Genomic DNA, 57671 nt, shown 5'->3' on the forward strand with positions numbered 1-57671 from the left:
TACATCAGGACATGCATATTGACAACAAGTGACCATAATATACATCGGTCACAAACCGCATCCCGAAAGCGAGGGGGGTCCTCATGCGCCTCATCAGAATGTTCCATCTGCCGATCTGCCTTGCTCCCCTGCTTGGAGGCTGCGTGACGACACCGGCCTATGCGCCTCCGTCCTCGCCCCTTCCCGCAGCCTATCCTAACGGAGCCGCGGTAGAGCATCGGGCAAATGCGGCACAAGATGCGGACCTCGCCCTGTGGTGGCGCGCATTCGATGACCCGCTGCTCGGCCGCCTCGTAGAGGATGGCCTGGCGCAGAATCTCGATCTCGAGCAGGCCAGGGCTCGGGTCATGCAGGCCCGCGCTGCCTTGAAGGGCGCGAATGCCGCCCTGCTGCCGTCCGGACAAGTCGGCGGTCAGGCAGGCCGGGCGTACCAGTCGCTCGAAACCCCTGCCGGACGCGTCGCGAGCGCCCTGCCCGGCTTCGATCGCTCGGGAAGCATCTACGAAGTGGACCTGGGCGCCAGTTGGGAACTGGACATCTTCGGCGGGAAGGACGCCGCGCGTGACGCAGCGCGCGCCGATTGGCAGGCCAGCGAAGCAGGAGCGGTTGCCGCAAGGCTTTCCGTCGCCGCGCAGATTGCCGACAGCTACGTGACCATCCGCATGCTGCAGAACCGCCTGGAGGTGGCGCACAAACAGCTTGAAACGCAGCAGAAGCTCCTCGGACTGGTGCAACTGCAGTTCAGCAGGGGGCTGGCATCCGAACTGCAGGTGAACCAGGCTGCGGGGGCGTTGTCGCAGGTCCAGTCAGCGATTCCGGCCTTGCAGAACGAGCTGGACGTTTCATCTAACGCACTGGACGTCCTGCTGGGACGTCAGCCCGGCACCATGCACGACCTGCTCTCCAAGCCCGCCGGTATCCCGGCGGCGCCTGCAATTTCCACTGCCGGAGGCCCGAGCGCCCTCCTTCGCCGACGGCCCGACATTATCGCCGCCGAGCGAAGGCTGGCAGCCAGCAACGCACGCATCGGCGTTGCGATGTCGGAGTACTATCCGAAATTCTCGCTCAGCGGCCTGCTCGGCACCGCGACCATGAACGCCGGCGGACTGTTTACCGGGAAGGCCACACAGGCCAATGGCGTGTTCGGATTGCGCTGGCGCCTGTTCGACTTCGGTCGTGTCGATGCCGAAATTGCCGCAGCAAAGGGCCAGAATGCCGAAGCGCTCGCGGCCTACAAGCTTACGGTCCTGCGCGCATCGCAAGACGTGGAAGATGCGTTTTCCACGTTGCTGCAGCAGGAAGCCCGGGCAGCGTCGCTCACCGATAGCGAGGCGTCTCTCATCAAAGCCCGCGACCAGGCCGAAGTTGGCTACAAGGGGGGCATCCTCAGCCTCCTAGAGGTTCTCGACGCTGACCGGCGCCTGCTTGAGGCCCGCGATGGCGCAATCCAGGCAAAGGCGGCTGCGGCGCGCGGAGCAGTTGCCTCATTCCGCGCCCTTGGTGGTGGTTGGTCTTCGGAGTTGCTTGCTGCCCCTGGATATCAACCACAAACCTCCGGCTGATTCTTCGACCTGGATAATGATATCTCGCGAGTCCGGCTCAACTTGTACCGAGGACGGCATGGCGTTCCACGATGAACGGCAGTGAATTTTCGAGGTCGACGAAATTGGGCTCGTCCGGGCGGACCTGCTCGAGATAGGCCGGTTCGGCAAAGGCAGCCTGCATCGCATCGGCGTCGGCGAATTCCAGCAGGGCGACGCCGTCGTAGTTGCTGGTCACGCCGAACATGCGCGCCACCGGACTGTCGCGATCCTGCACGTGATACTGCTCGTATCGGATCAGGTGACGAGTAAAGTCGCCGCAGGCGCGCAGCAAGGGCGCGTGTTGCTGGCGCCAATAAGTATCGAACGCTTCGAAGCTCATGCCTGGCTTGCGGCGGATGCAGACGATCAGGATGGTCATGCCGCTGTCCCCTTCCAGTTGCCAGGCAGGCCGGGAATGTCGATCCGGTCACGCATTCCAGCGTATCCCAGCGTCATCGGCATGTCCCACTCCAGCATCGAATAGGGATGCCCGGCATCGAACGCGCTTGCCGCGTTCAATCGCGCCACGATGGCATCATCCAGCACAAGCCGACCGGCCGCCAGGTTCTCGACCAGCTGCTCGGGTCTTGTGGCTCCCACGATCGGGATGATGTTCCTGCGCATCATCCAGGCCAGCGCGACTTGGGCGGGCCGCGCTCCGATCTCGCTTGAGATCGCGTCGAGTTCGGCGGCGATCGTCCTGTTGCGCGCATCGAGCGGCTGGAGCTGCATCGAATCCAGCCGGTTCGCACCCGATGCGGGGGCACCGCCGGTGTACTTGCCGCTCAGTATCCCGCCGGCAAGCGGCGACCAGGCCATGACGCCCACGTCATGCGCCTTGGCGAGCGGCAGGTGCTCGCGCTCGATCGAGCGCTGCACAAGGCTGTATTCAAGCTGCATGCACGCCACTGGCGCCAATCCCCGAAGGTCGTGGAAGGCCTGCGCGCGCGAAACGACCCATGCCGGCACGTCGGACAGCCCGATGTGCAGGATCTTGCCCGCGCGGATCAGGTCGTCCAGCGCACGCTGCACTTCTTCCACCGGCGTGGTGAAGTCCCACCAGTGGACGAAGTAGAGGTCGATATAGTCGACACCCAGCCGCGACAGGCTCTTCTCGACCGACTGCACGAGGTTCTTGCGATGCATCCCCGCTTCGTTGGGGTCGCCGCGACCTGGCACCGCGTTGGCGTACTTGGAAGCGACCACGAAGCGCTCACGATCGGGAGCGATGAACCGGCCGACCATGCGCTCGCTTTCGCCACCTGTGTACATGTTGGCGGTGTCGATGAAGTTGCCGCCGGCCTCGGCATAGGCGTCGAACACCGGGCGGCATTCGTGTTCCGGGCGCGACCAGTCGGCCGCCTCGCCGAAGGTCATCGTGCCCAACGCGATCTGCGAGACGCGCAGCCCGCTGCGGCCAAGGATGGAATAGCGCATCGGGGCCTCAAATCGCCAGGCCAGGGTTGGCGCGCCATGCTTCGTCCGGCGGCGGGATCACGCCCAACTGGATCGCGAACTCGCGGAAGTTCCAGTGGGTGCGGCACCGCACGATCTTGCCGTTCTTGTACATCTGCGTGGTCGTGCCGCGCGTGACCGTGGTTTTACCGGCCGCCGGAATCCCGAAGAAATCCTCGTTGTGCGTGGCCTTCCAGATCCACTGCATATAGCCCCACTCGTCGTAATCGAGATCGGCGCCGAGGAAGATGTTGCCGGCAAAGCGATTGTAGTCGGCTTCCAGCTCGCCCTTCCATTCATCCGGCACGCCGCCCTTCCGGCGAACGCCACGGCTTTCGCCAGCGGGTCCGCCGTCATAGGTGAGCACCTCGAACTTGTGGACGCCGAACGGCGAATCCGGCCCCGAATTGTTGAACACCACGAAGGCCTTGTAGAGTTCCTCCTTGGTGGTGATCGTCTGCATGAACTCGATGTCCTCCCAGACGAAATCGTCCGCATAGTAGCCCAGCACTTCTTCGGCACCCTTGTCGAAGAAGGCGGTCACCCAATCCTGCGCAGCGGTGAAGTTCTTGTGCTGGCGCGGGCGAGATCCGCCCCCGACGCCGACCGCGCCATCGTCGGCCATGGCCAGCGGGGCGCCTGCTCGCAGCCGCGCGACCAGCGCCTGCTGCTCCGATGTCAGGTGTTCATCCGTCACGCGGTGCGAATACAGGATATGCATCGATGTCCTCTCCAGTGGATCGGCCGGCTATCTGCCGCGCTCTCGGTCGCAACGATGCGGTCGTGGTGCGCGTCCAGCAATAGCCCAGCGCGCCAACGCCCTGCTCAACGTGCCAAGTGACCGGAAATGCCATTGCTGGCACCCTTGGACCGTGTTTGGCACGTGCGGCCCTTATTTTCCGTCCGGGCGAATCTACCATCGCAGACAACTGATGCAGGCTGGATCCTGCACAATGACAAACGGGAAGGGTATGACGAATGGCAACGTCGGTTGATGCACCTGTGAACGCGGCGGCGCGGCTGGAATACGACCCGCTCAATCCGGTGGTGAAGCACGAGCCCTACCCCTACTACACCGAGCTCCGCGCCAATGAGCCGGTGAAGTGGCTGCCCTCGCTCCAGGCCTATGGCGTCGCCCGCTATGACGATGTGAAGGCACTGCTCAGCGACGGCCGGCTGTTCTCCTCGTCGATGTTCTGGCCCGCGCTGCTCGGCGAATACGATCCCGTGCCGGAAGTTCCGCCGATGATCTCGATGGACCCTCCGGGACACGTCCACCTGCGCAAGCTTGCCAACAAGGCCTTCGTCCCGGCCAAGATCAAGGCGCTGATGGAGCGCACCCGCGAAGTCGCCCACGAACTGATCGACGACATCATCGCCAAGCACGGCACCGAAGGCGAGATCGACTGGACCTGGGACTTCTGCTCGCTCTATCCGGTCACGGTCATCGCCCAGGTGCTGGGCGTTCCCCTCGCCCGTCGCGCTGAATTCAAGGTCTGGGTCGACAACCTGCTTTCGGCGGCCAACCGCGCGGCCTACGATGAGGAGCGGCTGGCAGTGATCCGCGAATCCTCGGACAAGGTGCGCCGCTTCTTCGAGGATCTCTACGACGAGCGCGCCGCCAACCTGCAGGATGACCTGATCTCGGACTTCATCCAGGCCGAAATCGGCGGCGAGCGGATGACGCGGCTCGAAGTGATCCAGATGTCCATCCTGCTGCTGATCGGCGGGGTCGAAACCACGACCAACCTGCTCGGCACCACGCTGATCGAACTGCACCGGCACCCCGAAACTTACGCGCGGGTGCGCAAGGATCCCTCTCTCATCCCCGCCTTGCTGGAGGAAGTGCTTCGGTACAATCCCCCGGTGCAGATCATCTTCCGCCACACGATGGCGGACACCGAACTTGGCGGCGTGCACATTCCCGCCGGCTCCACGGTGATGCCGCTGCTGGCCTCGGCCAACCGTGACGAGACCAAGTTCGCCAATCCCGAAGTGTTCGACATCGATCGCAAGATCGAAGTGCCGTTGATGTCGTTCGGGCAGGGTCCGCACTTCTGCCTGGGCAGCTATCTCAGCCGGATGGAAGCGAAGTCGGCTCTCGAGATCGCATTCGAACGGTTCGAAGTTCTCGAGCCCGTTTCGGACGAGGTCGAGTGGCTGGACTCCTACTTCGCGCGCGGCCCGCACCACCTCAAGGTGCGCTTCAAGGTGCGCTAGGTTCCGTTCAGGACCTTCGGAAATCGACAGTGAGCGGGGAAGCACCGGCAAACGCCGGGGGATGAATCATGCGCAGACCAGACAAGTGTTTCAACGCCGCCGACTTTGAAGATGCGGCCAGGTCGCGCCTTCCCCGCCCTCTGTTCGATTACATCGCGGGGGGTGCTGATGACGAAGTGACCTTGGCCGCCAATTCCGCCGCCTTCGGTCGCTATGCGCTGGTACCCAACGTTCTGAGCGGTCTGGGTTCTCGCAACATGGCCCGTCGCGTGCTGGGCGGCGACCTTCGCCTTCCGCTGCTGCTCGCCCCCACTGGCATGAGCCGGATGTTTCATCCCGACGGCGAGATCGGCGCATCACGCGCCGCAACCGCTGGCGGAGTGGGTTATGCCCTGTCGACGATGGCAACGACCTCGATCGAAGACGTTGCGGCAGCTTCAGCCGGCCCGAAAGTCTATCAGCTCTACCTGTTGAATGACGACGGGCTGAACCGCGCCGCCCTCGACCGCTGCAAGGCGGCAGGCTACACCGCGATCTGCCTGACGGTGGATACCATCGTGGCCGGCAATCGCGAACGCGATGCGCGATCCGGCCTGACCGTACCTCCCAAACTGGGGCTGGGCAGCCTGATCGACTTTGCCCGCCGGCCTGCATGGTGTGCGGCCTATTTCCGTTCCGGCAGGCTGAGCATGCCCAACGTCGCCGGAGCCGCGGGAGGATCGGACACCGACCTGTCGACACTCGCCGGATTTTTCGCGGCAAAGATGGAAAGCAACATCACCGTCGAGCGGCTGGCGAGCCTTGTTGCCTATTGGGGCGGTCCTTTCGCGGTAAAGGGCGTACAGACGGTCGAGGACGCCCGGCGCATCGCCGGCGCCGGGGCAAGCGCCGTCATTATCTCGAACCACGGCGGACGCCAGCTTGACGGCGGGGCCGCCACGCTGGACCTGCTGCCGGACATCGTGGATGCCGACATCCCCGGCCTTGAAATCATTCTGGACGGCGGCATTCGCAGGGGCAGCCATATCGCCAAGGCGCTCGCACTGGGCGCCCACGCCGTGATGATCGGCCGCCCCTATGTCCATGCCCTCTCCGCCTTCGGCACCAGTGGCGTCGCCCGCCTGCTGACGCTGCTCGAAGCGGAACTTTCGCGCACGCTGGCCCTGCTCGGCTGCCAGTCGGTCGATGACCTCGACCGACGCCACATCCGGCTGGCCGAACAGTTGCCACGATTTCTCGCCGAGCGGGCCGCGCCCGCGTCAGCCCCCATGATCAGGAACGGGACCCAGCCATGACCGCCAGCCCCCTTACATTCGAGCACTTCGTCGCCGGGCGTTTCGTCGCGGGCGCAGACGCCATCGAAGTCCTCAACCCCGCAACCGAACAGGCGATGGGCGCCATCCCCGAAGCGGACCCCGCGCTGGTGGAAGAAGCCGTCTGCGCCGCAGCCGCAGCACAGACGGCGTGGGCCGCCCTCCCCGCGAATTCGCGCGCCGCTCCGCTCCGGGCGCTGGCGAACGCAATCCGCGCCCGCATCCCGGAGCTTTCCCGGCTCATCGCGCAGGAGCAGGGCAAGCTGCTGCCACTGGCCGAGATGGAAGTGTTCATCACCGCCGAATACCTCGACTACATGGCCGAGTGGGGCCGCCGCATCGAAGGCGAAGTGATCGAAAGCGACCGGCCCGGCGAAAACATGTTCCTGTTCCGCCGCCCGCTCGGCGTCGTGGCCGGCATCCTGCCATGGAACTTTCCGTTCTTCATGATCGCCCGCAAGATGGCCCCGGCCCTGGTGACGGGCAACGCCATCGTCATGAAGCCGAGCGAGGAAACACCGTTCTGCGCAGCCGCCTTCGCCCGGCTTGCCGCGGAATGCGGCCTGCCTTCGGGCGTGTTCAACATGGTCAGCGGACGCGGTGCCACCGTGGGCGACACACTGGTAGGCCACGGTGCCATCGACATGGTCAGCTTCACCGGCAGTTCCGCCTCCGGCGCGGCGATCATGCGCCGCGCGGCGGATAACATCACGAAGGTCAGCCTCGAACTGGGCGGCAAGGCGCCGGCCATCGTGCTGGACGACGCGAACATCGATCTGGCGGTCGGCGTCCTGCGCGCATCGAAGGCGCTCAACACCGGCCAGGCGTGCAACTGCGCGGAACGCATCTACGTGCAGCAGGGCGTGGCCGAGGAGTTCAGCGCCAAGCTGGCGGCGGCGATGGCGAGCGTCCGCTACGGCGATCCGCTGGGCGGCGAGCAGGTCGACATGGGCCCGCTCATCAATCGCGCAGCGGTCGACCGGCTGACGACCATGGTCGATGATGCCCGCGCCAAGGGCGCGCAGGTGCTGGCCGGTGGGACCGCCGGCGCCCCCGGCAGCGGGTGCCATTATGCCGCAACGGTTCTGTCAGGCGCCACCGCCGAAATGGAGGTGATGAACCGCGAGTTGTTCGGGCCGGTCGTCATGGTCCAGACAATCGCCGATCTCGACGAAGGCATCGCGCTTGCCAATGCCTCGGAATACGGGCTGACCTCGTCGATCTTCACGAACAGCCTCAATTCCGCGATGCACGCCATTCGCGGCCTGAAGTTCGGCGAAACTTATGTGAACCGCGAAAACTTCGAGGCCATCCAGGGCTTTCACGCCGGAGTGCGGCGATCGGGCATCGGCGGGGCCGACGGGAAGCACGGCCTTTACGAATATACCCACACCCAGGTTGCCTACATTCAGTCCTGAGTTTCCCCCTTGCCGTGCTTGCGTTCCCGGGTGATCGCCCCGGGGCGCCGGCCGGTCCAGCGCTTGAACGCCCGCGAGAACGTGTTCTCGTCGGAAAACCCCAGCATATAGGCCACCTCGGTAACGGTAAGCCCGGGCCGCTGGAGGAGCTGGAACGACATTTCCTGGCGGACATCGTTCAGCACGTCGACAAAGGTCGTGCCTTCCATCTTGAGACGACGCAGCAGAGTCCGCTCGGTCATGTTCAACTGGCGCGCCACATCCGACTTGGCAATCGAGCCTGCCGACAGTCCCGCGATCAGGACGTCGCGCACGCGCACCGCGATCCGGCCCGACATCCGCTTTTCAAGATAGCGGTTCGCAACCGTGTCCAGAAGCGACGCCAGTTCCTCGTCAGCCGCCAGAATGGGGCGTTCGAGGTCTGCCTTGTGGAACACGATGCAGTTCTGCGCGCAGCCATATGTGATCGGCGAACCGAAAAATTCGCGATAAGCGGCATCTTCCTCGGTCGGTTGGTGTTGCAGGCGGATTTCCACGGGCTCGATCGGTTCCCCGCTGATCCAGCGCGCGAAACCAAGGATCGCGGCCAGGACCGTGTCGACAGTCTGGTAGATCAGCGGTTCGCCGCCGGTATCGAAGATGAACTCCAGCACCGCCGTATCGCCGATTTCGGTCAGGGTCGCCGTGGTCGAATCCGAAATGAGGCGGCAATAGAACGCAAGGCGGTGCAATGCGCGCCCCAGCGTGGCACTGCAGCTCATGGCGTAGCCTACGACATGGAATGTGCCCGGGCGCACTTGTGCTGCCACGCGCAGCCCGAAGGCAGGGTCACCGGAAAGCTCGATCGCCATGCGCCAGAGCCGGGAAATCTGCTCCTGCGAGTATCGGCTGTACCCGCCCTGGAACAAGGCCTGGTCCATGCCGATTTCCTCCAGCACGGCGGCGGAATCGATACCGCAATCGCGCATGGCCCGGGTTATCGCCAGAACCCAGCCCGTCAGGCCCGACCTCGCATCATCTGCTATTGCTGGTACATGCGCCATTTCACTCTCCGGCCAACGGGCTAGGCATCAGCCCCCCGGAGAGTCAACGGCAGCGGGTGGCTAGATAAACACCTTTGGCACGATTGGCCCGAAGCTGGCACGGGTCGCCCTACATCTCCCCTCCGAACCTGCCAAAACAGGCTCAGAAAGAACCACACGGCAGGTGTGGTCGACATGGAGGGGATTTATGAATCGCGCTTCTCGCCCGAATACGAGGTCGCTCGTCTCGGTGATCGCCGTGGCAGCCGCCGCCCTGGCCGCGCCGGCCTATGCCAGCGCCGCTGACGCCAGCGCGCAGCAATCGGACAACGCCTCGACCGGCGATATCGTCGTTACCGCCACGAAGCGCAACGAATCGCTCGTAAAGGTGCCGATCCAGGTCACCGTGCTGACGATGAAGTCGATCGAGGCGGCGGGTATCATCCGCCCGCAGGACTACCTGATCAGCACGCCCAACGTCACCTTCATCGATGAAGGGACCGGCGATTCCTTTACCAACATCCGCGGCCAGACTTCGGTTCGCAATTCGGATCCGAACGTCGCCGTGGTGATCGACGGCGTCCAGTTGTCCAGTCTCAAGCAGTTCAACCAGGACCTGTTCGCAATCGAGCAGATCGAAGTGCTAAAGGGTCCGCAAAGCGCCATCTACGGGCGCAACGCCGCCGCTGGCGCGATCGTGGTCACGACTCGCAAGCCGGGCAAGACCCTCGAGGGCGACGTCCTCGCCGGCTATGGGTCGTGGAACTCCTCGCGGTTTCAGGGCTATGTCAGCGGTCCGCTGACCGACACGCTCGGCTTCAGCGTGGCTGCTTCGACGCGCGACACCGATGGCCCGTTCACCAACATCACCACTGGCGAAAAGTCCTATCGCCTCACCACCACGCTGGGCCAGGCCCGCCTGCTGTTCCAGCCGACCGACGCCTTCACGATGGACCTCAAGGTCAGCGGGCACCGCACCACCGGCGGCTCGACCGCGCTGCAATCGCAGTTCGTTGGCCTGCCCATCGGCGGCCACCCGGTGACCGAGTTGGATGCCGACCGCACCGACCTGCCCTTCGTCACCAACGTGCCGGGCAAGCTTACCGAGAGCATGGTCGATGTCTCGCTGATGATGGAATACGACTTCGGCTTCGCCAAGCTGACCTCGGTTACCGCCTACGACAAGCTCGACCAGTTCTTCGGCGGCGATTCTCCGCCCTACCTGCCCGATTCCGGCGTGGGCGACACCGTTCAGGGATATACCTATCACGACAGGAACTTCTCGCAGGAACTGCGCCTCACGTCGCGCAGCGACCAGCGCTTCCGCTGGCAGGTCGGCGCCTATTTCCTGAGCTTCCGCCGCGGCCAGATCAGCGAGTTGAACCAGGATCTGGTCGGTGTGGTGCCAGATACCGCCGGCATTGACCTGCCCGGTGATCCGAACATCGGCGCCACGCTTTCCTACGCCAAGGAAAAGTACCGGACCGAGAGCTTCGCGCCCTTCGCCAGCTTCCAGTTCGACATCACCCCCACCACGCACCTGAGCGCCGCCGGCCGCTATGACATAGAACGCCGCCGGGTGCAGGAACTGGCGCCCGATGCGATCAATCCGGCCACGGGCCGCAACTACAACCTGTGCATCGTTGCCAACCCCGGCTTCACGCAGGCCGACTGCCAGCTGTCGAAAACGTTCCGCCAGTTCGAGCCGAAGGTGAGCCTTTCGCAGGATCTTGACGGGCTGGGAAGCATCTATGCCAGCTACGGCAAGGGCTTCAAGTCGGGCGGCTTCAACCCCATCGGCAGCCGCAGCCTGCTGCTCGCGGTGGCGCCTCCCGGTGCGCAGGTGTTCGTCCAGGACCGTTTCGATGCCGAAACTTCCACCTCGTGGGAAATCGGCACCAAGCTGCGCCTGTTCGACCGCGCGCTTTCCTTCAACGCCGCGGTATTCACCACGGACGTCAAGAACGCCCAGCAGTTCGAGTTCTTCCCGTCAGCGGGTCTCCAGACCACGACTGGCATCGACAAGGTCAAGCTGCGCGGGTTCGAATTCGACTTCACGCTGCAGATTCCGAACGGCGGTCCCAAGCTATTCGGCGGCTATGGCTATACCGACGGCAAGGTGAAGGCTTTCGCGGCGAACCCGGCCTTTGTCGGCAACCGTTCGCCCAACACCAACAAGTACAACCTCAATCTGGGCATTACGCAGGACATCGGGCTTGGCGGCAATCTGACGCTGGTTCCGCGCGTCACCTACACCCGGCTCGGTTCGATCTGGTGGGATGTGGCCAATACGCCCGGCACGCGCCGCAGCCCGGTCGACCTCGTCGATGCGCGCCTGTCGCTTCGCGGCGGCGACCGGTGGGATCTCTCGGTGTTTTCGAACAACCTGCTGAACAAGCAGTACAATCGTTCGGTGCTGCCGCTGCTGGGCGTGTTTGCGCTGACCTCGCGCGCGCTGCCGCGCTACATCGGGGTTGAGGGCCGCTATCGTTTCTGACGGCCCCACTGCTGGAAGAGGAGAACACCCATGAATCGCGACTGGGCACAATACTGGATCAACCTGTTCGCCAACAAGACCGACGAACTGATGACGCTCTATTCGCCCGAGATCCATTTCGAAGACGTCAACTTCGGGTTGACCATCGACAAGGACCTGACGGCACTGCGAGGTTTCTTCGAGAACTTCGTTATCGCGGACCGCAGCCAGGGCTACAATGACTTCGACGTGTTCGATTATGTCGGCGACAATCGTCTCGGCTCGTTCCAGTGGACCTGGGAAACGCTGCACAGCGGCGATTTCCTCGGTGTTCCGGCTGCCGGCAAGGTCACCAAGACGCGCGGCGTCACGGTGATGGGCTGGGACGAGAACGGCAAGATCATCCTCGAACGCAGCATCTGGGACGCGATCCCCGTGATGCAGCAACTGGGTATCCTGCCTGCCCTGGAAGGAACTGCGGCGTGAGCGAGGGAGCCAACGAATTCCGCGTCGCCTCGCTGCAGGCGGTAACCGCCGGTGAACCGATCCTCGCCGAAGTGGGCGGCACGGACGTGGCCGTGTTCATGTGTCAGGGACGGGTCATCGCCACGCAGGGGCAATGCCCCCACGCCGAAGGGCCCCTGCACGAAGGTGAAGTGGAAGGCGCCATCCTTACGTGTCCGTGGCACGGCTGGAGCTTCGACCTCAACACCGGCCAATCGCAGGAAGACGATACCCTCGTCCTCAAGCGCTATCCCGTCCGCATCGACGGCGACGACATTCTGGTGACGCTGTGAATGAAAGCCTTGCATCACGACTGCCGGTGCCCGGTATCATCGACGATCTGATCGGGATCGTCGGCGAGTCCGGCGTTATCTTGGGCGACGACGTGGCTGCGCGCTATCCGGGCTATTTCATGGACCGGATCGAGGCCAGCGCGATCGTTCGTCCGCGGTCGACCGAAGAAGTCTCGCGCATCCTCGCGCAGTGCAACGCGGTCGGCCAGCCCGTCGTGGTGCAAGGCGGCATGTCCGGCTGGGTGCGCGCCACCCAGACCCGGGCAGGCGAGATTGCCCTTTCGCTCGAGCGCATGAACACGATCGAGCAGATCGATCCCGTCAACCGCACCGCCACGGTCCAGGCCGGCGTGGTGCTGGCCACGTTGCAGGATGCTGTGGCCGAGCATGGGCTTGCGTTCGCGCTCGATCTTGGCGGGCGCGGTTCGTGCCAGCTTGGCGGGAACGCCGCGACCAACGCGGGCGGCCTGCGCGTGATCCGCTATGGCATGATGCGCGAACAGGTGCTGGGGCTGGAAGCCGTGCTGCCGGACGGGCAGGTCGTGTCCTCACTCAACCGCATGATCAAGAACAACACCGGCTATGATCTGAAGCAGTTGTTCATCGGCAGCGAAGGCACGCTCGGCGTCATCACGAAGCTGGTCCTGCGGCTGCGGGAATTGCCTGCGGACAATAGCACCGCGCTGGTGAGCGCCGAAAGCGTCGAGCAACTGGCCGGACTTCTCCGGCACGTCGACAAGGCGCTAGGCGGACGGCTCAGTGCGTTCGAGCTGATCGACAGCGATTTCTACGAGGTCAACACCGGCGACGGGCGGCATCGCCCTCCCCTCGCCCATGGCAGCGCCTTCTACGCGCTGATCGAAGCCGAAGGCACCGACGCCGCAGTGTTCGAGAACGCTCTGGGCGATGCGCTGGCACGCGAGCTGTGCGATGATGCGGTGATCGCGTCGTCTGTGCGCGAACGCGATGCGATCTGGGCCATCCGCGAGGATCTGGAACACATTGTCCGTGATTTCCAGCCGTTCCTCGCCTTCGATGTCAGCCTGCCCGTGGGCGACATGGCCGACTACATGACCGAGGTGCGAGCGCGGTTGCTGGGCCGCTGGCCGCATGCACGGATCGCCTTCCTGGGGCACATGGGCGACGGCAACCTGCACGTCGCGATCGGCGCCGGTCCCGGTGCGCCGCATGCCGAGGTGGAGGCGTGCGTCTACGAACCGCTGCGCCGGGTGCAGGGATCGGTGTCCGCCGAACACGGGATCGGCCTGGAAAAGAAGCCCTGGCTCGCAATCAGCCGCTCTGCGATAGAACGCGACATGATGGTCAGGATCAAGCGGTTGCTGGATCCGCGCATGATCCTCAATCCCGGAAAGATCTTCGACCTGACCGATCAGCGGGAGGCATGACGATCATGTCCATCCGTTTGCACGGCTATCCGGTCAGCAACTATTTCAATATCGCCCGCGCTGCCCTCATCGAAAAGGCAGTGCCGCACGACATCGTCATCACGCGCGCGTCACAGGAACCCGAATTTCTCGAACGCAGCGCGCTGGGGAAGATCCCGGTACTGGAAGGACCGGATGGGTGGATCGCGGAAACGGTAGCGATCCTCGAATACCTGGACGACAAGTTTTCAGCAGTTTCCCTGCGCCCGAACGACCTTGGCACCCGTGCCCACGCGCGGCAGATCGTGAACATCGCACAAGTCTATGTCGAAGTGCCGTGCAGAGCGCTGTTTCCGGGCGTGTTCGCGGCAGGCAGCGTCGCTACCAAGGCCCAAGCCGACGCGCTCGCCACGATCGACCGTGCCGTGGCCGCAATATCCCGATTAAGGCGCGAGGGTCCGTTCCTGCTGGGCGATGAGCTGACCGCTGCGGATGTGTTCGGGTTCTTCACGCTCGACATCGCCCAACGCGTCGTCGGCTTCCTCACCGGCCGTTCCATTCTGGACGAAGCAGGGCTTCGAGACTGGTTCGCCAGCGTCGCTGCGCGGCCTTCCACCGTGGCCGTGATGGCCGACTTTCTCTCTTTCCTGGCGCCGTATCTCGCTGAACGCGACGCGCCGTATCGCCTGGAGCACCCAATCGATGCGTGATGTTACGCTCGACGACAAGTATCGCCAAGATCATGGCACCGTTCTGATGAACGGCACGCAGGCCCTTGTTCGCCTGCCGATGATGCAGAAGGCGCGCGATCGCGCCGCAGGCCTGAACACGGCCGGTTTCATCTCGGGCTATCGCGGATCGCCGCTCGGCAGCTACGATCAGGAGCTGTGGCGGGCCAAGACCCTGCTGGCCGAACACGACATCGTGTTCCAGCCGGGCGTCAACGAAGACCTCGCCGCCACGGCGGTATGGGGCACGCAGATGCTGGACTCGACGCCCGGCGCCAATCGCGACGGCGTGTTCGCCATCTGGTATGGCAAGGGTCCTGGCGTGGACCGCTCGGGCGATCCGTTCAAGCACGGCAACACGGCCGGTTCCGCCCAGCACGGGGGCGTTCTGATCGTCGCCGGGGACGATCACAGCGGCAAGTCCTCCACGGTCGCGCACAGTAGCGAGATGGCGCTGGTGCATGCCGGGATGCCGATCCTTGCCCCTGCCAACACGCAGGACGTGATCGACCTGGGCCTGCTGGGTTGGGCGATGTCGCGCTACACCGGTCTTTGGACCGGCTTCAAGCTGTGCAACGAAGTGCTCGAACAGACGATGACCGTCTCGATCGACGAGACCGGCGACGCGCCGGTCTGCCCCGATCGCGGCGAGGCTCCGCCCAACGGATTCCACAACTTCCCCACCCACCTTGATCGCTCCCAGTCCGAAATCGTCGCCAAGCGGTTTCGCTGGCCGCTGGTGGCGCGCTTCGTCCGCGCGAACCGCATTGACCGCATCCTGATCGATGCGCCCCGGCGCAAGCTCGGCATCGTCGCGTGCGGCAAGGCCGTGGACGATACCCGCCAGGCGCTGGCGATGCTGGGGCTGGACGGCATTCATGCGGCGACCCACGGCGTTTCGCTATACAAGCTCGGCTGCGTCTATCCGGTCGAGCCGGAAGGACTGGCCGAATTCGCCGCCGGGCAGGACGAGCTCCTGTTCATCGAGGAAAAGGACGGGCTGACCGAGAACCAGGCCAAGTCCATCCTCTATGGCCGCCCGAACGTTCCGCGCATTGTCGGCAAGCACGACGAAAACGGTATTCCGCTGATACCGGCCGACGTTCAGTTGGAAGCGATCGAACTTGCGCGGGTCATCGCCGCGCGCATGGAGCGGCTGGGCATCGCGACAACGGCGCTCGCCGAACGGACAAACCTGATCGCCGCGCGCTCGGGCATCAGCGGCGCAAACTCCACGGACAGCGCCGTCCGTTCGCCCTACTTCTGCTCGGGCTGCCCGCACAACACCGGCACCCGCTTTCCCGACGGGAGCATCGCGGCCGGTGGCATCGGCTGTCATGCGATGGCCATGTTTTCAGGCCCCGCCATGCTGCCCAACGCGCAGATGGGCGGCGAAGGAGCGCACTGGTACAGCCAGGCCCACTTCAGCGACATGCCGCACATCTTCCAGAACATGGGGGATGGCACCTACTACCATTCCGGCCTGCTCGCGGTGCGCGGGGCTGTCGCGGCTGGGGTGAACATCACGTTCAAGATCCTCTTCAACGATGCCGTGGCCATGACCGGCGGCCAGCCCGTCGATGGCCCGCTTTCGGTCGGGGACATTTCGCGGCAAGTCATGGCCGAGGGGGCCAAGCGCTGCGTGGTCGTGACCGACCGCCCCGATCTTTACGGTTCGGACAGCGGACTGGCTGCCGGCACCACCGTGCACCACCGCGACGATCTCGACACGGTCCAGCGCGAATTGCGCGAGATGAAGGGCACCACGGTGCTGATCTACGAGCAGACTTGCGCCGCCGAGAAGCGCCGCCGCCGCAAACGCGGCCGCTTCCCCGATCCGGCCAAGAGAATGTTCATCAATCCTGCCGTCTGCGAAGGCTGCGGCGATTGTTCGGCCCAGTCCAACTGCGTCAGCGTCTGGCCGCTTGAAACCGAGTTGGGGCGCAAGCGCCAGATCGACCAGTCGAACTGCAACAAGGATTATAGCTGCGTAAAGGGCTTCTGCCCCAGCTTCGTGACCGTGCTGGATGCCGAACCGCGCAAGCCGGAGGTCGCCAGCGTATCGTCCGAGCTGTTCGCCGATCTTCCCGAGCCTGCACTGGCTTCGGCGGACGGCGAGTATGCCATCATGGTCTCGGGGATCGGAGGCACGGGCGTGGTCACCGTCGGGGCGCTGCTGGGCATGGCCGCACACCTTGAAGGCAAGGCCTGCTCAATCTTCGACATGACCGGCCTCAGCCAGAAGAACGGCGCGGTGTTCAGCCACGTACGGATCGCGCCTTCGGTAAACGATCTGGGCGCACAGAAGCTCGGCCTTGGCGATGCCGACCTCGCGCTGGCCTTCGACGCGGTCGCCGCACTGGCCAAGGAGCCGGGCGTCACCTTCGACGCAGCGCGCACGCAAGCCGTCGTCAACGCGCGGGTCACGCCCACGCCCGCCTTCCAGCGCAATCCGGATCTCACCGTCGATCCGGGACTGTTGCTGAAGCGGATCGCGAGAGCCAGCAAGGATGTCCATCAGGTGGACGCAACAGGTCTGGGCCTTGCGTTGCTGGGAGACTCGATCGCGGCAAACCTGTTCATGCTCGGCTACGCGTCGCAGTTGGGACTTCTGCCGGTCAGGCCGCAGGCGATCGAACGCGCCATCGAAATCAACGGAGTGGCCATTCCGTTCAACAAGCGCGCCTTTGCCTTCGGCCGCCTCCAGGCCATCGATCCCGCTCGGGTCGAGCAGGCCATGGGCGACCTCAAGCCCGCTCCGGCCTTTCAACCGCTGGAGGATGTGGCCGAGATCGTCGCGCATCGCACCGCGTTGCTCACCGCCTATCAGAATTCCGACTACGCCGCGCGCTACCGCGCGCTGGTGGAACGGGTCGCCGCAGCCGAAGAACGGGCGGTGCCGGGAAGCCAGAGCCTTGCCCGTGCGGTCGCCCGCAATTTTGCCAAGCTTATGGCCTACAAGGACGAATACGAAGTCGCCCGTCTTCACGCCGACCCTGCATTCAAGGCGCAGCTGCGGGCCGCTTTCGATGACGGCGCCAAGGTGCGCTACAATCTCGCGCCGCCATTGCTATCCCGGCGCGATCCCGCCACCGGCCATCTGCGCAAGCGCGAGTTTGGCGCCTGGATCGAGCCGCTGTTTGCAGTGCTCGCACGGATGAAAGGCCTGCGCGGCACCGCGTTCGACATCTTCGGCTACACGGCCGAGCGGCGCATGGAACGCCAGCTGATCGAGGACTACGAAGCCCAAATGACTCATCTGGCGGCGCGGCTGACGCCGGCCAACCTTGCCGTGGCCGTCGAAATCGCGGGCCTGCCCGCTCAGATCCGCGGCTATGGCCACGTCAAGGAAGCGGCGGTGGAGCGCGTCATCGCGCAGCGCGAGAAATCGCTCGCTCGCTTCAACAATGCCGGGCAAGCACGCCCCGCCACGTCAGCCCTTACGGCAAAGGTGACCGCATGAGCACGATACTCGAAGACCTGTTCTCACTTTCAGGCAAGACGGCCGTTGTCACCGGCGGTGCGCGAGGGGTCGGTGCCATGATCAGTCGCGGTCTGGTGCGTGCAGGAGCGGAAGTGCTGGTCGTGGCGCGCCCCGGCCCGACCGGCGAGGCTTTCGCGGCCGAAATGGCCAATGAAGGGAAATGCCACTTCATCGCGGCTGATCTCGCAGATGCTGCGGGGGTGGAGCAAGCCGCTGCCGCGATCGCGCGTATAGCACCCAAGCTGCACGTCCTCGTCAACAATGCAGGGGTGTTCAGCGCCTCTTCGATCGAGGACGCCACCGTGGCGGACTGGGATCGCGGGCTCGCGGTGAACCTGCGCGCCCCCTTCTTTCTCGTCCAGTCGCTTCTGCCGCAATTGCGCGCCGCAGCGGCACAGGGAGATCCTGCACGCGTCATCAACATCGGCTCGATCGCCGCCCTCTGGGCGAAGTCCAGCAATGCTTATGCCTATGGTGCGGCAAAGGCCGGGCTGCAGCACCTGACGCGGATGCTTGCCTCCGACCTCACCCGTGAAGGGATCGCCGTCAACGCCATCGCCCCGGGCTTCTTCCCCAGCGACATGACCGATGGCTTTTTCACCGCTGCGCCGGGTCTGCGCGAACAGGTGATCGAATCCATTCCAGCACATCGTCTCGGAGCACCAGAGGACGTGGCCGGCTCCGTAATCTTTCTGGCATCACGCGCGGGCGCCTACTGCTCCGGCGCAACAATCCCGTTGGAGGGCGGACTATGGTCGGCGTAAGCACGGTAGCCCTTCTGGTCCGGAAGACCGGCATGCCGACGGATCTGTTCCGCCGTTATTGGCGGGACGTGCACGGAGTAATGGCCGCGCGAGTGCATGGCTTCGAAAGCTATACACAATATCACGTCGAACCACTGACCACGAGTGGCCCAGGTATCGACGGAATCGCTCTCGTCACTTTCGCCAGCGAAGATGACCGCAACGCACTTGCCGCCGGGCCGCTGACCCCACACATCCATGCCGACGAGCAGAACCTGTTCGAGCGAGTGTTTCTCTACAGCTTGCCTGAAGGCCCCCGACAGATCACGGGCAACGGAATTGCCAGCAGTCCAGTGTCGGAGCATCTTTTCGTCATCGTTCAAGGTGGGCAGGATGCACGCCCCGTACTGGACGCGCTCGCAGGTCAGGCCGATCACCTCGCAATTTTTGATCTGACGCGGGGCGACCCGGCGCTGTGGAACACCGCACGCTTTGACGATGCGGGCGTCCCCGCCGGCTTTAGCGCCCTGATCCACGCCGCGTGGGGCAGTTCCGCCACAGCCACCTCGGCTGCCGCGCGGCTGGCGGCCTTGCCTGGTGGATACCTGTTGTGCCGTTCCCAAGGGCGCTTCGCCATGGTGGAAGGCGGACGTCCGACAGCCATCGGCTTGCGCGGACTTCCCGCGGTGCAGACCATCGAGGAGGCAGGAGCGATCAACCAACTGAGCCCTGAAATCGAACAATTGCTATTTCCCTGTCCATGACAGGCTTCTTCACTGCACCGCGTTACCATCCATGAATGGCTGGATCTGGCTCGGGTTCGCGATCGCAGCGGAAGTGCTGGCTACCACCACGCTCAATGCGAACAACGATTTCTCGCGGCCGTCGATGCTCGCTCTGACTGTCATCGGCTACCTGGCAGCCTTCTCGTGCCTGGCGTTGGCACTGCGTACGATCCCGTTGGGCATAGCCTATGCCATCTGGTCCGGCGCTGGTATCGCAGCCCTCTCGCTGATCGGCTGGCTGAACTTCCGGCAGCCTCTTTCAATTCAGCAGCTGGGCGGCCTGCTTCTGGTGATGGCCGGGATATTGGTGCTGCGTCTGCCGGTCACACGATAGCGCTAGACGTGGTAGGCGCAGAGCGCCTCCTGACCCCAGCAGCTGATTGAGAGCCATGCCTCCCCATGCCACAATTTGCCTGACGCTGCAGTCAGAAGGTGCAGCGCCTTTGGCACCGGGAGGACCCAACCTTATTACTGAAGCCGTGTCACTGACGGGCATGAAGGCGTACCAGTCGGCCCACGCACATGGAGCGCGATTTACATCATCACCGCGAGGAAGATCACCTTGGGCGACGAGTGAAAATACCGGAACGGATTGGCTGGTTTACGAGGGCGGCCCATCGCCGGATCCTATCCTTCGCCCTACTCCATCGCCAGTGGTGCAATCCCTTTGACACGGCCTGATGGATATATGTCTGTGCGTGGGGGAAGAGTTGGCGCGAAACCGCGCATTTACGGACAGACACTGCACTAACCAGGCAGCGTCAACATGCAGTGCGTCAACCAACCCGGATGGACAGCACCGACCTGAACTGTGCGCGCAGCTCACAAGGAGACGCAATCGCAGGGAACGCCAACCGTACCAATTTCGATTCTCCGCTGCTGGCGGCCATCGCGCGCTTCCTTCGTCGAAATGGCAGATGCGAGTTCTCGGCCCGGTTATTCGCGTGCCGGCCGACCTCCGCGGCGAGCTTCGTTACCCAGCTCCCACATCGCGGCAGGATAGGATTTCAGCCCATCGGGCACGATGACCGCCCGTGGCGCTTCAAAGCCTCGCGCATGAACTGCAAGGCTGCAGTCTTGTCGCGCTTTTTGGTGTCGGAGGACCCGAGGATCTCGCCTTCCTGATCCACAGCGCGCCAGCGGTAATGCATCTCGCCGTTGATCTTCCGTACACCTCGTCGAGGTGCCATTTCTGGTACCGAGAACCGCGTGCCCGGCTCGCCCGCTGGCGCCGGATGTCGGCCGCGAACATCGGCCCGCACCGGTTCCACCACAGCCGCACCGTCGGTGACACAGGTCGATACCGCGCTCGAACAGCAGATCCTCCACGTTCCGCCGGCTCGGCGGAAAACCGAGCGCGCGCCTTCCCTCTACCCGGTTGCCAGAGGTGCAATTGCTTTGACAACGCCGGTCAGCCCAATGGGGAAATCCGCCTCATTCCGGCCTCGCTGGCGATAGGTGCCATCCACCTCCAAGAGCCAGGAACAAGGCAATTTGGTCTCGATTGATATCGGTCTGGATTGCAGTAACCGCCTGCTCGGCGACAATCAGGCTGCGCTGTGCATCCAGCGCGGCGAGCCCACCAAGCTTTCCGCCGCGTCTAAGCGATGCGGTGCGCTCTGCGACTCTTGCCGCATCGTCGCGCGCAAACCGCAGGTCAGCCTCCCGCCCAAGATCGGCAGCATAAGTGTTCAGGGCGGTTTCCACCTCGCGCAACGCGCTCAGCACCGTGCCGTCGAATGCGGCAAGACTGGCGCGCGTCTGGGCTTCGGCACCACTGATGCGTGCGCGCACTGCAGTACGATGAAGATTCCAGCTGATCATCGGCCCAAGCCCGAACCGGTTCGTCAGCGGCGACAGCAAGTCGGCCGTTGCACCGGTTGACCCCAAGGACGCGCCGAACTTGATGTCCGGATAAAGCGCCGCGGTCGCCACTCCGATGCGGGCCGTCGCCGCCGCCAGCCGGCGCTCCGCGGCACGAACATCGGGCCGGCGCTTGAGCAGCGCTCGCCCGTCGCCCACCGGCAATGCCTGGTGCAAGACAAGAGGTGTCCGGCACCCCAGCAGGGCCTGGTCGAATTCCGCCGGAGGACGGCCTGTCAGCGTGGTGATACGAAACACCGCGTTGCGTTGTGCCGCTTCCATCTGCGGCAGGCGCGAGCGGACGTTTGCCAGCCCCCCTTCTTGGCGTTCGCGCTCGAAGGTCGGCGCGCGGCCATGCGCGACCATGACCCGGGTGAGCCGAAGGTTTTCCCCGAGAAGGCCGATCAGTCGGTGCAGCTCGACGATTTCATGGCCGGCGTTGCAAACATCCGAATAGGCTTGGGCAGTCTGGGCGGCGACGTTTACGCGCACCAGATCACGCGCGGCCACGGCCGCTTCTTCGTCCGCAGTCGCAGCCTCTATGCCGCGCCGGATGCTGCCGAACAGGTCGAGGTCGTAACTGATCGACAGTCCGGCGTTGTATATCTGATGCTCAGGGGGCTGGATGTGCTGCATTGCGGCCTCTGCCGATGGCTGTGCCCAACTCGTCTCCAGATCGACAGCCGGGCTGGCCTGCCGCGTCGCCTCCGCTTCGGCAAGCATAGCACTGCTTCGCTGGAGGTTCGCCTCGGCGATCCGCAGATCGGTGTTCGACGCCAAGGCCCGCTCGATCAGCCCCGTCAGAACCGGATCATCGAACAATTTCCACCACTGGTCCGGCATTTCATCGCCGGTAGTGACTTGCGCTCCGGACAGGAACGGCCCGCGCGCGGCCGGCGCATTGACGATGGCCCGCTCCGGAACATGATAGTTGGGCCCCACCGCAGCGCAGGCCGAAAGCGCCACCAATGCGAAGACCGCCGGCAGGGTAAGGATTTTCACCACGGAAGGCTCCGGTGAACCGGTTTGTTTCCAGGGCGGTCATGGATGACGACTGTTGCCGTCTGACCGGGGATCAACCGGGCGTTCGGAGGCAGGTAGTCGATCGCGATCCGCACCGGGATACGCTGCGCAAGCCGTACCCAGGTGAACGAAGGGTTCACATTGGCCAATTGAGCATCCCCGCCCCCCCGCTCACGATCTTCCACGCCGGCGGCGATGCTCTCGACATGGCCGCGAATCTCGTCGGCAACGCCCATCAGGTAGACGCTCGCGGGATCCCCGACATGGACGGCGGGCAGTTTGGTCTCCTCGAAATATCCCTCAACCCGCAGCGAATGATCATAGACCAGGGCCACCGCCGGCTTACCGGCATTGAGATAGATGCCTGGTTGCAGCGTCATGTTCGACACGGTGCCATCGACTGGCGCGCGAACATAGGTCCGCTCCAGATTGAGGCGCGCCAGATCACGCGCCGCCACGGCCTGGCCAAGCGCGGTGCGCAGGCTTTCCACCCGCGCATGGCCCTGTTCGATCACTTCGGCCGCGAGAAGTTCTGGCATCGCCTGGTTGCGGCGATCCTCGCGCATCGCCTGAGCGAGAACGACCCGCTGCGTCGCGAGATTGGCCTCCGCCTGGTCCAGCGCAAGCCGATAACGCGGACGGTCGATGACCAGCAGGATCTGGCCCTTGCGAACGACTTCGTCATCGTGGATGCGCACTTCGGTGATGAGGCCGCTGACGTCGGCAGCAATCGGTACAAGGTCCGCACGGACCTTTCCGTCGCGGGTCAGGGGTTCCACCTGATAGCGCAGCCATAACGCGTAAATAGCCGCGAGTACGATGCCGATGACCACCGCGGTGATGCACGTGCGCAGTATTTCATGGCGACGTATCATGTCAGGACACCCACGCGCGCGGGAGGAAATTGTCGGCAAGGAGCGTCAATCCCCACCAGAGCAATGCGAACAAGGCCAGTTCCAGCACGCCGGGGTGCCAGAGAAGTTCATAGTGCGGGATGTGCTGCAGCAGATTGCGCAGCCAGTATGCCAGCAACCCGGCAATGCTCGCCCATACGAGCGCCGCCGGCATGTAGATGCCGAAAAGATGTAGTTCTTCGATCATGGCTCCCCCAGCCGGCTGAATGGCGGCGCTGTCGGAAAGAGGTTGCATCGCATCCCGACCAGCGCCAGCAGCGCCTGGTGGCGCGGCTGCGGCTGGGCGACTGCCAGCATCCTGTCGATGGCAGCATCGATGGACTGCAGCAGGGACGCGGGCGGAGAGATCGCCGTGCCCGCAAGGTGTCGCTTGCGAAACAGGCCCGATACATCGGACAGCACAGACCCTAGCTCGCGCCGGATATCGTGCGGCACTGCAACCAGCGCCCGTCTTATCGGGATGATATTCCGCCCGACACGCAGGTCCGCAAGGCCATCCGCAGCGTGCAGAGCATGGCCTGCCGGCGCGACGGCCATGCGAGCGGCAATCTGGCCCAGCCGGTCGACGGCCTGCCCCGTCCAACGTTCCGGCTCGAACGGCCGCCGGATATTGGCCAAATTCTCGACATCGAGCCAGTTGGCGCGAACGATCCGATGGGCCGTCCAAAGCACGCTGACGGAGCGAAACAGCTTGGTGACCGCAAGTGCGGAAACAATCCCGCCGACTTGAGCCAGACCGGTGTTGATGAAGAGCGCGAAGTCTGCCTGAAAACGAGCAACGAAGCCCATGCCGACGATGAAGCACGAAAACATGGGCAAGGCGCGCGCAGACCGGGCCGGGTCTGCCTGAATATAGCCCATCCACAGCAAGGCTGGCGCGAGCGTGACAACCAGCATGCCATACCCATCGACGCGGGGCAGAATGACGAACAGATAGAGCGCGGCGAGCGGGAACGTCACCAGCGTTGCGCCCAGGTAACGACCGATGACAGGCGCGGGATCGTCCTGGACGGCAAAGGAACAGGTGATCAACGCGGCGAATGCGGCCGTGGCAGATCCGTTCGGCCACGCGAGCAGAATCCACACCGCGCAGTACAGCGTTATGGCGGTTGCCGTGGCGAGGCCCGCCAAGGCCGCGACACCGTGATCTCGCGCCAGAGGGTGACGTTCGTGCTTCGTCTGCCGGTCGATGAGGTCTTCGACTTCGGGCCGGACGCCGATCCTGCGCACAAGTTGGCGACTTGCATGATGGGCTTCGATAAATTCAGCCATCCGCTCGCAGACGCTGATGGTGAGCAGCGCCGGCCAGTCGGCGGCCGGTTCGTGGTGCCGCGCCAATGCACGGCAACGATCGACAAGATGGTGCTCGGCATCGGCCGGTAGATCGACTGGACCGGCCAGCCAGGCGATGACATCGCCGACCAGCAGCTCCAGCGCGGGATCCAGCGGCCCCAGCCCGCGCAGCAAATCAAGCCGGTTCGCCGCAGCAGACGCCAGCGACAGCACGGGCGCCAGACGTTTCTGCAAATGCTGGACATGCCGCCGCGTGGCCGCCGCCCCGCTCTGGTCGAACGGCAAATGGATCGCGATCATGCCGAGCTCGGTCACATCGGCGGCAAGGGTGCGACGATGCTCATATTCCAGCGCAGCGTGCCTGCTGGACAGTGCCTCTGCAGTCCACCTTGAGGCATGGGCCAGAAACGCTTCCGCCTTCGCCCGTATGACGGGTGTGGCGCTCCAGGGCTGCAGCAACGCATGTGCGATCGAGACGCACACGATGGCCACTATCATTTCTTCGACGCGCGAAATGGTCGTGGTGAAAATGTTTCCGGGATCGTCCAGGTACGGAAAGCTGATCACGGCGGAACTGAAGGCTGCCATCTGGAACAGAAAGGCTCGTGGCGTTCGATCGAGTACCGCGAGGTAGATGCAAAACCCCGTCCATGCAGCGAGGCACAGAACCAGAATCTCAGGAGAATTCTGAAGGTTGGGCACCAGCGCGATGGTCACCGCAGCGCCAGTCACGATGCCTCCGATCCGATAGAATATCTTCGGCCGGAACGCCCCCGCCATTGGTTGCGCAGTGACGTAGACCGTCAGGAGCGCCCACCATGGACGTGGCAGGCTCGCCGAAAACGCAATTGCAAGGGTGATCGCAGCGGCGATGAAACTGCTGCAGGAAAAGAGCAGCTTCTGCGGATCAATCGCGATGTATGGCAGCAATGTGCGCGCGTGACGTGGTGCTGGCATGAAAAGTTGCAATCGCGCCGTTGGAAAAGCCGCCGGGGAAAGCCGGCCAGCGATGGAAGAATCTCGCCCCCGGACGCGGGCCTATTGCCTCAAGGCGGCCAACCGCCGAAGTTCAAAATATTGCTGGTAGAGCGCAAATAATTTGCGACATCCCCTTCGCAGCTCCGCCGCCCGCTAGGTCGCCAGATAGAACAAGGTGAAAAGAAGCGAAATCGCCAGTCCGAAGGCGAGCAGCATGACCCCGGCAATCCTGAGCGCATATTGCGCGGGCGAGCCGTCTCCTGGCGGTGCGGTCCGGCCTCGCGGATCGCGCCGTTGCCGCCGGATCGCCCACCAGCCCAGAACGGCATTCTGCCGAAATGCCAGAGTGGTGCCCAGCACAATCAAGGCCAGGCCCAACAGATCGACGAATATGACGGTGACAACCATGGCCGCCCCTCTAGCGTAAGCAGCCGCGTCTTGATGCGCGGCCCTTCAACATGCAGCCAGACCCCGTTCAAGGCCCGCGATGAGATCGTCCTGATTCTCAAGACCAACCGAAAGGCGCAGCAACCCGTTATCAATTCCTGCGACCCGGCGAGCTTCTTCCCCCATGTCGGCATGGGTCATTGTTGCAGGGTGCGACACAAGGCTCTCCACGCCGCCCAGGGATTCCGCCAGCGTGAACATGCGCACGTTCGCGAGGAACCGCTGCACGGCCGGAACTCCACCAGCCAGTTCGAAACTGAGCATGGCGCCAAAGCCGCGCTGCTGGCGGTGGGCTACCTCATGGCCGGGATGAGACGACAGGCCCGGATAATGTACGCGCAAAACAGCCGTATGGCGTTCCAGGTGCTCGGCGATGGCCATCGCATTTTGTTGCTGCCGCTCGACCCGCGGGAACAGGGTGCGCAAGCCCCGCAAGGTAAGCCAGGCATCGAAAGGCGCTCCGATCGTGCCAACCACGTTGGACCACCTGCGCAGGACGTTCACCCGCGCGGGATGGGTCGCAATGATGGCTCCGCCAATCACATCGGAGTGGCCGTTCAGGTATTTGGTCGTGGAATGGAATACATAGTCGGCACCCAGCAGCAGCGGCCGCTGGAGAGCTGGCGAAAGAAAGGTGTTGTCTACCGCCACAAGCGCCCCAGCAGCCTTGGCCAGAGCAGAAATGGCAGCGATATCGACGACCCGCATCAGTGGATTGCTGGGCGTTTCAACCAACACCAGCGACGGCTCGTCAGCCAGGGCAGTCGCCAAGGCGGGGCCATCGGACTGATCAACAAAAGCCACACGGAACTGGCGACGTCCCGCCCGCGCCATCAACAAGCGATAGGTGCCGCCATAACAGTCATGCGGCGCGAGCACGAGATCGTCGGGACCAAGCAGGCCAAGCAGGAGATCCAACGCCGCCATGCCGCTGGAAGTGACAACCGCCCCCGCCCCGCCCTCCAGCTTGGCCAGCGCTTCGGCGAGCATGTCGCGGCCAGGATTGCCCGAACGGCCGTAGTCATACGTCCGAGGCTGGTCAAAAGCTTCGAATGTGAAGGTGCTCGACAAGTACAGCGGCGGCACCACCGCCCCGAAGGCCGTATCGCTCGCAACGCCGTGCGTGGCAGCGATCGTCTCGCACGCAAGCTCGGATTTGAAAGACTTCTCGGCCAAGGAACCGGCTTCCCTAAACGGCGGCGCCCATGCGTGAATTCGGTGCAGAAGCGTCCGACAACCGCGGATCATGCCGGTCTGTGCGGGGCATCGGGACACAAGACAAATGACTTTTAATGCCGGTTTCCAGCAACTTTCTTGAACTCACGGCCGAGGCAGACAGAGCGTCGGCTAGCCAAGTCGAGCAAGCATCTCGATCAGCAGGGGCTTGAGACGACCGATTTCCTCGCGATGGGTTGCAGACAGGCTGGCCAACAGCGCCTCAGCCTTGTCGGTGAGACGCAAAACAGACCTGCGGCGATCGGGGACCCCTTCGTGCCGGGATACCAACTGGAGCGCCTCGAGACGGTCAACCAGCCCGGTGGCACTATGCTGCTTCAGAATCAGCCGGTCTGCCAGATAGCCGACCGTGACCTCGGGTTCCGATGCTCCCCGGATCGCCAGCAAGGCCTGATGCTGCTGCGGCGTCAGGCCGACGTCCACTGCCCGAGCCTCGCTGAATGCCTGAAAACGGCGGAGCGCATGGCGGAAATCGGACAGCGCGACATAATCCTCATCCGTCAGGTCTGCAGCGGGTTTCATGTTGGGCAATCTCTCCGTTGATTTATATCGCATTGCGATATAAATGCCGTTTGCTAAACCGGCAAAGGGCGTTCCATGACATTTCAGGCAGTCGGCGTACCAGAAAAGCACCACCTCGCCGATCACAGCGTGGACAACCGGATGATCATGCTGGCAGCGATGGCCATGCTGGTCGGCACTGGCGGGGCCATCGGAGCGTGGTTGCTCATTCACTTGATCGGGCTTGCGACCAACCTGTTCTGGTTCGGCCGACTTTCGCTACAGCCCGTACAGATCACGCAAACGGCCGTAGGTGCATGGGTTGTGGTCATCCCGATTATCGGCAGCATGATAGTCGGGCTGATGGCGCGCTATGGGTCGGACAAGATCCGCGGCCATGGCATTCCCGAGGCTATCGAAACGATCCTGTTCGGCGAAAGCCGGCTGTCGCTCAAGGTGGCGCTGCTCAAACCGCTTTCGTCGGCCATTTCCATAGGAAGCGGTGGTCCCTTTGGCGCGGAAGGACCGATCATCATGACCGGCGGCGCGATCGGGTCACTGTTTGCCCAATGCTTCCATCTCAGCGCTGCCGAACGGAAAACGTTGCTGGTGGCAGGCGCCGCTGCCGGGATGACCGCAATCTTTGGCACGCCCATGGCGGCCATCCTGCTCGCTATCGAAGTGCTTCTGTTCGAGTGGAAGCCGCGAAGCTTCGTGCCGGTGGTGGTCAGTGTGATCGTTGCCTTTGCATGGCGGCCATGGATGATCGGAGGTGGCGCCATGTTCCCGTTCGAAGCGTTGACGCCCGCCGGGCTCCCGCCAATTGCCGCAGCTGCGGGTGTCGGCCTGATCGTCGGGCTCCAAGCTACGCTGCTGTCGACATCGCTTTATCGGGTGGAGGATGTCTTCCATCGGCTGCCCGTCCATTGGATGTGGTGGCCGGCGATCGGCGCGGTGGTCGTTGGCATCGGCGGCCTGATCGATGCCCATGTTCTGGGCGCAGGCTATCAAAGCATCCAGGCCCTGCTGGACGGTTCACTTACCCTGCGCGCCATGCTTGCGCTGCTCATGATCAAGGCGGTGGTATGGCTGGTCGCACTAGGCTCGGGCACATCCGGAGGCGTGCTTGCGCCCTTGCTGATCCTTGGAGGTGCAGCCGGATGCCTGGCCGGATATTTTCTGCCCGGCGGCCCCGGCTTTTGGGCGATGATCGGCATGGCCGGCATCATGAGCGGCGCAATGCGGGCGCCCCTCACCGGCGCGTTGTTCGCGGTTGAATTGACAGGCCACTTCGACGCCTTGCCACTTGCGATGACGGCTGCCGCTTCGGCCTATGCGGTGAGCGTACTGCTGATGCGCCGGTCGATCCTGACCGAGAAGATTGCGCGGAGAGGCCGGCATATCCTGCAGGAATACAGCGTCGATCCCTTGGACCTGATGCAGGCAAGCCAACTTATGACGCACGCGCCCGCGACGCTGCCCGGCACAATGTCGATCACGGAAGCCATGGCATTCTTTGCGGGCGGTGCGGCGCATCGCAGCTACCCTGTCGTCGCCGACGATGGCGCCCTGCTCGGCCTTGTCTCGCGAACAGATGCGCTGCGCTGGCAGGTTGGCGAGATGGCAGACAACGCCAGTCTGGCCGAAACCTTGTCAGATGCCTCGCTGCCGGTTGCCTACCCCGAGACACCCATAGGGATCGTTGCCGATCTCATGGTCGACTCCGGCATCGGCCGAATTCCGATCATAGAGCCCGACACACGCCGCGTCGTGGGCATGCTATCCCGGCAAGACTTGCTGAAGGCCCGCAGCGCCCATCGCCAGTCCGAAACCGGGCGAACGCGGTTTGTCCGGCAGGACATCAGCGCCTCAGATGCATGAAAGCAACGCGAACGGGCGCTCAGCAACCCATTCAAGCTTCACTATCAACGTTCAATGCTTGTCAACTTCCCGGTCCAGCAGCAGGGTCAGAACCCTCGCCCCACCGACATGCAGCGCGGCGGTCCAGACGATGTCGGCCTGATAGTAATCGTCCACCGTCGTGCGCTGCCTGTAGACGCAGAGCACGTCTTGCGGGCGATGCCATTGTGGGGCGCAGCGTGCGCCGGCTTTTTCGAGCGTTACCCTGGCCTGGGCGGCCGAGCTTCCGATCGGAACTGCAGCCTGCAAGGCCGTTTCAGCCTCCGCCATACGCCCGTTGTTGGCGAACCTGCCCTCAACGTCTTCGAAGCTGAGTGAATGTTCGATCAAATTGCCCGCATGCCCGGCTTGTCCGACGCACGCGAGGAAGGTCAGGCTGAACACTCGGGTTGCCCACAGGAAGATCTTCCTCAAGACTATGCTCCAGACATTTGGATATTAAAAATTGAACTATACAGTCGTATAATTTGAATTTTCACTAGGATACATTGCGCACTAAAAGTAATAGTTAAGAGCAATATTTAGATACCGACCGCCAGATATACCGAGGCTTACATGCGTCCCGGCGGGCTGAAATCCGATCCTCTTCGCAGGATCCGGATACGATGCAGTGATGGGATGCCCATCGATACTGGTCACAACATCATTGTCCCGCAAACCCGCCGCCCACCCCGGGCTTCCGGGAGCCACGTGGAAGACAATCAGGCGATCGGATTGCCGCTGGCCGAACAAACCCAGCCTGTCTTTTGGGAAATCGGCAGCAAGGGCGTCTCGATCGGCTTTCAACTGCACGCTCCTGCTGCCCAGACTCAACAAGACGTCGAATGCGCTCAGCAGCGACCACCCGATCGATACCGGCTCTGCCAGTTTCCAGTCCTCGATAACTTGCACAGGAATCTGGCGGAGCGTAAATCCGCTCAAGGACAGAGATTTCAGACTGAACGTTGCATTCAGCAGCGGCCCTTCCAGCCCGAACATCATGGCTGTGGAAACCTTGCGATGATCGAGAAAGCCCTGACTTCTGGCATAGTCGGCCGCCATCGTCACAGGCACGTCGCTCCCCAGGTCGAGCAGTCAGGGTTGCGCCGGCCGTCCTTCCAGAAGTAGCGGTATCGATGGAAAGCCTGGACCACGACCGACAAGAGGCAAGGTCCGGTGACTGGACAAGGCGCGCGCCCCTTGGAACGGCAGACATCGCACCCTGTCCCGGACGAAATCAACCTGGACGTCAATCCGGCCCAGAATATCCCGTCCCAAAAGAAGGGGGATTTCGTGGCGCGCCAGACTTTCAATCTGGGCAATTTCGTAACTTTCCAGTTCAACGTCGCGCAGGCTCAGACCATCAAGTTCCAACTTGTCGACCCGGTAAGACGAGCCCGACACATTGCGGGTAAATGACGTGACCGACGTCGCGCCCGTCGAGGCAAGGCCGAGGTCAGAGGCTAGTGCCTCGCCAATGACGCTGCGTGAGGTCCCACTATCGATCATGGCCGGCACGGTCCGCCCGTTCACGGTGACAGGAATTTGGATGACGCGCGCCTGAGCAAGATGGAGCGTTGTCCACGCTGCATCGTCCGCCTTGGCCTGGCCGGAAGATGAAACGGCAAACGCAGCACGCATCGAAATCAGAGCGGTGCCGAACAATCCGATCGAAGTGATGCCCTGCCTACGCGAGAGGGACGGCCAAGCCGTTTTCTTGATCATGCTGACGGCTTTCTTCATGTTGGGGTGCCGGTATTGCGCTCCGGCAAAAGGTCAGCACGCGCGCGTGAACGGAAACTGGTGGTGCTTTCGCCAACCAAACCACAACGATGCCGCCCCCTGCAGCGCGCCCCCATATTTCATGATTTCTTCCTTGCTTGCCCGCCCCTCGTTCCCACTGCTATTGACATCACGCAAATGAATGCAATTGCAGATTAAACACAAAGAGATTGCACCATGGACATCGGCATCGCGCGCACCTTTCTCGAGGTGGTCAAGACGGGCACCTTCGTAAACGCCGCCGCCAATCTCAATCTCACGCAGACTGCGGTCAGCGCGCGGATCCGCGTCCTTGAGGACCAGCTCGATCGCCCGGTCTTCATTCGCAACAAATCCGGCGCGAAGTTGACCCCGGCTGGCGAGCAGTTCCTCCGATTTGCGACAACGTTGGTCCAGGTCTGGGAGCGTGCACGCCGGTCTGTGGCATTGCCACCTGGCCGGGAGAGCGTCGTGACAATCGGCGCGGAACTCAGTCTATGGAGCCCCCTGCTGCGCCACTGGCTGCTGTGGATGCGACGCGAATGCCCCGAGTTTGCCGTCAACGCACAGATCGCCAGCGCAGAAAGCCTGATGGAGCAGGTACAGGATGGGTCGCTTGACGTCGCGGTGCTGTATGGCGCGCCCCGCCGTCCAGGCGTCATCGCCGAGTTGCTCTTCGAAGAGAAACTTGTGCTGGTGCGCACCCCGACATCCGATCGCGCATTAGGCCCCGAAGATCACGTACGGATCGACTGGGGCGAAGATTTTGCCGCAAGTTATCAGGCAGCATTTCCGGATCAGCCCAATTCCGTCGTTGCCATCAGCTATGGCCCCCTTGCACTCGATTACATCCTCGCCACTGGCGGCACAGGCTATTTCCGCAAAGGTTTCGTGCGCTCGTATCTGGAGGACGGCAGGCTCGCCCTGGTGCCGGATAGCCCCGAGTTTTCATATTCCGCATATGCCGTGCATTCCGCCAAGGCTGACGAAGGTGTCATGGCGCGAATTCGCACTGGGTTGCGCGCAGCGGCGGCGATCACCTCGTGAAACGCCCCCTTGAGTCAATGCGGAGATACGCGCGCGGAGCGCGATTCAAACCACAAATATTTTGCTGGCAATATGCAAAACTATTTATTTCTATAACGCATAAACAAGCAGTATAAATCAATCACAACAGCCGCACGCCGGGCTGTCACCCTAAAAACTTAAGCATAAATATAATATTTAAAATATTACCGCACAAATATTCAGCAAATTATTTCATTTGCCATTCGGAAAATTATCACGAATTCCAAGTGAAATAGACGCGTACAGAACATCCTGGCTCTTGCGCTGCCAAGGCTGTGTAACGGCTCCACCCGATTGCAGTGCCCCTCGCACTGCAGCGTCGCGGTTCCCGGGCAGGATCCCAGGCCAGATTTCACATCGTGACAATCTGGTGCCTACCCCGGGAACCACGGCGCACAAGCAACGGGCCAACAGCAACCCGCAAACGATGAGCGCGAAAATGTCAGTTCCCTTCGCCGCAACCTTGTCCTCGACGGCGGAAATTGCCGGAAGGGGCCTGCGGACCAAGGTTTCCTTCGCCTCACTCACGTTCGGACTGTCGCACCGGCAATGTTCTTTTGCGAAATATGCGGGATGATAACTGGTCGGCCGCGCCTCTCCTTCCGGGGTAGCCCTTGGTCAACTTGGGGCGCGATGCTCACCGCCATGAACGCGATTGGCGCCTGGGCGCTCTACAGCCTGTTCCGGGCAGGTGTTCTGAATGAAGGGTGGCTGATCATCACCGCGGCGTTGGTCATTGGGGCCGCGACATATGCCACCGCGAGGTTGACCATCCCTCCCACCGTTCAGGACCACATGATGACGCGCAAAACCTTGACTGCACAGGAATTGCAGGCCGCCCTTCTCGATCCCTCCATGGTTTTTTCCGAACCGCAGGACGTGATCGCCCTGACGGGCATCCCGGACGACAGGAAAATCGAAATCCTTCGAAGATGGGAATACGACGTACGCGAGCAGGAAGTCGCCCAGGAAGAAAACATGCCTGGGGAATTGCCCGTAACATTGGCCCAGGTCCACGCGGCACTCAATGCGATCGGAGCCCGGCCGCTTCATGACCGCGGTCCACCAACCAAACAGGGCGGGCTCTGAGGATCGTGTCCAGAGTGACGCGCAGATGTTTCATATCATCGCCCGGTAAGCGCCATGAACCGGGCATTCCATTGGGAGCTTGGCCTGGTCGAACCATGGGCCTGCCGTGCGCGGAAACTTCCAGACGGTCCAAGCCGATCAAATCGGGTCAGTTTTTCCAGCCCTTCTCTACCGAAGCTTTTTCCGCTGATGCATCAAACGGGTCACCGATGATGCGGCGGTCGACCTCGGCCATGACCGCCGGTGCGACATCGCCGGCCGCGAGCCGATAATCGCCCGTGCTGGTCGAAGCCGCGCCAGTGACTACGACCGGAACCACCCAGCGCTCACCTTGCCGACAGCCAATCCCACTCAGACCGGTGCCGGTGCTGAAGGTCCGGCAAAGTCCCTGCCTTGTCCGAAACGACATACCGATGCGGACCGGGCCGGCTTGCCCGGTGAGGTTACCCGACAAGCTTTCCGCAAGGGCGCCATCGGCCAGGACCTGCGCCTGCGGTCCGCCCTGAAGCCATGGTGCGGGAGCCCTTTCCAGCCATCGCCCAACGAACAGGCCCAAGGCAAGGCTGGCGGCGATAACACCCGACATGACGGCAGCGAACACGTGCCGACGCGGGCGACCGCCTTGCCCGGTGAACGCGACTACGGTGTTTCCAGCAAGCCCCAGTCGAGCGATCAGGCCGGAATCGACCGCATCGCCGGGCGGCGGACCGTACGCAGACACGATCTGCCGCGTCATCCAGCGGTGCGCTTCCACCCTTTCAGCCAAGGCAGGATCGTCGCGCAGGCGCGCTTCGAATGCGGGGCGCGCCTGATCGTTCAGGCAGCCGTCGACATAGGCGATCACATCGATGTCGGAAATGTCTGTCAATGCCTTGTCCTCCCGACCTGATAGCGTTGCAGCAAGGCGGCCCGTCCGCGGGCGAGACGGCTCGTCAGCGTGCCTTCGGGAACCTCGAGGATGTCGGCTGCTTCAGTATAGGAGTGCCCTCCTAGCAGCACCAGCTTCACCGCGAGCCGCTGCTCTTCAGGCAATTCCTCGACCAATGTCCGGATCCGCGCCAGCTCGACCACGTCGGCGATCCCATCGGCAAGCACGCCTTCGTCGCCGATGACATCGTGATCGGGCAGCGGTTCGACCAGCCGCTTCCAGCGATTTCGCGTTCGCATCTCATCGATCCACAGGTTCTTCATCACGCGGAACATCCATAAGTCCAGCCGGATGCCGGCCTTGCGTTCGCCGGCACGCTCCAGCGTCCGTTCCACCGTGCGCTGCAGCAGGTCGTCGCCATCCGCTCCATCGCGCGCCAACGCCCACGCCATGCGTCGCAGGCGTGGCAGCAGCAGTACGATCTCGCGCTGGGTATCGGACAAGTTTCGATCTTCCTCTGTGGAAGAAACGTCTGGGGTGACACGTTTCTTCCCGTGTATGGAATCTACCGCAAGAATCCCTCGTCAATCGCAGTCTGCCCATCATGAAAGGCTTCGCCCGGCAATGCCTGTCACACCGTTCGGACATCTGCTGGCAGTGACGTTGATCGCGCTGGGGTCTCTGTTGCCGGTGCCCGTGCACGCACAGACGCGAGGCGGACCGCCGATGGGCATGCCGGGCGGCGGAGGCTTTGCCGGACCGATGGGCGGTGGCCCGCCCGTTGGGTCCCCTGTGCATTTGCCGGATATTCCCGTTCGGGGACGGCCCGCATGGGCGGGCGTAGAGGCGGTCACAGCAGCGACCGAGCGGGCAACGCAGGCGGTTTCCGCCAAGCTGTCGAAAGTCCAGCGGGATCGCGCTGCCGATCGCGTCAAGCAGGCGCCGGGGCTTTATGAGCTGGATCGAAAGGGGGCATTGTCGATCCGCGGCGAGGTGATGGTCACCGGGCTGGACGGGGCCGCGCTGGCTCACCTGGCACAGAGCGGGTTTGCTGTCCTGCGGCGCGACAAGGTGCCCGGCGTCGATATGGATCTGGCGGTGGTTTCGCGCACGGGACTAGACATCACTCACGCTATTCGGATGCTGCGCAAGATCGCCCCGGAGGGCACGTACGCGCCCAACCACGTGTTGTTCGAAAGCGGGCTGACGGCCAACGCGCGTCGCCCAAGCCGGGGCGCGCAGGCCGATGTTGCCGGAGGCGAGGGTGTTGTCACCGTTGGCCTTGTCGACACCGGCGTGGCGCCTGCCATCGATTCCGATCCCCGCATCCACATGGTGCGTCGCAATTTTGCAGCAGGGGAAAGCCGGCCCGGCGCGCACGGTACGGCAGTGGCGGCACTGCTGGCGCGCGAGCGTGGACGGCTGACGCTGTATGCCGCCGACATTTTTGGCTCCGACGTGCGCGGCGGCACGTCGGAGCTGTTGGTTCGCGCCCTGGGCTGGATGGCTACCTCGCGCGTACCGGTCGTCAATGTCAGCATGGTTGGACCGGCCAATCCCATCGTCGCCTTGGTGGTGGCCCGGTTGACCGGGCTGGGCTTCACCATCGTGGCGCCGGTGGGGAATGACGGCGGTGCAGCACGGCCGCTCTATCCCGCGTCGTACCCGGGCGTGGTGGCCGTCTCGGCGGTCGGGGCCAACGGTCGTTTGCTGCCCGAGGCCAGCCGCGTGCGGCGCGTGGACTTCGTCGCCCCCGGCATCGCCACGGTACCCGATCCGGCTGGGCGCCCCACCGAGGTGCGCGGAACGTCGTTTGCCACGCCGATCGTGAGCCGCTTGATCGCCGATCGCGTCCGCGTGCCGGATGTGGCGGCGGCACAAAGAGCGATCCGCGCGCTTGCGACCGGTGCGCAGCGGCCAAGGGGGGATGCGGGCGCCTATGGGCACGGCATGATCGGCCTGTAACGGGGCCGTTTCCCCCGCCGCAAACCATCTCTTTGGCATTGCGCGATTTTTTCGGGACGAAAACGGATCGCCCGAACGTCATGCCTCTCGAGTGCCGGCCAACGCGCACCACGCGGCTCGGCCTAAACGACGAGGGAGACGTTTTTTGAGAAAACTTCGTTCTGCAGGGGCAACCATCCTCGCTTTGACGGGTCTGGCCCTTGCCGTGCCGGCCCATGCCGAAAGCGCGAGTGATGCGGCCACCGCGAATACAGAAGGCCAGGACACGGTTCAGGCCCCGGCCAACACACTCGGGCATACCGGCGGACTTTTCGGCGATTCCAGTCTCGAACTCGCCACCGGCGCCGATTATTCGACCGGCCACTACGGTGCGAGCTCGGATACCACGGTGTGGAGCATCCCGGTTGATCTGAAGGCGCAACTCGGCCGCCTGCGGGTACAGGCCTCGCTGCCTTATGAATTCATCGATGGTCCCGGCCAGTTGGTGGGCGGCGTCATCGTCTCCTCGCCCGACGGCGCCACCACGTCGCGTTCGGGCATCGGCGATCTCAACCTTTCGGCGGCATACCTGCTTACCCGGGAAAACGGCCTTTTGCCCGCGATTGAGTTTGGCGGAGGGGTGAAGCTGCCGACCGCGAAGACGACGCTGGGCACGGGCAAGACCGATTATTCGGTCAATGCCAGCCTCTACAAGACGGTCGCCCCAGGTGCGATGCTGTTCGGTTCCATCGGCTATTCGTGGCTGGGCAGTCCGGCGGCCTATCGCCTCCGCAATGGTCTGACGGCATCGGGCGGCATAAACTTTCGCCCTGCTTCCAACCAGAACTACGGCGTCAGCGTCGCCTACCGCGAACCGGTTGCCGATGGGCTCAAGGGGCAGGCGGTCGTCTCTCCTTACATGACCTACCGCTTCAGCAAGCTTGTCGGTCTGACCCTGTACGGAGTGGCGGGGCTCAACGATGCCAGCCCGCGCATCGGCGCCGGCATCCGTCTCACCGTATTCCAATGATTTCCGCTGGCGGCGGGGTTGGGACCCCGGCGCTCGTTCTCATGGGGGGCAAGCTTCCAAAGGAGAAAAGACATGGCACATTTCACGATCAGGACCGGCGCCACAGCCATCGCGCTGCTGGCAGCAACGAGCGCATTCGCCGCACCGCCAGCCGGAGTGACGCACGGTCCGCCGGCCGGCATCCCGATGGGGTTGCCCGCCAGCCTGCCGGTCGGCGCGGGCGCCACGGCTGCGGCCCGCATCCCGGTCACGCCGCCGGCGGTGGCCACCAGCCACATCCCGCAGGGCGCGCCGCAGGGCAAGCCCGACACCCTGCCCGCTTCAGCCTCCGTGGGCGCGAACGTCCATGCGTCGGCCTCCGCCAACGCGAACGTCGACCCAGGCATGGGCAAGGCGGCCTCGCTTCTGGGCAAGCTGAACGCCGCCCACGCTTCGGATACCGCGCTGGCCCATGCCTCGTCCAAGTCGGTGGTCGGCGCGCTGGCGATCTACAAGTCGGCGACCGTGACGGCCGAGGCCAACGTCGCCTCGTTCACGCAGGCCGTGGCCACGGATAAGGTGACCATCGCGGCCGACACCAAGGCCGTCAGCGACGCGCAACTGGCATTGACCACTGCGCAAAGCGGAACTGACGCGGCCGCCATAGCCGATGCCCAGGCTGCCCTTAGCGCTGCGCAGACCAAGCTTGCGGCAGACCAGACCCAGTTGACATCGGATCAGGCGAGCCTGATGGCCGCGCAACAGGCGGTCATCGCCGCGCAAACCACGCTGGCGACCTCGACCCACACACCTCTGACGCCGCAGGTCGTGGCCAAGCTGAACACCCTGTTGGCCATCCAGTAAGCGAAGGCCGGAATCCGTGGGCAGTGCCAACGAAACTGTCCACGGATTGCCCATCAACTGGGCACGGAGACGCGCCCGTCACAATGGCCTCGGCCCGATCATGGCGCTTCCAAGCCTTGCGCATGAAGCGTCGCGCGGCTGCCTTGTCGCGCTTCCTAGATAGGTAGGATTCCAGGACTTCGCCCTCATGATCAACGGCGCGCCATCTTCAAGTAGACCTCGCCGAGATGCCACCTCCAGCGCCGAAAACTCCGCATCCGGCTGACCCGCTGGCGCCGAATGTCCGCCGCGCACTTCGGCCCGAACCGGGTCCACCACAGGGCCCCGTCTCGTCACAAAGGTCAATGCCGCGCTCGAACAATAGATCCTCCACGTTCTGCAGGCTCAGCCGAACGCGCACGTACATTACGACAACGAGGCGGATTACCTAGGGCGATGAATGGAAATACTGGTGCGGATTGGCTGGATTGCGAGGGCGGCCTATGACCGGGCCCCAACTTTCCTTCTCCCCGTTGCCAGGGGTGCAATCCCTTTGACACCGCCCGCTCGGGCTACTCGGCCCTCGCTGCCATGCGCAGAACGGGGCCCCCGCTTGCTTCGAGAGCCGCAAAAACAGCCGGCCAGACATCCGATTTCGACCACCGTTTGTAGCGATTGTACAGCGTCTTTGGCGGTCCATATTCGCCAGGCGCCTGCGCCCAGTGTCCGCCTGACTGGAGGACATGAACAATCCCGCTTATGATGCGGCGATCGTCCACGCGCGCCACCCCGCGCGACTTGTCGGGAAGCAGTGGCTGGATCGCGGCCCATTGGGCATCGGTCAACCAGAACCCGTCCGCTTCCGGCGCCTGGGGGGGCAACGGAAAAGGGGGGCGAGGCCCGGCAGGGTTGCGGCCTATTTGCAGGTCTGATTTATGGGTCTTATTTGCTGACCCGAGCAACGCCGAGATCCCGCCGCTGAACAATATCGCCGTGGGCACAACGAGTTGGTCCAGTCGCTCGGCCGAATGATGGCCCAGTGTCAGGTCATCGATAAAGCCGACGTCCTGCTCCATGAAGATGATAGCCGCTTCGAGAATGTAGAGCACCGCATAGAAGTCCTGATCCCGCATCTGCGGCACCAAAGCCTTCAGCCGCCGTTCGAGCGGGTCGGTCACCCGATTGAGTCCACGCAGCACGTCGCGAACTTCCGGTATCATGTACGAACTCATCATGTGCGACGTCATTCGCACGTAATCCCGCAGTTCATGCCCCGGTTCGACGAACGTGATAAGGAAGGGGCGCAGGAAGCATTCAATCACTTCCTGAACGGTCAGGGCGGTCGAAGAAGCGGCCTCCGCCCTCGCAAAACTGTCATTCACCAGCTGCATCGCTTGCGCTTGCTTGCGCAGGACCGCCTCGCGGAAAAGATCTTCCTTCCCCTGGAAGTGATAGTGGACCACCCCCAGCGGTACCCCGGCATCGCCAGCGATCTCACGCAAGGATGCGCCATCGTAGCCACCGAAGCCGAACGCGCGCTCGGCCGCATCGAGCAACGCCGTGCGCGTGCGTTTGCCGCGCTCCGATTTCTTCGCAAGAGATGCAGCTTTGGCCATGGAATGCTTGCGGATTATCGGCAAGCCGACGTCAATGCCAGCGAAAACCGGATCGCCCACGAACCGCAAGATCGCGGGATTTGCGTCAAGATCGCGCGGAATGATCCTGCTGCTGTGCGAACGAGTGCAGCTTGCCTAACACAATTATCAGTTAGGACGAGTGTCCTAATTTGTTAGCCCAATGACAGGCAGTCAGCGGACTGCGCAATGGCTTGGGCAAGCGCGCGCCCGGTGCCGGGCATACCCGCTGGAACTCCCCCGTCGCCTTACCTGGCATCGGGCAGTTTGCTGCGTCTTGCGCCGCTTCGACTGTCGCCCACCCGGCGGCGCGATGACGGAGCAGGCAGCAAAGAAATTCATAACAACAATTTCGATTAGGGGCGGATCATGTCGCGATATATACTTCATTGCCTTGCTGGTGCCTCCGTGTTCGGCCTTGCTGCGGCCGTCACGCCCGCAGCCCGTGCCCAGTCTGTTGCCCAGCCCGAGGTCGGTCCTGAGGCCCAGGTCGAAAACGGATCGGGTGGTGGTCTGGAAGAGATCATCGTCACCGCGCAAAAGCGGTCGGAAAAATTGCAAAGCGTCCCGATTTCCGTAACCGCCGTCACCGGTGGGGCAATCGAAAAGCTACATGGTGCCACCATCGAGGCCCTGCAGGGTTCGGTGCCTAACGTGCAGATCAGCAGCTTTGCCAACACGCCCTCGACTGCGGTCTTCAATATTCGCGGCATCGGGGTGATCGACGCCGATCCCTACGCGGGCAACACCGTGTCCATCGTGCTCGACGGCGTGCCGCAGGTGTTTGCGATCGGCGCGCTGGTCAACATCTACGACATCGACCGGGTCGAGATCCTGCGCGGCCCCCAGGGCACGCTGTTCGGCGCCAACACCACCGGCGGCGTGGTCAACATCGTTTCGCAGGCCCCGGACAACGACCTGTCGGCCAAGGGCGAGCTTTCGTTCGGCAACTATTCCCGCATCGAGGCCAAGGGCGTGCTCAACGCGCCATTGACCGACACCCTCAGTTCGCGCTTCTCGGTCTCCCACATGGAGCACGATGGCTACGTTACGAACGTGGTGAACGGCAGCGACATGGGAAGGCGCAACGTGTCGCTTTACCGTGGCCAGCTTCGCTGGCAGGCGACGGACAACTTCGACGCCACCCTCCTTGGCGAATACGCTCTCAGCCGCAATGGCGCGCCGGTCGTCATCAATGGCGCATATCCGGGCGAGCCTCTCTACGTCGCTCCCGGCACGCAGGGCATGTACGCGTCGATCTGTTCTGCCCCGACCGTGCCGTGCGCTGCGCCTGACCGCTACCTGTCCGCCAATGACTCCGTGCCCGACCGGTCGGACATGGACACCTATCGCAGCGTCCTGACCCTGAACTGGAAAGGCACCGCGCTGGGCGACATCACGTCGGTTACCGGCTACAAGAAGAACAAGCTGACCGAGTTCACCGACCAGGACGCGACCCCTGTTTTCCTTGCCGACACCGGTCGCCATGCGGATCTGTGGCAGTTCACTCAGGAACTGCGCAGCAGCTTCGATATGGGTGATCGCGCCCGGGCCATCGTCGGGGCCTTCTTCGTCAAGGATCACTACGACCTCAGCAACGCCTTCCGCGTCGCATTTGCCGCGCCCGGGCTCATCCAGATCAACACGCAGGACCAGGACAATCATTCGATCTCCGGCTTTGCGCAGACCTATGTCGACCTGACGGACACGCTGCGTGCCCAGGCGGGTATCCGCTTCACGCATGAACGGACGCGGATGAATGCGGCCACGGTGACATCGATCAACGCGTCGGGCGTGACCGACTTCGAGGCGACCGGGAACACCGTTCTCCAGACGGTCGTCGGGAATGGCGAGAAGACCTGGAACAACGTGGGCTGGAAGCTGGGTCTGGACTGGAAGGTCCAACCCGACATGCTGCTCTACGGCTACTGGGCGCGCGGGTTCAAATCGGGCGGCTTCGTGGGCCGCGTGGGCCTGCCCAGCGACATCGGACCGTTCAATCCGGAATTCGTCGACACGCTCGAGGCCGGCCTGAAGACCGATCTGTTCGACCGCCACCTGCGCGTGAACCTGTCCGGCTTCTATACGATCTACCGCGACCTGCAGGTGGCGCAGATCTACGTGACCAAGAATCCGGACACCGGGCTGCCGCTGCAAGGGAACACCATCCAGAATGCGGGCAAGGCTGAAATCAAGGGCTTCGAACTCGAGGTTTCCGCAAATCCGATCCATGGCCTGACCCTCAACGGATCGCTGGCCTTCCTCGATGCCCGCTACAAGAATTTCCCCTACGTCGATCCGCTGACGCTCAAACTCGTCGATCTGGCAGGATACCGCCTGCAGAACGCGCCGAAGTGGTCCGCTACGGCCGGGTTCAACTATCGCGCCGAAATCGGCGACAATGTCGTCTCGTTCAGTGCCAGCTACCGCTATACCGGCCAGAAATACCTGACCGCGATCCTCGATACCCCGCGCGCCAGTATCCAGCCCACCCACATTGTCGATGCCAGCATCGACTGGACGCTGCCTGACGACCGCTTCACCATAGGGTTCTGGGCCAAGAACCTGCTGGATAACCGGTACATCGACAGCATCTACGACGCACCGGGCTATTCGGGCCTCGGTTCCTTCGCACCTCCGCGCGAATATGGCATCACCACCAAGGTGCGGCTGTGACGGCACAGCCGGAAATCGAAGACCGCCTGCAGCGGATCGAGGAGCGGTTGGCGCTCCTCGACAGGCGCGCCGCGATCACCGATGTCCTGGTCCGTTATTCGCGGGCGCTGGACTGGCTGGACGTGGACTTGCTGGACGGCGTTTTCGCGCCGTCCGCAACGGTCGACTACGGTTTCTTCAAGGGAAGCTGGGAGGATTTCCGTCCCGTTCTTGTCGAGATGGAACGCTCGTTCGGCCGTCGCTGGCATATGGCGGTGCAGAGCGACATGCGCTTCGATCAGGACGGCGCCTGGGTAACGTCCTACAACATTGCCATGTCGGCTCCCGGCACGGGTGAAGGCGGCGCGGCCGACGAAGTCAGCGGATTTTGCGGCTATTATGTCGACCGCTTCGTCGAAGCCGCGGACGGCTGGCGGATCGCATCACGCAAGCATGTGCTGATCACCGCATCGAACTGGGTCGAAATGGCGCCAGGCGGACCGCTTGCCGCGCTCAACCTGATCGGCCCTACCGCGCCGTCCCATTCGGATTATCGCTGACAGGTTTCGGAGAAATTGCATGAACAGGCTTCAAGGCAAAGTTGCGATCATCACGGGTGCGGCCCGTGGTCAGGGAGAGGCGACCGCTCGCCTGTTTGCGCAAGAGGGCGCGACGGTGATCATGACCGACGTGCTGGCCGAAGGTGAGGACGTCGCTGCCAACATCGGCAGCGCGGCACGGTTCGTGACCATGGACGTGCGCGACGAGGATGCATGGACCCGTCTGGTCGCGCAGGTGGAGGCTGAACACGGTCGGATTGACGCGCTGGTGAACAATGCGGCCGTGGTGGAAGCGGCGCCCATGGAAGAACTGACGCTGGCGAGCTTCGAGCGCATGTTGGGTATCAATCTGATCGGCACCTGGCTCGGCACCCGCGCCGTGGCGCCGATCATGCGCCGGCAGGGCCGGGGCGCGATCGTCAATGTCTCGTCGACCAGCGGACTGCGCGGCAACGCCAACATGACGACGTATGATGCCAGCAAATGGGGGGTCCGCGGCATGTCCAAGGCGATGGCCATGGAATTGGCGCCACACAATGTCCGCGTCAACACGGTGCACCCTGGCGCGATCGACACGCCGATGCTGAACCCGTCTCAGCGCGAAACCAGCGAAATCGCTGCCGAACTGGGCCTGCCAATGGCACGTGTGGGGCAGCCGCTGGAGGTTGCCAACGCATCGCTGTTCCTGGTGAGCGACGACGCGTCCTATGTCAGCGGCGCCGAACTTGCCGTGGATGGGGCATGGACGGCTGGCTTTTTTCCGGTCCGCGTCGGAGACCAATCCTTTGACTAGGCAGACACGAACTATTCTTCCAGTCAGTGATCCAAGTTAATTTCCGAATTCGTCCAAAACCATGACATGAAATCCGGCAATTGGCGCCTCTCCTCCTCAGCGCAAATTGCCGGCAAGGTGGGGACTGGCCAATTTGGATTTCCGGTCCCCACCGAACTGCAGGTCGACTTCTCGGCTTCCAAAGCAGGTGGGCCCGCGACCTCAAGCGTCGCTCGAACCGGAACATAGGACTTAGCCCTGCAGTTCGCCCACAAAACAGGGGGACTTGTCAGCCTGATGCGATACGCTCTCCGTTGGTCAGACGCCCCCTACCCCGGGCAACAGTTCAGGCCATAAGGTTTTGCCAATCAACAAAGGCTGCCGAGCGGCGAAGCTTGTCAGTCTGACGATCGACGAGGTGACGCTCCTGGGAGAAGTGGTTGTGGATCGCGGCGTGGGCTTAGGCGAACTTCTGCAGCGACTTCATCTGCCGAAAGCGTTGCATGGCTCGCTCTCTTCGTAGGAACAGCAGAGGGGAGTTTCCGGTGCGGTTGATTACGTGCCGGCCGACTTCACGGCGATCCTCTTTGCCCAGTGCACGCATGGCGTCGGGGGTGGGACCTAAGGCCATCCGTTACGATGGTCTCGGCCCGCCCAGGGCGCTTCAACCCCTTGTGCATGAACCGGAATGCAGCCGCATCCAAAGCCGGAAGCCGTGCCCTCACCTTGCCCGCTGTCGCCGGATGTCGGCGGCCGACATCGGCCCAAACCGGTTCCCCACAGCCACACCGTCTCGCGGCAGATGTCGATACCGCGCTCTAACTGGAGGTCCTCCACGTTCAGCAAACTCAGCGGAAAGCACACATACATCACAAGGACCGGGCGGATTACCTCCGGCGACGAATGAAAATACCGAATCGTATTTTCTGGTTTGCGAGGGCGGCCGATGATCGGGCCCCCACCTTCCCTTTCCCCGTTTCCAGAGGCGCGGTCCCTTTGACACCACCCGTGCCGTTGCGGTCGCGCGTGACTCGCTAACAAAGCGGTATCCGCCACGCGGATAGTTTGTCAGGTGCGAATTGAGTGCTTCCCGACGTGCCCCATACGTTGGCGACGTTCAGTGGAAGGGGGTTTCCCGACGTGACTAGCCAGCTTTTCCGTACCTGCTCTTACGCAGCATTCATGACAGCTTCGTTGCTCGCCAATCCGGCCAAGGCGCAAGAGGCACCGGCGGGCGACAGCACGGCGGAGGCCGACGGCGGCATCGTCGTCACCGCGCGTCGCCGCGAGGAAACGCTTCAGGACGTTCCCGTCGCCATCAATGTCCTGTCCCAAAGCGCCATCGAACAGCGCGGCATCGCGAACGTAACCGCGGTCGCATCGCTGACACCGGGTCTTCAGTTTGACACGGGCGCTTCACCTGCCGACGTGCGCCCGAGCCTGCGAGGTATCGCGCTGGTCGAAGGGCGCTCCAACGTCGCCATCATCATCGACGGGATCGACGCCACCGGCGTCTCGCTCAACACCACCATCGGCGGGGGCGGCGCACAGACCGCCGCGGCGCTGATGGACCTTCAGCGCATCGAAGTGGTGAAAGGCCCGCAGACGGTCTATTTCGGCCGCTCCGCCTTCGCCGGGGCCATCCAGTTCATCAGCAAGGATCCCGAGTTCAAGCCCGGCGCCACGATGAACTTCGCCATGGGTACCTATGGCCAGCAGGAACTGACGGCTCACGTCACGGGCCCGATCATCGGCGATACCGTGGCCGCCAAGCTCTCCGCCACCTATCGTGATTTCCAGGGCTTCTACCAGAATCCGGGCAACGGTCAGGGCCTCGATGCGGATCGCACCTGGGGCGTGGGCGGATCGATCCTCATCAGGAGCGGCGGCTTCACCGGCAAGATCCGCGCCAACTATATCAACGACAATGCAGGCCCCGGCGCAGGCTTCATCCTTCCCCGCGCCGACACGTCGCTTTACGGCGTCAACCGGATCACGGCGGACAATTTTGACGAAAGTCAGGTCGCGATCTCGTCGGACCACGTCTATGCGGGCAACGATTCCAAGACCTACCGCGGCGTGCTCGACCTCAAGTACGATCTGGGCGGCGGCTTCACGATCAACTCGCTGTCCGGCTACAATCGCATCAAGAGCCACATCGAGTTCGACTTCGACAAGAAGGCGGCGAACGTTCCTTCGGGCACCAATTTGGGCAACGGTTTCGTCAACTGCCTGCCCGGAACCTGCGTCGGCATCTTCGACTTCGACACGGATCTTGAACAGATCAGCACAGACCTGCGGCTGAGCTACGATTCGGGTCCTTTGCGCGCGATGATCGGCGGCTACTACTTCGACGAGAACTACCAGGAACTGGACTATACTCGCTTCCTCGGTGCCCGGCCGTTCATCACCAGCACGCGTGAAAACATCCCGGTGCGGCCGGCGCGGCTGTTCACCAACACCTATTCGGGCTTCGGCTCGCTCGAATACGAGCTGGGCGCGCTGACCCTGTCCAGCGAACTGCGCTACAACCACGAGATCATCCGCGCAGAGGCCGCAACCGGCGTGAACATCCTGTTCCTGACCGGGTCGAACGCGATCAGCTTCCGCGGCAAGACCTCGTTCGATTCCTGGCTGCCGCGCGCCAGCGTGCGGTTCAAGGTCTCGCCCGATCTGAATGTCTACGCCAGCGCGGCCAAGGGATCGAAGCCGGGCGGTTTCAACACCGGCCAGGTGCGCGACGACCTGCGCCCGTTCGGTCAGGAAACGATCTGGACGTACGAGATCGGCGCCAAGGGTTCGGCGATGAACGGCGCGCTTTCGTTCGAGGCCGGGGCCTATTACTCCGATTGGAGCAACGTCCAGGTCACCACGATCTGCTACGGCAGCGCGAGCGTCTTCGGACCGGAAGCGCAATGCCCGTCCTCGAGCGCGGTGAGCCTCAACTACATCATCAATGCCAAGAAGGCGCGGGTGAAGGGCTTCGAACTGAGCGCGACCGCTAAGCCGACCGACTGGTTCACCCTGACCGGCAGCTACACCTACACCGACTCCAAGTTCACCGACTTTGTGGCGCGTGACGTGTTTCCTGCGCCCGCGGGCACCACCCGCCAGTTCGGCGGCAACCGCGTCCCGCTCATCCCCAAGCACTCGCTCGTCACCACCGCGAAAGTCGACGTGCCGCTGAACGATGCGCTCGACGGGTTCGTCGAGATGACCGGGAAGTACCGCAGCGCGCGCTATGCCCGCTTCGACAACCGCGTCCTCCTGAACCACAAGTTCACCGCGGATGCGCAGATCGGCGTGAAGGGAGATTCGTGGACTGCGCTGGTCTTCGTCAGCAACATCTTCAACGACATGACCCCGGATTTCAGCCGCTACTACGGCAATTTCAATCCGAGCCGGACCAACGGCGAATACATCGGCGCCCCCGCCAAGCGCACCGGCGGCGTGCGCTTCATCAAGAACTTCTGACCCCCCTGCCGGCCCCTCCCTGCCGGCGCGACATGGGCCTCTTCCGCGCGGGAGGGGCCCATTTTCGTAGGTGCGGAGCATCCCCTTGCGATCGAGGAGCGACCAGCCAATGAAACCGCAGACACCTTTCACCCGCATCGGCAGGGCCGCGCTTTCGCCCGCGATGCAGGCTTCGTGGGACAGGGCGATGGACCTGCACGGCGATGCCACGTTCACCGAAGTCATGGGCAATGCGCCCGATGTCTACGCCTGGTATTCGCAGGACTTCTACGCAAAGCTCTATGCCTCGGGCCGGCTTGAACCGTCGCTCGTGGAAATCGTGCGGCTGCGCTTTGCCAATGTCCACGGCTGCGCGGCGTGCAGCCGCGGCGACCGCATCGCCGCCATGGCCGCGGGCGTCTCGGCGGAGCAAGTCGATGCGATCACCCGCTGGCAGGACGGGCCCTTCAGCGCCCGCGAACGCGGCGCGCTGGAACTGGCCGATGTGATGGTGCTGACCAACCCGACCGGAATGGTCACGGCGGACATCTACGCCCGGCTGAAGGAATGCTTCAGTGACGGCGAACTGGTCGAGCTGGGGGTGATCATGGCGGTGCTAGGCGGCATGGCGAAGTTCGTCTACGCCTTCGACCTGCTCGAACGCATGGACACGTGCCCGTTTACCGGCGCGAAGCCCTGACAGCCGGAGAACGACGATGGGGGAGCGTCCGCCCGGCGCCCCCCGATTGTCGCAATGCTAGATGGCACCTCAGGGGTGGACCAGTTCCAACCCGCCGGAAATCGGGATCGCCTGCCCGGTCAGCGCGCCTGCCGCATCAGAGACGAGGAAAGCGATGAAGCGGCCCACCTCGTCGGGCGTGCCCACCCGGCCGATCGGGGTCTTGCCCTCGATGGCCAGACGGAAACGCTGCGCGCCCTCCTCGCCCAGCGAATCCGCCACGCTATCGCTCCAGATCAGGCCGGGCTGGACCGCGTTGACCCGGACGCCGCGCGGCCCTGCGATCACGCGCGCGTAGCTCTTGCTCAGGCCGATCATCGCGGCCTTCGACGCACCATAGGCCGATCCGCCGAAACCGGCGCGCATCCCGGCAACGCTGGCGACGTTGACCACCGAGCCTTGGCCCGCGGCGAGCAGATCGAGCATCGCGTCCATTCCCATACGGCAGCCGCCGTAGTTCAGGTTCACCAGAAACTGCGGCACCCCGGCGTCAAGCTCGTCGATGGGGAGATTCTTGGCCTCGCCCGCATTGTTGACCAATCCGTGCAAAGCGCCGCGTTCCGCCGCGATCACGCGCGCCGCATCGGCCCAGGCGGCGGCATCGGTCACATCCAGCGGGATGAAGCAGCCATCACCACCCGCTTCCCGGACTAGCGCCAGCGTTTCCGCGGCAAGATCGGGCTTTCGTCCGCCGATGGCGACCCAGCCACCCTCGCGGCCGATCTCGATCGCGCTGGCGCGGCCGATGCCAGAGGTCGCGCCGGTGACGAGCACCGCCTTGCCGGTGAGCGACCGGGTGAAGCGCTGCGCAGACCGCGTGCCCAGGAAAAGGTCCGCACCCGCAACAAAACTCGCGCGTGCATCGCACAGCGCGCGGACGGTTTCGATCACGAGCGCCTCTTCCGCGCCTGCGGGAATCGCCAGTCGGTTCGAGCGCAGGCGCACCTTGCGCGCAGATGCATCGAGCATCGCGGCCTGCGTCGCCACACGGATCGCATTGGCGGCGGCATCGGCGTCGATGGCCGGAACATCAAGGTTTTCGCGCGTGATGGTCAGCAGCGTCGGCTCGCCTTCCGCGCAGACGCGGTTGGCGTACTTCGCAGTCAGCCATGCCGACAGGATCTCGCGCTCGACCCCGGCGGCATCGCTTGCGCCCAGCGGGCAGTGCACGATGATATCGAAGCGCCTGCCACTGGCGGCAAAACCGGCTTCAAGGTCGACCCAGCGCGATTCAACGACCAGCGGGGCGTCGATCTCGGTGATCGAACAACCTGAAAGCGCCGAGCGGACAAGCGCAGCTTCGCGGCCGCCGCTGTTGACGACAAGAGCCTGGAGCAATGTGGTCAAAGGTCGATCTCCGCACCGAAGTTCACATAGAGCAGGGCCCCGCCTGTGGTGGCGAGCACGTTCACCGGATCGCCCGGCGGGTAGAAGAAATAGGAACGGCGCGGTGCCGCATCTCCGCCGTCCACGCCGATGCCGCCCTCGATCACGAAAATTTCGAGATAGCAGGGCAGAGGCATGCCCTGCCCCTGCCAGCCGGCGGGCAGGCGCACGAGCGCCGAACCTTCGCCGGTTTCGGGGTCCACACTCAGGCGCCGAGCCTCGGCCGCGCCGCCCAGGAACGCAGACGGGGCAAAGCCATCCAGTGCGGCATCGCGCTCCAGAACGGCCGGCCCGCGCGCGGGTGCCGTGCCTTCGGCAACGTAGAGATCCTTCTCGCGCGGTTCGGGGACGAAGTTGAAGTCCAGATCTCGCCCCACGCGCGAAAGGAACGTCGATTCCTCGCGGATCGCGCTGGCGAAGCCGTGAACCGTGCGCGGCGGGTGGAATACATACGTGCAGGGGCGAACCCAGCGGCGGCTATCGAAGCTGAAGCAGCCCGAGATACCGATGATCTCTTCATACGTGTGGTGATAGTGCGCAGTATCGGGCGGGGTATATCCATCGGCCGGCGTCATGCGCTGGAGTGCAGTGCGCGCGCCGGTTTCGGCGTCGCGGCTGAGCAGGCGCGAATAGAGTCCGGGCGGGCCAAGCGGCACCCATTCCAGCTCATCCACCTTGAGGTCGACGATACGCGGTCGCATGGGGGATCTCCTTGCCAAAGTCACCTGCTGGTCACAGATGTGCGCATGGCCTTCCAGCGCCGGAGAGTACAACCTCCGCAATGCGGATAAAGAGGGTTGTGCGTTTGGCGCGACGCGCGGGCATGGTCACTGTTCGGGTCGGCATCGGCTCGACAAGGACAGGATCACCGTGGACCGCGAACTCGCCTATGATATCTCGCGCTGCGTTCATCGCGGCACGCTGAAGCTGGAGGAAATTCTCCCTTGGGATGACGCGCCCTGCCCCGCCCAGGTGCTGCGCCTGCTGGACGAAAAACCGGGCGCGGTACGCAGCGCGATCCTCCTGCCGCCGGCTGGCTGGACGGCTGCCGCGCGGCGCGCCGATGGCGCTCTCACCCAGATCTTCGTCCTGTCGGGCACGGTGCGGGTGGGGACTGCGCAGTTGGGCGCCTTCGGCTTCGCCGTGCTCCCGGCAGATAGCGGGATCGCAATCGAGGCTCTGACCGCGTGCGAGATCGTGCTGATCTGCGATCGGCCCGGCGCGGACGACGTGCCGGGCGTGCCGCTGCTGGTGCCCGATTGCCTGGCGCTGGAACCGTTCGTGCCGGTCATCGCGGGCAAGCGGCTCGACGGCTTCGAGCGCCGCCGGTTGTGGCTCAACGAACGCACGGGCGCCGATACCCGGCTGCTGAAGGTGCCCGCGCACTTCGGCGGGGTCGGCGGGGCCAACTGGCACCCGGTCGAGGAAGAGATCTATTGCATTTCGGGCGATATCCAGCCCGACGCGAGCCGGCCCATGCGCGCAGGATCGTTCCTGTGGAACCCGGCCTATTCTGTCCACGGGTTCGACGAGCGGACCGAGAGCGGCTGTGTCCTGCTGGAATGGCACGATGGCCCGTGGGATCTGGTCCGCGTGCCCGAGGCCGACCGCTGAGGCGGCACCGGATCGTAGCCAATGCCGCCCGCCCCGGCCACCCCTCGCGGGATCGCCGGGGCGGAAGCGGTTCAGGCCCTTGTCAACTCGCTGGGTTCGGCCTGCCCGGCATAGGGCACGTTGCGTTGGCCGAAGCGACGGACACGGAGGTTGGCCTGCTCGCCGTGGCCGGCGAAGCCTTCCAGTGCGCAGAGGCGCGAGCAGTATTCGCCGATGAGCGCGCTGGCCTCGTCGGTGAGGACCTTCTGGTAGGTGCAGGTCTTCAGGAACTTGCCCACCCACAGCCCGCCAGTATAGCGTGCCGCCTTCTTCGTGGGCAGCGTGTGATTGGTGCCGATCACCTTGTCGCCGAAGCTGACATTGGTGCGCTGGCCCAGGAACAGCGCGCCGTAGTTGGTCATGGTGTTCAGGAAATAGTCGGGATCGGCGGTCATCACCTGCACGTGCTCGCTGGCGATCTCGTCGGCGATGGCCACCATTTCCTCGTAGCTTTCGGCCACGATCACTTCGCCGAACGCCTCCCACGCCTTGCGGGCATGGTCGGCGGTGGGCAGGATCTGCAGCAGGCGCTCGATCTCGGCCATGGTCTCGCGGGCGAACTTCTCGGAGTTCGTCAGCAACACGCCGGGGCTGTCCGGCCCGTGCTCGACCTGGCCCAGGATGTCGGTCGCGGCCATTTCGGGATCGCAGCCGATCTCGTCGGCGATGATCAGCGTCTCGGTCGGTCCGGCGAAAAGGTCGATGCCGACGCGGCCGTAAAGCTGGCGCTTGGCTTCGGCGACGAAGGCGTTGCCCGGGCCGACGAGGATATCGACCGGATCGATGCTTTCGGTGCCCAGCGCCATAGCGCCCACGGCCTGGATGCCGCCGAGCGCATAGATCGCGTCGGCCCCGGCCAGAGCCTGCGCCGCGACGATCGCGCGGGCCGGCTTGCCCTGGAACGGCGGTGCACAGGTGATGACACGCTTCACCCCAGCCACCTTTGCGGTGATGACCGACATATGCGCGCTGGCGAGCAGCGGATATTTGCCGCCCGGGACGTAGCAACCAGCTGAATTCAGAGGAATATTTTTGTGACCAAGCACGACGCCAGGCAAGGTCTCGACCTCGACGTCCTTCACACTCTCGCGCTGCACACGCGCGAAGTTCCTGACCTGCGCCTGCGCGAACTCGATGTCCTTGCGCTCCTGCGCCGTCAAGCTCTCGACCGCGGCGTCGATCTCGGCCTGCGACAGGCGGTAGTCCTGGCGGTCCCAGCCGTCGAACCTGATGCTCATGTCGCGGACGGCCGCATCACCGCGCGCCTCGATGTCGGCCAGCGCCGCCTCGACAATGTTCCGAACCTTGCGATCCGCATCCGCCTTCGCTTCCGCAGATGCGCCGCGCTTGAGATAGATGGCCATGGCTCAGCCCTCCGCCATCGCAGCTTCGCCGGCCGAGGCCCACTTGCGCTCGAAGGCCCACACGTCCTCGAACCCGATCAGTCCGCAGAACGCCTTAAAGTCGAACTGTTCAGGCCCAGCCAGACTGTCGCCGTCCTGCTTGAGCGCGAGAAGCGCAAGCTCGACCGCGCGGGCAGCGGCCAGCGACGTCATCGACGGGAAGATCGCCAGCCTGAAGCCGATTTCGGCCAGCGTCTTCGTATCGAGGATTGGCGTAATGCCGCCGTTCGCCATGTTCGCCAGCATGGGCCGGTCGATCGCGGCGCAGATCTGGCGCATCTGCTCGACGCTGGTCAGCGCTTCGGGAAACAGGATGTCGGCGCCGGCTTCGGCAAAGGCGCCCATCCGGTCCTCGACCGCGTTGTACCCTTCGCTCTGCATCACGTCGGTCCGCGCGATGACCAACAGCCGTTCATCTCGGCGGGCATCGCAGGCGACCTTGATCTTCTCGACCATCTGCTCGGCCGGAATGACCCGCTTAAAGGGGGTGTGACCACACTTCTTGGGAAACTCCTGATCTTCCAGCTGGATCGCCGCGACGCCAGCGTTCTCATAGGCGCGAACCGTGTGGTGGACGTTGAGCAGGCCGCCAAATCCGGTGTCGGCATCGGCGATGACCGGCGTTTGCGCCGATTCCACCAGACGCGCCATGCGGTCCGTCATCTGCGTGACCGAGGCGATACCGGCATCGGGCAGGCCCAGCGCACTCGCGGTGAGCCAGTAACCCGAGCCATAGACCGCATCGAATCCGACGCGGCGGGCAATCACCGCCGTGATCATGTCCTGGATGCCGGGGGCGGTCACGAAATGGCCAGCCTTGACCTTTTCGTACAGGCTGCTGTCCTGCATGGCTTGTCCTTAGAATGCTGAGGGAAAGGGATGAAATGCCAGACAAGGCTGGCGCGCGAGCTTCCTGGTCGCAATCGGCGCCTGCCGCCTTATCCGCCAGACGGATAAGCGGCCCAAGGGCGTGGCTTGCCCGGCCGCGCGGTATCAGGTTCGCTTCATGACGACTGCAACACCGCTGTTCCGCCCTTCGACTTCCTCGCCACCCTGCCTGCGCGACTGGGGCATGATTGCCGGCCTGCTGCTGGTGATGACCGCCTGCCACGGCGTTATCAGCGCCGGCCTGCCTGCCCTGGATAAGGCGATCCTGGCCGATCTTCACATCGGGCGAGGTGCCCTGAAGCTGCGCGAGAGCATTTTCCTGATGTCTTCAGGCCTGTCAGGACTGATGATCGGGTTCATCTGCATGCACGTCAGGCCGTCGCGTATCGTGCTGGCGGGACTGGTCCTGCTTTCGGGAACGCTGACAGCCTATGCTCACGCCAGCAGCATAGGCGAGATCTATGCGCTCTATGTCCTGCTCGGGCTTTCATTCGCGTCATCACACGTGGTGATCGTGGTGCTGATGGTACGCGCCCGCTTCGCCACGCTGCGCACGTTGGCCACATCGATCGCCTTGTCGGGCACGAGCATCGGCGCGGCGATCTTCCCGTCCCTGATCGTCCGCGCGCTCGAGCATACCGACTGGCGCAGCGTGGTGCAGGCCGTCGCGTTGCTGCCCCTGCTGCTCGTGCCTGTGACATTGTGGCTGCTGCGCGGTCCGGCGCCGTCCGGGATCGACGAAGCCCCGCGCGCCTCGATCGAGACCGAGATCACAACGGCGGGCACGACGAGGCTTTCAAAGCCGGCGACTGCGCTTTTGATGGTGGCCACCTTCGGCACCTTCTTTGCCTCGACCTCATTCCTGCTCAATATGTTCCTCTATCTTCAGGACAAGGGCTTCGACGCACGCGAGGCTGCGTCCGGGATGAGCGTGGTTTTCCTGACCGGGCTTGTCGGCAAAGTGGCGATCGGCGCGGCGGCGGAACGGTGGGGCAGCAGCCGCGTGTGGAATACCGCGCAGTTGCTGCTGCTGGCCGGTGCGTTGGCTCTGACTTTCGGCGGAACGCTGGCGATGATTGCGGGGCTGGTGCTGCTGGGAGCAGGATGGGCGGGTTGCTATGTCCTGACGCAAGTGGTCATCGCCAACAGCTTTGCGGGTCCGCGTCTTGGCCAGATGACCGGCGCCTTTATCGTCTTCGAGGCGATCGCATCGGGTTCCGGCGTGTGGTTCGCGGGGTATACCTACGACTTGTTCGGCAGCTACCGCCCCGGCTTCATCGCCTGCTGCGCGCTGGTCGCGATCAGCGCAGCGGCGACCTTCCTATTCCGGCGCACCCTGAAACGCATCTAAACCTGACCGGGTCGACATGAGACACTGACCGATTTCCCGCGACACCGCGCGCAGCGGTTCAAGATATCGCGCGACCGCGTCCCCCAGCGACATGGCATTGGCGAAATAAACCATCGCCAGCGCGCCGAGCAGGGTTTCGCCCTCGAACAAAGGAACCGCGATCGACGATGTGCGTCCAGGGTTGGCCGAATAGGGCGTGCGCGCAACGGCGGCATAGCCCTGCCGCCTGATTCTGGCGATGGCCTGACCGTTCTCGAAATCCTTGATCATCATGGCGTCGAGCGGCTCGTCGCGGGTGTGCGACTGGCGCAGCAGTTCGCGTTGCTCCTCCTCGTTCGCAAAGGAGAAATAGACCTGGCCCGAAGCCGAGGCGAGCAGCGGCACCTGCCAGCCGGGATAGTAATTATTGAAAGTCAGCGTGGTCTGCGTGCTGGTGGAATCGCGCACCACCATCTTGTTTCCCACCCGTGTGACGACCGACACCGGCCAATGGTGATCCTGGGTGAAGCCGCCGATCAGTGCCCGCGCCACGCCGACGAGCCGGTCGTGGTTCTGGAAGCCGCATGACAGCGTCTGGATCAATGCTGTGGGACGATAGCGCTTGCGCGTCTCTTCCCGCTCTATCAGCCCTTCTTCGATCAGGGTGTTCACGATACGATAGGCGGTCGGATAAGGAATTCCCGCCACACGCGAAATCTCGGTCAAGCCCAAAGACCCGAAACGATTGATTGCCTGGATAACGTGGATTGATCGCGCCAGCGAGCGCACCATGTCCTTTTCGCCGCAATCCGGCCCCGTCCCCGCATCCATGCCTTCTGCCAACCCTATCTCCGCAGGATTGCTGGCGGTGCCGGACGTGGCGCGAGACGAAGGTATACGCAGCGATGTCATGACTGCAGAGTTCAGGAATAAGCAGCTGCTCGTCAAGCGCGCATCACCGCCAAGCGGGCACCATCATCCGCAGAGCGGATAAACCATGGCCGCAACATTTCGCAGCCCCCGACCCGGTGCGACACATCGGACGACAGCCCGGACGGGATCCGGGCATCGGTTCGATGGAGTTCACGGACGTGAAGAAGAATTGCGAAGTCCTCGTCGTGGGCGCAGGACCGGTCGGAACGACCTGCGCTGCCCGCCTCGCGTCGATGGGGCTTTCGGTAACGCTGATCGAGGCCGAGGCCGATTGTGCGCACGATTTGCGCGCGTCGACGATCCATGCGGCGACGCTCGAAATGCTGCACGAAATCGATGCGGCCGTGCCGCTGATCGAACTGGGCCTCAAGGCGCCGGTCTATCAGATGCGGGATCGCCGTTCAGGCGAGATCATCGCGTTCGATCTCAACGAGATCGCGGACATGACGCCGTTTCCCTATCGCCTGCAATGCGAACAGTACCACATGGCCCGGCTGCTCTCGAACCGGCTGGCCCAAATGGACGGGATCGACGTGCGCTTCGACTGCCGGCTTGTCGGTGCCCACCAGACCGCGGATGGTGTGGTGGCCGAAGTGGAGGAAGGGGGCCAGCGGCGCCAGATCGAAGCGCGGTTCATCGTCGGTGCCGACGGCGCGCGCTCGACCGTGCGCAAGGTGCTGGACACGGATTTCGACGGCTTCACCTATGAGGAAAAGTTCGTCTCGATCTCCACGCCCTACCCGATCGAAGACGTTGTCCCCGACCTCGACTACGTCAACTACATCAGTGATCCCGAGGAATGGCTCGTACTGCTGCGCGTACCGCGTTTCTGGCGCGTGCTCGTGCCCGCGGATGGCGCCAAGACCGACGAGGAACTCGTCAGTGACGACAATGCGGACTCGATCTTTACCCGGATCGTCGGGCACGGCGGCGTCGAGACGTCGCACCGCACGATCTACAAGGTCCACCAGCGGGTGGCGCGCCGCTTCGTCGACGGCCGGATCGCGATCATCGGCGATGCCGCGCACCTGAACAATCCGCTCGGCGGGTTCGGCATGAACAGCGGAATACACGACGGCTGGAACCTGGCCGACAAACTCTGGCAGGTGCTGCGCAAGGATGCCGGCGCCGAGGCACTCGCCTTGTTCGAGCGCCAGCGGCAGGCCGTGACGCGCTCGTTCATCCAGGCCCAGACCATCGAGAACATGGCAGCCATGGGCAAGGCCGAGAGCGAAGTGATCGCAGCCAAGCGCGAGCAGATGCGCCGCATTCACGCCGATCCGCAGGCTCGGCGCCAGCACCTGCTCCGACAGTCGATGTTTGAAAGCCTGCGGCAAGCACAGGAGATCGCATGACCATGACATCCCCCACCATGCCCGCACGCCGGAACAAGGACGTCCAGGGCTATCGCTACAAGTTCGGCGTTCTCGGCCCATCGACGAACACGATCGTGCAGCCCGACTTCGATGATCTGCGCCCGCATGGGGTGACGAACCACTACAGCCGCATCATCGTCTCGAACGCCAAGGCTGTCTCGAACGAGACTTTCATGGCCGGAGCGTGGGAGATCAGCGACAACACCATCGACGCAGTGCGCGGCGTGATGACCTGCGCGCCCGACCATCTGGTCATGGGAATGAGCGCGGTAACTTTCTTCGGCGGGGCCGAAGGAGCGCTCAAGTGGCGGGAAAACGTCGAGGCCGTATCGGGCCTGCGTGTGAGTACCGGAGCCGAGGCCCTGGCCGCCGCCCTCGCCGCCTATGGCAACATCCGCAAGGTGGCGTTCTTCTCGCCCTATTATCCCACGGCCAATGCCGAAGTGCGGCGATTTCTGTCGGATCACGGATATGACACCGTGCGCGACGTGCCATTGCAGGCTCCGTCGTGGACCGCCATTGCCGAAATCGACGAGGCCCGCATCCGGCAGACGTTCCACCTGCTGGATGGCGACGATGTCGATGCGCTGATCCAGGTCGGCACCAATGTCTCGGCAATGCGCTTCTGCGCAGCGGCCGAGACGTGGCTGGGCAAGCCCGTGATCGCGATCAACACCGCGACTTACTGGCACGCGCTGCGGACCTGCGGTGTGCGCGATCATGTCCACGGCTTCGGCCGCCTGA

General features: G+C 63.6%; 50 protein-coding genes and 3 pseudogenes (1 of these 53 only partly in view). 28 read left to right on the forward strand and 25 right to left on the reverse strand.

Features of this window, described 5'->3' with window-relative positions; genetic code table 11:
* Window positions 1-83: 83 nt before the first annotated feature.
* On the forward strand, window positions 84-1562 hold the full coding sequence (locus tag OLX02_RS13125; protein WP_264423502.1) for an efflux transporter outer membrane subunit: 1479 nt from the start codon (window positions 84-86) through the stop codon (window positions 1560-1562).
* A gap of 37 nt (window positions 1563-1599) precedes the next feature.
* On the opposite strand, the gene OLX02_RS13130 is transcribed toward OLX02_RS13125, so the two are convergent.
* From OLX02_RS13130 to OLX02_RS13140, 3 genes are read right to left on the reverse strand one after another with little or no spacing between them, the layout of a single operon-like run.
* The gene (locus OLX02_RS13130) at window positions 1600-1962 is read right to left on the reverse strand and encodes an EthD domain-containing protein (RefSeq protein WP_264423504.1); all 363 of its coding nucleotides are present in this window, start codon (window positions 1960-1962) and stop codon (window positions 1600-1602) included.
* The gene (locus OLX02_RS13135; RefSeq protein ID WP_264423505.1) at window positions 1959-3020 is read right to left on the reverse strand and encodes an aldo/keto reductase; all 1062 of its coding nucleotides are present in this window, start codon (window positions 3018-3020) and stop codon (window positions 1959-1961) included. The genes OLX02_RS13130 and OLX02_RS13135 overlap by 4 nt, the downstream gene beginning before the upstream one ends.
* 7 nt (window positions 3021-3027) lie before the next feature.
* Entirely contained in the window at window positions 3028-3759 is a 732-nt protein-coding gene (locus tag OLX02_RS13140; RefSeq protein ID WP_264423507.1) for an ester cyclase, read from the reverse strand.
* Window positions 3760-4016: 257 nt separating this feature from the next.
* On the opposite strand from OLX02_RS13140, the gene OLX02_RS13145 reads away from it, so the two are divergent.
* The 3 genes from OLX02_RS13145 to aldA all read left to right on the forward strand — a co-directional run bounded on the left by OLX02_RS13145 (window position 4017) and on the right by aldA (window position 7989).
* Window positions 4017-5258, forward strand: a complete 1242-nt coding sequence (locus OLX02_RS13145; protein WP_264423508.1) for a cytochrome P450 — start codon at window positions 4017-4019, stop codon at window positions 5256-5258.
* A gap of 68 nt (window positions 5259-5326) precedes the next feature.
* The gene (locus tag OLX02_RS13150; RefSeq protein ID WP_264423510.1) at window positions 5327-6553 is read left to right on the forward strand and encodes an alpha-hydroxy acid oxidase; all 1227 of its coding nucleotides are present in this window, start codon (window positions 5327-5329) and stop codon (window positions 6551-6553) included.
* Complete coding sequence (gene aldA, locus OLX02_RS13155) at window positions 6550-7989, forward strand: aldehyde dehydrogenase (protein ID WP_264423511.1); 1440 nt, start codon at window positions 6550-6552, stop codon at window positions 7987-7989. The genes OLX02_RS13150 and aldA overlap by 4 nt, the downstream gene beginning before the upstream one ends.
* Here aldA and OLX02_RS13160 read toward each other — a convergent pair.
* A complete protein-coding gene (locus tag OLX02_RS13160; protein WP_264423512.1) occupies window positions 7980-8957 on the reverse strand; it encodes an AraC family transcriptional regulator in 978 nt (325 codons plus the stop codon). The genes aldA and OLX02_RS13160 overlap by 10 nt on opposite strands.
* A gap of 262 nt (window positions 8958-9219) precedes the next feature.
* On the opposite strand from OLX02_RS13160, the gene OLX02_RS13165 reads away from it, so the two are divergent.
* From OLX02_RS13165 to OLX02_RS13205, 9 genes are read left to right on the forward strand one after another with little or no spacing between them, the layout of a single operon-like run.
* A complete protein-coding gene (locus OLX02_RS13165) occupies window positions 9220-11508 on the forward strand; it encodes a TonB-dependent receptor (RefSeq protein WP_264423514.1) in 2289 nt (762 codons plus the stop codon).
* A gap of 30 nt (window positions 11509-11538) precedes the next feature.
* Window positions 11539-11973, forward strand: a complete 435-nt coding sequence (locus OLX02_RS13170) for an ester cyclase (RefSeq protein ID WP_264423516.1) — start codon at window positions 11539-11541, stop codon at window positions 11971-11973.
* The gene (locus OLX02_RS13175) at window positions 11970-12284 is read left to right on the forward strand and encodes a Rieske (2Fe-2S) protein (protein WP_264423517.1); all 315 of its coding nucleotides are present in this window, start codon (window positions 11970-11972) and stop codon (window positions 12282-12284) included. The genes OLX02_RS13170 and OLX02_RS13175 overlap by 4 nt, the downstream gene beginning before the upstream one ends.
* A 26-nt stretch (window positions 12285-12310) precedes the next feature.
* Window positions 12311-13690: an FAD-binding oxidoreductase gene (locus OLX02_RS13180; RefSeq protein WP_264423519.1), complete on the forward strand. Its 1380-nt coding sequence runs from the start codon at window positions 12311-12313 to the stop codon at window positions 13688-13690.
* A gap of 17 nt (window positions 13691-13707) precedes the next feature.
* Window positions 13708-14379, forward strand: coding sequence for a glutathione S-transferase family protein (locus OLX02_RS13185; RefSeq protein WP_264423520.1), 672 nt, complete (start codon window positions 13708-13710; stop codon window positions 14377-14379).
* A complete protein-coding gene (locus OLX02_RS13190; RefSeq protein WP_264423521.1) occupies window positions 14372-17860 on the forward strand; it encodes an indolepyruvate ferredoxin oxidoreductase family protein in 3489 nt (1162 codons plus the stop codon). Before OLX02_RS13185 ends, OLX02_RS13190 begins: the two co-directional genes overlap by 8 nt.
* Window positions 17857-18645 (forward strand): SDR family oxidoreductase, encoded by a 789-nt coding sequence (locus OLX02_RS13195; RefSeq protein ID WP_264423523.1) that lies wholly within the window; start codon window positions 17857-17859, stop codon window positions 18643-18645. The genes OLX02_RS13190 and OLX02_RS13195 overlap by 4 nt, the downstream gene beginning before the upstream one ends.
* A 32-nt stretch (window positions 18646-18677) precedes the next feature.
* On the forward strand, window positions 18678-19388 hold the full coding sequence (locus OLX02_RS13200; protein WP_264423524.1) for an EthD domain-containing protein: 711 nt from the start codon (window positions 18678-18680) through the stop codon (window positions 19386-19388).
* 31 nt (window positions 19389-19419) lie between these two features.
* On the forward strand, window positions 19420-19743 hold the full coding sequence (locus OLX02_RS13205; protein WP_264423525.1) for a DMT family transporter: 324 nt from the start codon (window positions 19420-19422) through the stop codon (window positions 19741-19743).
* Window positions 19744-20416: 673 nt separating this feature from the next.
* Here the strand turns inward: OLX02_RS13205 and OLX02_RS13210 are convergent.
* From OLX02_RS13210 to OLX02_RS13245, 8 genes are all read right to left on the reverse strand, one after another.
* A complete protein-coding gene (locus OLX02_RS13210) occupies window positions 20417-20599 on the reverse strand; it encodes a DDE-type integrase/transposase/recombinase (RefSeq protein WP_319641249.1) in 183 nt (60 codons plus the stop codon).
* Window positions 20600-20843: 244 nt separating this feature from the next.
* Window positions 20844-22274 (reverse strand): efflux transporter outer membrane subunit, encoded by a 1431-nt coding sequence (locus OLX02_RS13215; protein WP_264423527.1) that lies wholly within the window; start codon window positions 22272-22274, stop codon window positions 20844-20846.
* Window positions 22271-23170 (reverse strand): efflux RND transporter periplasmic adaptor subunit, encoded by a 900-nt coding sequence (locus OLX02_RS13220; RefSeq protein ID WP_264423528.1) that lies wholly within the window; start codon window positions 23168-23170, stop codon window positions 22271-22273. The genes OLX02_RS13215 and OLX02_RS13220 overlap by 4 nt, the downstream gene beginning before the upstream one ends.
* Before the next feature lies 1 nt (window position 23171).
* Window positions 23172-23396, reverse strand: a complete 225-nt coding sequence (locus tag OLX02_RS13225) for a DUF1656 domain-containing protein (protein WP_264423529.1) — start codon at window positions 23394-23396, stop codon at window positions 23172-23174.
* Complete coding sequence (locus OLX02_RS13230) at window positions 23393-25459, reverse strand: FUSC family protein (RefSeq protein ID WP_413630248.1); 2067 nt, start codon at window positions 25457-25459, stop codon at window positions 23393-23395. The genes OLX02_RS13225 and OLX02_RS13230 overlap by 4 nt, the downstream gene beginning before the upstream one ends.
* 174 nt (window positions 25460-25633) lie before the next feature.
* On the reverse strand, window positions 25634-25888 hold the full coding sequence (locus tag OLX02_RS13235) for a hypothetical protein (protein ID WP_264423532.1): 255 nt from the start codon (window positions 25886-25888) through the stop codon (window positions 25634-25636).
* Between the two features lie 45 nt (window positions 25889-25933).
* Window positions 25934-27103: a cystathionine gamma-synthase gene (metB, locus tag OLX02_RS13240; RefSeq protein WP_264423534.1), complete on the reverse strand. Its 1170-nt coding sequence runs from the start codon at window positions 27101-27103 to the stop codon at window positions 25934-25936.
* Between the two features lie 171 nt (window positions 27104-27274).
* The gene (locus tag OLX02_RS13245; protein ID WP_264423535.1) at window positions 27275-27685 is read right to left on the reverse strand and encodes a MarR family winged helix-turn-helix transcriptional regulator; all 411 of its coding nucleotides are present in this window, start codon (window positions 27683-27685) and stop codon (window positions 27275-27277) included.
* 75 nt (window positions 27686-27760) lie between these two features.
* Here OLX02_RS13245 and OLX02_RS13250 point away from each other — a divergent pair, with 75 nt between their 5' ends.
* A complete protein-coding gene (locus tag OLX02_RS13250) occupies window positions 27761-29545 on the forward strand; it encodes a chloride channel protein (protein ID WP_264423537.1) in 1785 nt (594 codons plus the stop codon).
* A 51-nt stretch (window positions 29546-29596) separates the two neighbouring features.
* On the opposite strand, the gene OLX02_RS13255 is transcribed toward OLX02_RS13250, so the two are convergent.
* The 3 genes from OLX02_RS13255 to OLX02_RS13265 all read right to left on the reverse strand — a co-directional run bounded on the left by OLX02_RS13255 (window position 29597) and on the right by OLX02_RS13265 (window position 31306).
* Window positions 29597-29998: a hypothetical protein gene (locus OLX02_RS13255; RefSeq protein ID WP_264423538.1), complete on the reverse strand. Its 402-nt coding sequence runs from the start codon at window positions 29996-29998 to the stop codon at window positions 29597-29599.
* 81 nt (window positions 29999-30079) lie between these two features.
* Window positions 30080-30625, reverse strand: a complete 546-nt coding sequence (locus tag OLX02_RS13260) for a PDZ domain-containing protein (protein ID WP_264423593.1) — start codon at window positions 30623-30625, stop codon at window positions 30080-30082.
* Window positions 30626-30658: 33 nt separating this feature from the next.
* Window positions 30659-31306 carry a retropepsin-like aspartic protease gene (locus OLX02_RS13265; RefSeq protein ID WP_264423539.1) on the reverse strand — a complete coding sequence of 216 codons (648 nt, stop codon included), beginning with the start codon at window positions 31304-31306 and terminating at the stop codon, window positions 30659-30661.
* 216 nt (window positions 31307-31522) lie between these two features.
* On the opposite strand from OLX02_RS13265, the gene OLX02_RS13270 reads away from it, so the two are divergent.
* Window positions 31523-32371, forward strand: a complete 849-nt coding sequence (locus tag OLX02_RS13270) for a LysR family transcriptional regulator (RefSeq protein WP_264423540.1) — start codon at window positions 31523-31525, stop codon at window positions 32369-32371.
* 654 nt (window positions 32372-33025) lie between these two features.
* On the forward strand, window positions 33026-33481 hold the full coding sequence (locus OLX02_RS13275) for a hypothetical protein (protein WP_264423541.1): 456 nt from the start codon (window positions 33026-33028) through the stop codon (window positions 33479-33481).
* Between the two features lie 148 nt (window positions 33482-33629).
* Here the strand turns inward: OLX02_RS13275 and OLX02_RS13280 are convergent, their stop codons facing one another.
* A complete protein-coding gene (locus OLX02_RS13280; RefSeq protein WP_264423543.1) occupies window positions 33630-34349 on the reverse strand; it encodes a hypothetical protein in 720 nt (239 codons plus the stop codon).
* Window positions 34346-34852 (reverse strand): sigma-70 family RNA polymerase sigma factor, encoded by a 507-nt coding sequence (locus OLX02_RS13285; RefSeq protein WP_264423545.1) that lies wholly within the window; start codon window positions 34850-34852, stop codon window positions 34346-34348. Before OLX02_RS13285 ends, OLX02_RS13280 begins: the two co-directional genes overlap by 4 nt.
* A 121-nt stretch (window positions 34853-34973) precedes the next feature.
* On the opposite strand from OLX02_RS13285, the gene OLX02_RS13290 reads away from it, so the two are divergent.
* The 3 genes from OLX02_RS13290 to OLX02_RS13300 all read left to right on the forward strand — a co-directional run bounded on the left by OLX02_RS13290 (window position 34974) and on the right by OLX02_RS13300 (window position 38166).
* Window positions 34974-36314 carry a S8 family serine peptidase gene (locus OLX02_RS13290; RefSeq protein ID WP_264423547.1) on the forward strand — a complete coding sequence of 447 codons (1341 nt, stop codon included), beginning with the start codon at window positions 34974-34976 and terminating at the stop codon, window positions 36312-36314.
* Between the two features lie 184 nt (window positions 36315-36498).
* Window positions 36499-37323, forward strand: coding sequence for a transporter (locus OLX02_RS13295; protein WP_264423549.1), 825 nt, complete (start codon window positions 36499-36501; stop codon window positions 37321-37323).
* A gap of 72 nt (window positions 37324-37395) precedes the next feature.
* Window positions 37396-38166: a hypothetical protein gene (locus OLX02_RS13300; RefSeq protein ID WP_264423551.1), complete on the forward strand. Its 771-nt coding sequence runs from the start codon at window positions 37396-37398 to the stop codon at window positions 38164-38166.
* On the opposite strand, the pseudogene OLX02_RS13305 reads toward OLX02_RS13300, so the two are convergent.
* From OLX02_RS13305 to OLX02_RS13315, 3 pseudogenes are all read right to left on the reverse strand, one after another.
* Window positions 38072-38359, reverse strand: a pseudogene (locus OLX02_RS13305) (DDE-type integrase/transposase/recombinase); the annotation flags it as partial. The gene OLX02_RS13300 and the pseudogene OLX02_RS13305 overlap by 95 nt on opposite strands.
* A gap of 388 nt (window positions 38360-38747) precedes the next feature.
* Window positions 38748-39026 (reverse strand): annotated as a pseudogene (locus OLX02_RS13310) (transposase); the annotation flags it as partial.
* A gap of 132 nt (window positions 39027-39158) precedes the next feature.
* Window positions 39159-39761 (reverse strand): annotated as a pseudogene (locus tag OLX02_RS13315) (TetR/AcrR family transcriptional regulator); the annotation flags it as partial.
* 387 nt (window positions 39762-40148) lie between these two features.
* Here OLX02_RS13315 and OLX02_RS13320 point away from each other — a divergent pair.
* The 5 genes from OLX02_RS13320 (at window position 40149) to OLX02_RS13340 (ending at window position 47919) form a co-directional block, all read left to right on the forward strand.
* Window positions 40149-42455 (forward strand): TonB-dependent receptor, encoded by a 2307-nt coding sequence (locus tag OLX02_RS13320; protein ID WP_264423553.1) that lies wholly within the window; start codon window positions 40149-40151, stop codon window positions 42453-42455.
* Window positions 42452-42994, forward strand: a complete 543-nt coding sequence (locus OLX02_RS13325; protein ID WP_264423555.1) for a nuclear transport factor 2 family protein — start codon at window positions 42452-42454, stop codon at window positions 42992-42994. Before OLX02_RS13320 ends, OLX02_RS13325 begins: the two co-directional genes overlap by 4 nt.
* Window positions 42995-43013: 19 nt before the next feature.
* Complete coding sequence (locus OLX02_RS13330; RefSeq protein ID WP_264423557.1) at window positions 43014-43787, forward strand: SDR family NAD(P)-dependent oxidoreductase; 774 nt, start codon at window positions 43014-43016, stop codon at window positions 43785-43787.
* 1161 nt (window positions 43788-44948) lie between these two features.
* Window positions 44949-47240 (forward strand): TonB-dependent receptor, encoded by a 2292-nt coding sequence (locus OLX02_RS13335; RefSeq protein ID WP_264423558.1) that lies wholly within the window; start codon window positions 44949-44951, stop codon window positions 47238-47240.
* A 109-nt stretch (window positions 47241-47349) separates the two neighbouring features.
* Window positions 47350-47919, forward strand: a complete 570-nt coding sequence (locus tag OLX02_RS13340; protein WP_264423560.1) for a carboxymuconolactone decarboxylase family protein — start codon at window positions 47350-47352, stop codon at window positions 47917-47919.
* Between the two features lie 69 nt (window positions 47920-47988).
* Here the strand turns inward: OLX02_RS13340 and OLX02_RS13345 are convergent, their stop codons facing one another.
* A complete protein-coding gene (locus OLX02_RS13345) occupies window positions 47989-49305 on the reverse strand; it encodes an SDR family NAD(P)-dependent oxidoreductase (protein WP_264423562.1) in 1317 nt (438 codons plus the stop codon).
* Window positions 49302-50045 carry a DUF4437 domain-containing protein gene (locus OLX02_RS13350; RefSeq protein WP_264423563.1) on the reverse strand — a complete coding sequence of 248 codons (744 nt, stop codon included), beginning with the start codon at window positions 50043-50045 and terminating at the stop codon, window positions 49302-49304. Before OLX02_RS13350 ends, OLX02_RS13345 begins: the two co-directional genes overlap by 4 nt.
* 169 nt (window positions 50046-50214) lie before the next feature.
* Between OLX02_RS13350 and OLX02_RS13355 the strand changes: the two genes are divergently transcribed.
* Window positions 50215-50958 carry a cupin domain-containing protein gene (locus OLX02_RS13355; RefSeq protein WP_264423564.1) on the forward strand — a complete coding sequence of 248 codons (744 nt, stop codon included), beginning with the start codon at window positions 50215-50217 and terminating at the stop codon, window positions 50956-50958.
* Between the two features lie 71 nt (window positions 50959-51029).
* Here the strand turns inward: OLX02_RS13355 and hisD are convergent, their stop codons facing one another.
* Window positions 51030-52361: a histidinol dehydrogenase gene (gene hisD, locus OLX02_RS13360; RefSeq protein WP_264423566.1), complete on the reverse strand. Its 1332-nt coding sequence runs from the start codon at window positions 52359-52361 to the stop codon at window positions 51030-51032.
* Between the two features lie 3 nt (window positions 52362-52364).
* Window positions 52365-53249 (reverse strand): isocitrate lyase/PEP mutase family protein, encoded by an 885-nt coding sequence (locus OLX02_RS13365; RefSeq protein WP_264423568.1) that lies wholly within the window; start codon window positions 53247-53249, stop codon window positions 52365-52367.
* A gap of 157 nt (window positions 53250-53406) precedes the next feature.
* Between OLX02_RS13365 and OLX02_RS13370 the strand changes: the two genes are divergently transcribed.
* On the forward strand, window positions 53407-54639 hold the full coding sequence (locus tag OLX02_RS13370; RefSeq protein WP_264423569.1) for an MFS transporter: 1233 nt from the start codon (window positions 53407-53409) through the stop codon (window positions 54637-54639).
* Here the strand turns inward: OLX02_RS13370 and OLX02_RS13375 are convergent.
* On the reverse strand, window positions 54610-55461 hold the full coding sequence (locus OLX02_RS13375) for a helix-turn-helix domain-containing protein (RefSeq protein WP_264423571.1): 852 nt from the start codon (window positions 55459-55461) through the stop codon (window positions 54610-54612). The genes OLX02_RS13370 and OLX02_RS13375 overlap by 30 nt on opposite strands.
* Before the next feature lie 233 nt (window positions 55462-55694).
* Here OLX02_RS13375 and OLX02_RS13380 point away from each other — a divergent pair, with 233 nt between their 5' ends.
* Complete coding sequence (locus OLX02_RS13380) at window positions 55695-56906, forward strand: FAD-dependent oxidoreductase (RefSeq protein ID WP_264423573.1); 1212 nt, start codon at window positions 55695-55697, stop codon at window positions 56904-56906.
* Window positions 56903-57671 carry the 5' portion of an arylmalonate decarboxylase gene (locus OLX02_RS13385; protein WP_264423575.1) on the forward strand. The gene runs 14 nt beyond the window's last position, so 769 of the gene's 783 nt are visible here — the first part of the coding sequence; it begins with the start codon at window positions 56903-56905; its stop codon lies beyond the right edge, outside the window. The genes OLX02_RS13380 and OLX02_RS13385 overlap by 4 nt, the downstream gene beginning before the upstream one ends.

The sequence above is a fragment of the Novosphingobium sp. KCTC 2891 genome (assembly GCF_025938155.1).
GTDB lineage: Bacteria > Pseudomonadota > Alphaproteobacteria > Sphingomonadales > Sphingomonadaceae > Novosphingobium.

Excerpts from the sequence above, each read along its gene's own strand:
- OLX02_RS13125 (WP_264423502.1), top strand. The coding sequence starts at position 84 with ATGCGCCTCATCAGAATGTTCCATCTGCCGATCTGCCTTGCTCCCCTG.
- OLX02_RS13130 (WP_264423504.1), bottom strand. The coding sequence starts at position 1,962 with ATGACCATCCTGATCGTCTGCATCCGCCGCAAGCCAGGCATGAGCTTC.
- OLX02_RS13135 (WP_264423505.1), bottom strand. The coding sequence starts at position 3,020 with ATGCGCTATTCCATCCTTGGCCGCAGCGGGCTGCGCGTCTCGCAGATC.
- OLX02_RS13140 (WP_264423507.1), bottom strand. The coding sequence starts at position 3,759 with ATGCATATCCTGTATTCGCACCGCGTGACGGATGAACACCTGACATCG.
- OLX02_RS13145 (WP_264423508.1), top strand. The coding sequence starts at position 4,017 with ATGGCAACGTCGGTTGATGCACCTGTGAACGCGGCGGCGCGGCTGGAA.
- OLX02_RS13150 (WP_264423510.1), top strand. The coding sequence starts at position 5,327 with ATGCGCAGACCAGACAAGTGTTTCAACGCCGCCGACTTTGAAGATGCG.
- aldA (WP_264423511.1), top strand. The coding sequence starts at position 6,550 with ATGACCGCCAGCCCCCTTACATTCGAGCACTTCGTCGCCGGGCGTTTC.
- OLX02_RS13160 (WP_264423512.1), bottom strand. The coding sequence starts at position 8,957 with ATGCGCGATTGCGGTATCGATTCCGCCGCCGTGCTGGAGGAAATCGGC.
- OLX02_RS13165 (WP_264423514.1), top strand. The coding sequence starts at position 9,220 with ATGAATCGCGCTTCTCGCCCGAATACGAGGTCGCTCGTCTCGGTGATC.
- OLX02_RS13170 (WP_264423516.1), top strand. The coding sequence starts at position 11,539 with ATGAATCGCGACTGGGCACAATACTGGATCAACCTGTTCGCCAACAAG.
- OLX02_RS13190 (WP_264423521.1), top strand. The coding sequence starts at position 14,372 with ATGCGTGATGTTACGCTCGACGACAAGTATCGCCAAGATCATGGCACC.
- OLX02_RS13195 (WP_264423523.1), top strand. The coding sequence starts at position 17,857 with ATGAGCACGATACTCGAAGACCTGTTCTCACTTTCAGGCAAGACGGCC.
- OLX02_RS13200 (WP_264423524.1), top strand. The coding sequence starts at position 18,678 with ATGCCGACGGATCTGTTCCGCCGTTATTGGCGGGACGTGCACGGAGTA.
- OLX02_RS13205 (WP_264423525.1), top strand. The coding sequence starts at position 19,420 with ATGAATGGCTGGATCTGGCTCGGGTTCGCGATCGCAGCGGAAGTGCTG.
- OLX02_RS13210 (WP_319641249.1), bottom strand. The coding sequence starts at position 20,599 with ATGGCACCTCGACGAGGTGTACGGAAGATCAACGGCGAGATGCATTAC.
- OLX02_RS13220 (WP_264423528.1), bottom strand. The coding sequence starts at position 23,170 with ATGATACGTCGCCATGAAATACTGCGCACGTGCATCACCGCGGTGGTC.
- OLX02_RS13225 (WP_264423529.1), bottom strand. The coding sequence starts at position 23,396 with ATGATCGAAGAACTACATCTTTTCGGCATCTACATGCCGGCGGCGCTC.
- OLX02_RS13230 (WP_413630248.1), bottom strand. The coding sequence starts at position 25,459 with ATGCCAGCACCACGTCACGCGCGCACATTGCTGCCATACATCGCGATT.
- OLX02_RS13235 (WP_264423532.1), bottom strand. The coding sequence starts at position 25,888 with ATGGTTGTCACCGTCATATTCGTCGATCTGTTGGGCCTGGCCTTGATT.
- OLX02_RS13245 (WP_264423535.1), bottom strand. The coding sequence starts at position 27,685 with ATGAAACCCGCTGCAGACCTGACGGATGAGGATTATGTCGCGCTGTCC.
- OLX02_RS13250 (WP_264423537.1), top strand. The coding sequence starts at position 27,761 with ATGACATTTCAGGCAGTCGGCGTACCAGAAAAGCACCACCTCGCCGAT.
- OLX02_RS13260 (WP_264423593.1), bottom strand. The coding sequence starts at position 30,625 with ATGGCGGCCGACTATGCCAGAAGTCAGGGCTTTCTCGATCATCGCAAG.
- OLX02_RS13265 (WP_264423539.1), bottom strand. The coding sequence starts at position 31,306 with ATGAAGAAAGCCGTCAGCATGATCAAGAAAACGGCTTGGCCGTCCCTC.
- OLX02_RS13270 (WP_264423540.1), top strand. The coding sequence starts at position 31,523 with ATGGACATCGGCATCGCGCGCACCTTTCTCGAGGTGGTCAAGACGGGC.
- OLX02_RS13275 (WP_264423541.1), top strand. The coding sequence starts at position 33,026 with ATGCTCACCGCCATGAACGCGATTGGCGCCTGGGCGCTCTACAGCCTG.
- OLX02_RS13290 (WP_264423547.1), top strand. The coding sequence starts at position 34,974 with ATGCCTGTCACACCGTTCGGACATCTGCTGGCAGTGACGTTGATCGCG.
- OLX02_RS13300 (WP_264423551.1), top strand. The coding sequence starts at position 37,396 with ATGGCACATTTCACGATCAGGACCGGCGCCACAGCCATCGCGCTGCTG.
- OLX02_RS13320 (WP_264423553.1), top strand. The coding sequence starts at position 40,149 with ATGTCGCGATATATACTTCATTGCCTTGCTGGTGCCTCCGTGTTCGGC.
- OLX02_RS13330 (WP_264423557.1), top strand. The coding sequence starts at position 43,014 with ATGAACAGGCTTCAAGGCAAAGTTGCGATCATCACGGGTGCGGCCCGT.
- OLX02_RS13335 (WP_264423558.1), top strand. The coding sequence starts at position 44,949 with ATGACAGCTTCGTTGCTCGCCAATCCGGCCAAGGCGCAAGAGGCACCG.
- OLX02_RS13340 (WP_264423560.1), top strand. The coding sequence starts at position 47,350 with ATGAAACCGCAGACACCTTTCACCCGCATCGGCAGGGCCGCGCTTTCG.
- OLX02_RS13350 (WP_264423563.1), bottom strand. The coding sequence starts at position 50,045 with ATGCGACCGCGTATCGTCGACCTCAAGGTGGATGAGCTGGAATGGGTG.
- hisD (WP_264423566.1), bottom strand. The coding sequence starts at position 52,361 with ATGGCCATCTATCTCAAGCGCGGCGCATCTGCGGAAGCGAAGGCGGAT.
- OLX02_RS13365 (WP_264423568.1), bottom strand. The coding sequence starts at position 53,249 with ATGCAGGACAGCAGCCTGTACGAAAAGGTCAAGGCTGGCCATTTCGTG.
- OLX02_RS13370 (WP_264423569.1), top strand. The coding sequence starts at position 53,407 with ATGACGACTGCAACACCGCTGTTCCGCCCTTCGACTTCCTCGCCACCC.
- OLX02_RS13380 (WP_264423573.1), top strand. The coding sequence starts at position 55,695 with ATGGAGTTCACGGACGTGAAGAAGAATTGCGAAGTCCTCGTCGTGGGC.